Origin of the sequence: Paenibacillus mendelii (genome assembly GCF_024498075.1) — a bacterium.
In the GTDB taxonomy this organism is placed as follows: Bacteria; Bacillota; Bacilli; order Paenibacillales; family Paenibacillaceae; genus Paenibacillus_Z; species Paenibacillus_Z mendelii.
The window spans coordinates 173,014-216,897 of record NZ_JANHOF010000012.1; the positions used below are offsets into that span (position 1 = coordinate 173,014).

Sequence of the window (43,884 nt, forward strand, 5' to 3'; positions counted from 1 at the left end):
GTCGGGGAAGAAATATGCTGTCATGGACCGCCCGTCGGATATACCCGAGCAGTGGACATATGAGGATGCTCTTTCATTTTGGGCACAACACCGTGAACATGAGACGTTTGCCGTATCGTCACTCATCGGAAACGATCCGAAGCAGGGGGTTATGGTGATTCAGCTCCCCGAATCCCATATTCTGTCGGCAGAAATGACGCTATCGAGAAACGCGCTGCTCGTTCTTCTGTTCTTCGTAATCTATCTGTCCTTTTTCGTGCTGTCGTGGCACTTCTTCGTTCGTCTTCGCAGAAGACTCATCAGGCTTCAATCAGCGATGACAGTAAACAGGCTGAAGGATATTCCGGATGAGGTCACCATAAGCAAGGACGACGAAATCGGAGAACTCGAAGGGGCATTTAATCGGATGGTACGAGAGCTTAAGGACAGCCGCAACCGGGAGAGGAAGGAGGAGGAGCTGCGCAAGCAGCTCATTTCGAATATTTCTCACGATCTCAGGACGCCGCTGACCGTGATCCGGCAGCATACCCATACTGTTCGGAAAGCCCCTGCTTCCTCCCAGGGACAGGCTTCGCTTGACGTAATCGATCACAAGCTGGAAGAAGTGAGCAAGCTGATGGATAACCTTCTTTCGTACACACTGTTGTCCGCGGGGAAGTATCCGCTGCATGTGCAAACGATCGATATAGCTGAAGAAATCAGGAACAGAGTAGCCGAATGGTATCCGGTATTCGAAAGCAAAGGCTTTGAGGTCCTTGTTGAGCTTCCTGAGCGGCCGCTGAGATGGGTTGCCGATCCGCTGTGGTTTAACCGGATCCTTGACAATGTGTTTCAGAACGTGGTGCGTCATGCTGGGAAGGGTCGGTACATAGCTATTAAAATCGTTGAATTAAAGGGGCAGTCGATGCTTGTCATTCAAGACAAAGGTCCCGGTACCTCCGGCGAGTCACCTGAAAAAGGCGCGGGGATCGGTTTGTCCATCATTTCGATGATGGCCAGGGAGATGGGCATGCAGTGGGAACTGGAATCCTGCGCAAACGGTAGTTCATTTTATATATGGCCGGAAAAGAAGCTGCAGCGTGGTCATCTTAGATGACTTGCGTGCGGTTTCTTTTTTTAATAAATATTCCATTTGGATCGTGGGCTCTAACAACTTCCGGATAAAACAATTTAACCTAAACTTAAACTTGAGGTCACTTTACTTTTCGATAAATGAAATAGAATGGGGTATAGGTGATCAGAATATGAAAGTAGATCAAGGACGTTTTGCAGGTTATGGTTATGCTGCGTTCGCCTATCCTCTAATGGATGTCACCCGCATGTTTACTTTGCATTGAGCGGTACATTTGGATTAAGGGTGAATCTATTAGAAGGAATTGAGTGGAGAACGATCTGACCGCTTCGGCGGTTTAAGGAGGTAAGATAACATGCAGTACGATATGAAGGTAACGTCGGAGCGGTCTGCCCCGCAATGGATGAAGATGCGTAGATTTTGCGGTTATGGCGCCGCCATAGCGGTGATGCCGTATCTTCTGATTAAAATCGCCTGGACGTTCGGTCTCTTCATTCCCACCGAGCAAATGGGCGATGCTAGTTGGCGCGCGATCAACGCAGCAACTGCTGTTCTCGCTATGGTCGGCATCCTGCTGGCGCTGGCATTTAGCAGGCCGTGGGGTGAACGCCTACCCGCATGGCTGGTTGCCCTCCCAGTGTGGGTAGGCACCGGTCTGCTCGTTCCGATGCTGTTGCTGGCACCGGTGCTCGGACCGGCCGCCATGTCTCGGGACATGGCGGCCGGCGCAGCCGACATCTGGGCCTACGAACAGATCTTCGTCATGGTTTCGCTGATTGGGGTCGGTATTTTCCTGCCGCTCGCCTTGGCGGGATATACCAAAGCGCGGTGGCCGGAGGCGCTTAGCGGTCCGACCGACATGGAATTGCCGGGACACACCCGGAATTTGCAGATCACCTTAGGCAGACTCATCGCAGCCGGCTGCATAATGCTGGGTGTCATCAAGATGTACTGGGCGGCAGGCGGTACCCTCGGTATCCACCCGGACAGGCTGAATGACCGCGATGTGTGGTGGCATCTACTGACATTGAGTACCGGTGCATGGGCTTTGGCAGGGGCGTGGGGTTTGCTGGTGCTGATCTGCCGCCGCGGGTCGCGGAGTTTCCTTCCACCGATGGTGGCAGCATGGATTTCGTCGGGTATGCTGTTCTCATACAATCTCTTCTCCGCCATACGCAACGATTCTGAGTCTTCCCCGGAGTACCCGCTGCCACGGGTCCTGACCACAGAGGCCGGCACCGTGCTGGGCGTAATGATGGTCATGATCATCCTGCTGGTACTGCACGATCGCCGGCAAACTCTTCGCGGCAAGCCCTGAGGATCCGTTTGCACTAACTTCAGGGGTCCTGGGTTGGAACTCGGTTTATATCACCATATTCAAAATTGCCGCAGAAAGAGTGGCAGAGATGTCGATTAACCCTTCTCCCGTTCGTTGTCTTTATAGTGGTGAAGATCAGCTGACCCTGGATGAAGGACGTCTGGGAGATATGCAGCGTTCGGAATCGATCGCACGACACGAAAGGACGGGTAAAAAAATTGGGAAAAATCATCATGCAGCAGTTCATTACACTGGATGGCGTCATGCAGGCACCGGGCGATCTCTATGAATTCGAGTATGGGGGCTGGCAGCGGCCATATGTTGGCGAGGAGCACCTGGCTCTCATTGTCGAGCAGGCCCTCGCGGTTGAAGCGCTCCTCCTGGGGCGTAAAACTTACGAGAGCTTCGCGGCAACATGGCCGTCAGCGACCGGCATGCGAGGGCTGGCCGATCGGATGAACAGCATGTCGAAGTTCGTGGCTTCAAGAACCCTGAGCCATGCGGAGTGGAATGCCACAATCATCCATGGCGAGGCGGCGGAAGAAACGGCGAAGCTTAAACATGAGTTCAGCGGAGACTTACTGGTCGTAGGCAGCGGCGATCTTGCACAAACGCTGATGAAGCATCATCTCATCGACGAATACCGGCTCTGGGTTCACCCCATGATCTTAGGTCGCGGACAACGACTGTTCAGAGAGGGGAGCGAGAAGGCTGCTATGCGCCTTATGGATGTCAAAACGTTAAGCACGGGTGTCGCAATTCACATCTACCAGCCCGAGATAGGCCATTAACAATTAAGCTATCTTAATTCATCCAACCGATGACGTCTCCATCACCATTGTGCAAGCGAAGATGGGGACGTCAGCAAATATGGGATGGGACGGATGAACGGTTTTCTGGGCGGAGTTAACATCATCCCATTTAAGCGCTGATTGAATGCTAATCCTTATATAGATCGACAAAGTGATGGTTCTATGATATGGTGTGGTTTAACCTATAGGCATTCCACTCTTCTCGAGTGGGGTGCCTTCGCGCATATCTACAGGCTTTTTACATTAAATGTCTTGCGCTCAATTTAGTAGAACGTGGAGGTGGTGATGCTATGTTTCCCCCTGTATCCCCATTCGGGGACGATCCAGCGACTATGAATAGCAGACAACGATTATTTAATGAAGAGGAGCTAGTTAACGATGACAACTTATATTCAAGCGGAGAAACGCATGCCTTTAAATACATCGGGACTTCGTAATCTGCGTCAGTCCGGCCGGCTGCCGGGCGTTGTATTCGGGCGAAATATAGAGAATGCCATGATTCATATTTCCAATATCGATTTTCAAAAATGGTTAAAGCAAGGGGACTCCAGCTTGATCGAGCTTCAGTTTGATGGAGGGGATTCCTTATCCGTCCTGTTGGAGGATCTCCAGCGGCACCCGGTCACGCGGGATTTGGTTCACGTTGATTTTCAGCGCGTGCAGAAGGACGAGATCGTACGCACGAAGATTGCGGTTAAGTTTAAAGGTACGCCGGCAGGCACAAAGCAAGGCGGGGTTGTGCAAATTCAGAGCGAGTTTATCGAGGTGGAGGCGCTGCCTAGACATTTGCACGCGGCCATCGAAGTTGACATAAGCGATATGATTATCGGTGAATCCGTGTACGTGAAGGACTTGAAGCTGCCGCAGGAAGTAACGGTTGTTTCCGGCGTCAATGAGTCGCTTGCTTCGGTCGTAAAGCCTTAATAGGCCGAGCATTCGGGCACCCGAACCCCATACAAGACGAGAAACCTTAGCCGCAGTCATGGCTTGGGAATTCTCGTCTTTTCTTATGCTCAGAACAAGTTCATATGAGCTAATAAGTCCTGTTGAATCCGCCCCAGATCCTTGGTCCGCAGCGTGCTCAGCAAAAGTGCGTGGTCTTGAACGAAATTCTCTCTATCGTAGTCTTCGGTGTTCTTGTTGAAATGCAGTTTGATATGATGCGAGATGCTTTGCCACATCGTCTGCACCGTCCGTTCTGCTGCAAGATGGATGATGGATTCATGGAAGGACAGATCCAATTCCACCAAGGGATAGATTTCAGGACTTCGCAGCGGCTTGCCCATTTCATCAACAATGCCCTGCAAGCGGTCGAAGAAAGGTTCGTCCATAAGATGCATATATTTCTTGATAACGGTCGATTCCAGATGATACCGGATCGGAATCAGAAATTCGCGAATTTCATCCGCGTCCAGATCGACGACCACAGTCTCGCGATATGGGGGGGAAATGATCAAGCCCTCCCGCTCCAGCTGGCGGATCGCTTCGCGTACCGGTCCTCTGCTGACCCCCATTTGATCGGCGATGTCACTTTCCTTCAGCCGCTCCCCGGGTTTGATGTGTCCTCTTAGAATAGCGCTTCTTATATCGTGAATGACTTTCTCCCGCAGTGAGATATTGCTTTGTGGATTAAACATAAATGAGCTCATTCCATGGCCTCCTGGTTGAGACCGTAACAGGTCCCGATACAGTTACATAGTAGCACGAGAGAGAGAACGAAAACAATTTAATAACGAATGGTTTTAAAATATTGTTAACAATATTAAAAAACCAGTTGACATGAAGTGAAATGCTGGTAGTATCAGAACTGTAATGATATATCGGTGAGTATTGCGAATCAGCGAATCGACATGGGGAGGATTCGGCATGCGTATTTTGACAGGAGGCATCCTGCAGGAGAGCAATACATTCAGTTCAAAGAAGAGCACGATGGATGATTTCCGCCAGCTTTGCTTTGCCGTCGGGGAGCAATTGGAGCAGTTGAAGGTGGTTAATGAGGTACGGGGCTTCTACGATGTGGCCAAGGAGGAGGGCGCGGAGCTTGTCCCGACCCTGTTCTGCTCGGCGGTATCCTCCGGCTCGTTCCGAGGGGAGGCGTTCACCGAGCTGAAGGAGCTGCTGGCCTTGAAGGTGCGCGAGTCGCTGGCAGCAAGCGGAGGATTGATCGATGCAGCGATCTTCGCCTTTCATGGTGCGATGGTGGCGGAAGGCTGCGACGATGCAGACGGGGAACTGATTGCCGTCATACGCAAGGAGATCGGCGATCAGGTGCCGCTGATCATTACACTGGATGCGCACGCCAATATAACGCGGAAGATCGTGCAGGCGGTAAGCGGGATCGTCGGTTACCGCACGTATCCGCATGTTGATTTTCGCGAAGTCGGGCAGCGGGCGGCCCGTCTGTTAATCTCCACGCTGCGGGGCGAGGTGAAGCCTCATATCTCCATGCGTAAAATTCCGATGGTTGTGCCCGCGGAGAACAGTCAATTCCACAGCGGACCGTGCGGCGAGCTGTGGAACGAAGCGGCGGCGGGAGAGCGTCGGGGGGATTCGCTGGTCACGTCCTTGTTTCCGGTTCAGCCCTGGCTCGATATCGAGGAGTTCGGATCCGCGGTCGTCGTGGTCGGCGATGACTGGGAGAAGGCGGAGCGGGAAGCCGATCGATTGGCTCAGGCGATGTGGGATAAGCGGCATGAATTCGACGTGCGTCTGTATTCGGTCGATGAAGCCGTGGAGCTTGCACTTCAGGGACAAGGATGCGGCGAGCCGTTCGTCATTTCGGATTCGGCAGACAGCCCCGGTGCAGGCTCGACAGGTGACAGTAATGCCGTGTTGAAACGGCTGCTGGAGCTGGGCGTCGAGAGTAAATTAACCTGCCTGCTGTCCATGGTTGACGCACCGGCGGTAGCGAAGGCGATTGAAGCCGGTCTTGGAGCGGAGGTGGAGCTGACCGTTGGGTACACGCTCAATTCCGACCGCTCGCACGGTGAGCCGATGAATATCAGCGGCAAAGTGATGCATATCGGCGAAGGCAAGTTCGAGTTCTCGGGAGGCACTGCACCGGGCTCGGTCGGGAATATGGGGCGCTGCGTTGTGCTTCGGACCGGTACCATTGATGTACTGCTGCAGACGCAGCCCGTATTTACCGGCGATCCGGCGATGTACCGCTCTGTAGGGCTGGAGCCGCAAGAGGCGGACCTTGTGCTGGTCAAGTCCGCTAATCAATTCCGGGCCGATTATGAGTCGATCACCGGCCGCATCTATATTCTGGACACGCCGGGAAGCAGCTCGGCTAATTTGCGAAAGCTGCCGTTCCGTAAAATTGAACGTCCTATGTATCCATTCGATGATCATTTCAACTGGGGGAATAATCGGTCATGAGTTTGCAAAGTCAGAAGGTCCGAAAGATAAGCTTCGAAGGGGACGCGCTTCGCATGTCGATGGACTGGTCGGTTGACGACCTGGATCGTGTGCAGGTGCTCGTCGAAAGTACACAGGGGGCAAGCCATCCGAGCTCCTATCATCTGGGTGAGCTGGTCGGTGAGATGGAGAAGGGCGTGTTCCAAGCAGGCGGCAAGCCTGCCGTCTATACGACGACCGACATCTGTGATGGCGTCGCACAGGCGCATGATGGTATGCATTATTCCCTGCTGTCGCGCGACATGATTGCCTCGATGGTGGAAATCCATGCACTGGCTACGCCATTCGACGCGATGGTGCTTACTTCAGCGGGTGACAAGGCGGTCCCGGCCCATCTGATGGCGATTGCCCGGCTCGATATTCCGGCCATTCACGTGCCGGGCGGGGCGATGGGAGCGGGGCCATGCCTGCGTTCCAACGAAGAGCTATGGCACATGAGCGTGGAAGTCGAGCAGAATAAGATGACCAAAGAGGAGTTCCTGGCGTTTCAACGCTCGTGCTGCCCAACCTGCGGCGCATGCCAGTACATGGGCACGGCGGCGACGATGCAGGTCATGGCCGAGGCGCTTGGCCTGGCCCTGCCATGGACGGCGCTTATTCCTGCAACGAATGCGGAGATCCGGCGCGCCGCCCGCGAGGCAGGCAGACAGGTCATGCGGCTTGTCGAGGAGGATATACGGCCGTCGCGTATATTGACGAGGCAGGCGTTCGAGAATGCGATCATGATTCATTCGGCGATCGGCGGCTCGCTGAACGCCGTCATGCACTTGATCGCAATAGCACGGGAGGCAGGAATTGTCCTGCGCGCGGAAGAGCTCGACGATATCCACCGCCGTATTCCGGTGCTCGTAGATACGAAGACGGCGGGCAAATACCCGACTGAGCTGTTCTGGTATGCGGGCGGTGTACCTGCCGTGATGGAGGAGCTTCGCGATTATTTGCATCTGGATGCGCTCACGGCGACGGGCAAGACGGTGGCGGAAAACCTGGAAACGTACCGGAGAAGCGAAATGCCGCGATTTGCTGAGATGTTCCTTGCCAACTATAAGCTGAACCGCAGAGATGTCATCTATCCGATGAAGAAGCCGCTCAAGCCGGAGGGCTCGCTCGCGGTGCTGAAGGGCAACTTGGCGCCGGCAGGTGCGACAATCAAGAAGTCGGCTGTTGCGGCAGAGATGATGGTGCATCAAGGCCCGGTTAAAGTGTTCGATAGCGAACGGGAGGCCGTCGATGCGCTTACCGCCAGGAAGATCGAGCCGGGCGATGTCGTCATTCTCCGCTACCAAGGGCCAAGAGCGACCGGCATGCCGGAGATGTTCTTCATGTCCGAGTTAATCGCCTCGGACCCGGTATTGTCGCGCACGACGTCGCTCGTGACGGACGGGCGGTTCTCCGGTGCTACCCGCGGCCCTTGCGTCGGCTATCTGGGGCCGGAGGCGCTAGATGGAGGACCGGTCGCGATCGTCCAGGACGGCGATCTGGTTCGCATCGATATCCCGAACCGGACGATCGACATTGTTGGAACCGCTGGCATCCAGCGGACGGCATTGGAGATGGCGGATGTGATTGCGGAGCGGTTGAGCCGCTGGGAGAAACCGGTCATCTCGCACAAGGGCGTGCTGCGGCAGTATACCGCGTTGGCTCGGCCTGCTCTAGAGGGCGGATCCTGCAACTTGTAAGAATGTCAGGCCTATAGGAGCTCGAGCTCAATCCTCATCATATACAAATTTGCGCTGTGCCCAGTAACTGAAAACAAATAAAGAGCCTTCCGTAAACAGCTTAGCGGCGATCAGCGGAATGTCGAGTCTCTCATGAAAGACATGCATGAGTCCGTAATTGAACAGGACAATGATGATAACGAGGGTAAAGTAACGGGGCAGAGATTTTCGAATCGATGCCCCGTTACCGTCGGCAAACACAAATTTCCGGTTCATGGTGTAATTAAAGATGGAACTGCAAATTCTCGCTCCGACGACGGATATAAATAAATTTGCGCTTATGAATTGAAGGAGCATCAGCAAGACGAAGTCAAGTATGGCGGCACAACCGGAGGAAGCGCCGAATTTAACAAAGGGGTAGTAGACTCTGGCGGAATCGGCCAGCGGCCGAAAATGCGATGATTGATTCGCTGGAGATACACCGTTTCAATAGGGACCTCAAGCAAAGCATATCCAGCAGCCTTGGCTTCAAGCAGCATGTTCATTTCGTACTCGAATCGTTCCCCCGGAATACCGCATAGCCAGTCCAGCATATCGGCCGAATAGCCGCGAAGCCCGGTCTGAGTGTCTTGAATCGGGGTTCCCGTTGAGAAGGAATACACCATTCGGGTGACTGCATTGCCGAAGCGGCTGCGCATGGGAACCTTGCCCGTAAACCGCCTGCTGCCCAGAATGATATGATGGCGATGCTCATTCACGGCATGAGCGATGCTCATAATATCCTTAGGCAGATGCTGCCCGTCACTATCGGCGCACACTACGCCGTCTGTTTCCCCGATTTGCCGGATATAGGCGAAGCCTGTTTTCAACGCGCGGCCTTTGCCTTGATTGCGGGAATGCGTTAAGACGGTACACCCGGCTTCTCTCACGGCGTTAAAGATGTCACGATAACCCTCTCCGCTTCCGTCATCGATAACAAGTATGGAACAGCTGCTAATGGCCTGAATATGATGGACTAATCCTATTAACCTTTCATCCGGTTCATAGGAGGGGATGAGTATGGTCACGTTAGTCAACCTCCTTGGTATTCACGGTCTATCAGGACGCCTATTCCGGTATATAGAGGATATCGCTAGTTCCCCGTTCCCGATTCTTGCCAAGAGTATTGTTCACGACTCGTCCCATGAAGTACATCGTGGATGAATCGCCCCTATCCAGGTTATAGGCCTCGGCAGCACCGAGCTCCTTGAACAGCTGAGCAAATTCAGCTAAAGTCATTCCCCGGCTGTAGTTCTCCATGCGGCCGTCAACAACGATGAACAGAAAGTGATTAGGGGCAATCATGCCGATCCCGGTTCTAGGATTGGAGCGTTGAATCGAGCGGTTGCCAAAATTCGTATCGATCTCTACGTGGTCAAAATTATCGATCACCTCGCCGTTCTTCACGAGAACGGGGCCGAACGAGAACGTGTTGGTCGCGCCCTGCTCTAGCAAGGAGGAGGAAGAGGTCTGCCGTTCATCGAAGGACTGCATGGTTCCATCCTCGAACAAAGCCAGCTCATCGCGGGCAGGATCATCTCGGTACACCGTGCCGTTGCGAATAACGACGCCATTGCTGCGGAAACCGTAATAATCGCCGTTAATGGCTAAAAAAAGCAGGTAAGGACCCCCTTGGTAGGAAGGTCTTTACCTGCTTGCTGTATGAAGATCAAGATGTGTAAACCCGGGCTACCCGGCTTCCGATGCGGCTGACGATTTCATTGGTCACCGTTCCGCATCGCTTGGCGAACTGACACGCTGTAATGACTTCCGCACCGTCTTGTCCAATAAGCGTAGCCGTATCTCCGTGCTCCACCCCTTCGATCGAGGTGACATCGACCATGAGTTGATCCATGCAGATATTCCCGACGATTCGCGCCCGTTGGCCGCGGATGAGAACATAACCGCCACGGTCTGCTAATGTCTTCGGAACGCCGTCTGCGTAGCCAATCGTAAGGGCTGCAATCCGAATATCATGCGAAGGAATGAATTTATGTCCATAACCGATTGGACAATGGGCGCGTACGTCCTTCACTTGTGCTACTGTGGCCTTGAGGGAAAGGGCGGGGCGCAGCTTCACCTGCATAAGGTTCAGATCGTCTTCCTTGCTTAGAAGGCCATAGAGCGCAATGCCTGGACGCGCAAGATCGCAATCAATCATGGGATAATTCAATATGCCATAGCTGCTCTGGATATGAATATCGCCAGGGTTATGGCCAGCCGCCTTTATCTGTTGGATGACATTCATGAAACGATCCACCTGCATATTCGTGAATGCCGTCTGCTCGGGTTCTACACGGTCGGATACGGACAAGTGGCTGAATGTTCCCGTTACGTGCAGGTGCTCATATTCATAACAAGACCTAATCGCTTGAATGTTCACATAAGGCTCACCCAATCGGTTCATGCCGGTGTCAATCTTCACATGTACCTTGAGCTTGCGTCCGCATTGATTCAATGCTTGTCCATGTTCGGCACTGACAATCGTTTGCGTCAGTCTATAACGTGACAGATCATGGACGCGTCCTGGCGAGGTATAGCTTAAGATTAGAATCTCACCCTTTACGCCATGCTTGCGCAGCTCAATCCCTTCCTCAATCTCGGCGACGGCAAAGTGATTAACGCCTATGCGGTTCAGAAACTGCGCGACGGGTGCGCTGCCGTGTCCATAAGCATTGGCCTTCACGACCGCCATAATTAAACAGCGGGAGGGAAGCGCCTGCTTTAACGCCAGCAAATTATGCTCCAGGTGATTCAGGTTTATTTCCACCCAGGCCCGGTGTACGGAAGGCGTGGCGGGTTTGGTTCTTACACGGAACAGCAGGGCAGCCTGCAGCAGCCGGATCACTGGAACCCCTTCTCGTGATCATGGCAGATTGTCACGATAAATCCATCCTTATTATTGCCCGACCATTCATAACAGGATCCACGCCGGATGGGGATCAATGTCACGTCGTGCTCCGCTTTGATCATGTACATCTCAATGAGCCGATTCTTGATCTTCATATAAAGATGCGAGCCTTCGAAGGTGAACTGCTCCATGTAGGCGATATATTCTTCCAAACACATATCGTATTGCTCCATAATGATGGAATGCGGAACGCCGACATAGCGATAATGCCAGGGCTCGCATGCGATGTTCGTGACCGGCTGCTTGCCTTCCTTATATCGTTGGATAAAGCCGTATTCCGCAGCCTTCTGCTTGAACAAGGCATACACGCCATGGTCAGGAAAGGAAGGACATAAATAATCGACATCCTCTTCGAGCAGCTGCCCCACATCAACAGCGAGACCGGTTTGATGCTCACTTTCATTCGGCCGCGCTACATAGTTTGCTGTGAATGCTGCCCCATGCGCTGCCAAGGAAGTACTGTAAATATGCTGCTGCTGTGCACGCGTGCGATAGCCGCTCACGATTCCGATGCTGTCGATGGCCTGGCAAGCCTCTAATAAGGCGCTCAACTGTCGGTAACCAGTCTGATCCAAGCGAATATCTTGCTCCTCTGTGCCGGCTTGCTGAATCGTCGCAATCGGCACAAGGGAGGCTTGATGATGCTCCGCTACAGGATAATCCCGATTGACCAATATTAAGTGACCGCTGTGCATCATCTCGCGGTTCAATCTGATCTCGTGGTCTGCATGTCTCATCTGTGCAGCTCCTTTGCGGCAGCAAGCTCGATAAGCCGGTCCATTAACAGGGGATACGTAATATCGCTATATCGCATCATGTTTGGATACCGGCTTGCGGCCGTGAACCCTGGCATGGTATTAATCTCGTTAAATACGATTCGCCCATCTTCCGTAAGGAACATGTCTACCCGGGCAAGACCGCTGCAGCCCAGCGTCTTATAGATCAGGCGGGCGGTCTCCTTCACCTTGGCGGCGGTCTTGGCATCTATTCTCGCAGGCAGGTGGATCTTCGACGAGCGGAGCGAATACTTCTCCTCGTAGTCGAAGAACTCACCCGTCAGTTCAATCTCATCGACCTCGGCTGTGATAGGCTCGGAATGCCCTAATACGGCGCAGCCAACCTCAAATCCAGCAATATTCTGCTCAATAATGACCTTCTGATCATGCAAGAAGGCGGCTTGTACCCCATGCGTTAGCTCCAGCTTATTATAGGCTTTCGTGATGCCGAATGAAGAACCTGATCTGGAAGGTTTAATGTACATGGGAAAACCCAGCTTCTCTGCCTCGTTGACAGCCGAATCAAGATCATCGCCTTCGAATACCGTAACCGAAGGCGCCGTGTCAACGCCCGCTGCCCGAACCAGCTGACTGGCGATCCCCTTGTCCATGCATATCGCCGACGATAAGGTACCGCAGCCGACAAAGGGAATGCCGGACAGCTCAAGCAAGCCTTGCACAGTCCCGTCCTCTCCGTTCTTGCCATGAAGGACGGGGAATACGACATCTACGGGAGTGGTGCGATATTCCGTGCCGGTCAGTTCAATAATGCCGCCCGCATTCTTGCTGGGTGAGATGAAGGCAGGGATACAGCTGGCGTGCGTATGCCAACGGTCATTGCGTATTTCCGCTGTGTTGCCGTTGTACCTCAACCAGGTGCCTTCCCTTGTAATGCCAATCAGGATGATATGATAAATGGATGGGTTTAGATGATCGATGACGGAAGCGGCAGATTGCAATGAAACGTCATATTCCGTGGAGCTGCCGCCGAACAAGACGGCTATATTTTTCATGTCCATATTTAGTTTCTCCTGTTCATGATTCGAAGATAGAATTGATTATAAGGAACAGAGATGAACGATTTGACAAGAAAAAGTTACGAATTATTAAGAGGAGATTACTAAATCCTCACATATGACGTTGGTGTGTTTGGAAGAGTGGGGGATTGTGAGTACAAATTTTCCAGTATCATGGACATTTTGTATCATATGTATTAATATATATAATACTTAGTTGGCGGGTTATTTGAAGGGGGATGAGAGACCGCATGGTTATTTCCATACATTTAGATAGCGATACACCTCTTTATGAACAACTGCGTAATCAAATCGTCATCGGGATTGCAACCGGTGAATTAGCAGCAGAGGAAAAGCTTCCAACCGTTCGCCAATTAGCCGAAGATTTAGGCATAAATACGATGACGGTTAATAAAGCTTATTCCATATTGAAGCAAGAAGGATACATTGTCATCGATCGGCGGCACGGTGCTAAGGTAAGCCCTCGAAGCACTCAAACGCAAGATGGTTCAAATCACACCGCACAATTAGAGGAACAGCTGCAGCTCATTATCGCGCAAGCGACGATTAAAGGGATCGATCAATCCCGATTTCAAGCTTTATGTTCTACGATTTTCGCCCAAATGAAGTACCAGCATTAACAATTCGTATGGAAAAGGATTGATTCGTATGTTGACCGCGATTTTTTTCGTTACCGCGTTAATCTGTTATGCGGCGTTAATCGTAACTTATAAGCCGCATGCGAAATACAAGAAGGGCATGCTGTTTGCCGTCACCTTGCCGGCTCATGTCATGGACCATCCCGGGATCCAGAGCATTCAAGCACGATTCAACAGGCAGTTTAAGCAGGCTAGCTTATGGACAATGGTATTTCTCATTCCTTTTGTGCTGCTCCATACTTGGTTTGCTTATCAAACGATCTATTTCTTTGTATGGCTATCCGTTTTTTTCTTTGTCATGGTCATTCCGTTTCGCCATGCTTTTCGGGATACGCTGGCTTTAAAACGTGAGAATGAATGGTATGTCGGTACGAAGCGCGTCATTCAGAGCGATTTGCGTGTTGCCCGTTTAAAGAATCAGCGTATGGCTTCCTTGTGGCTATTCCTGATTCCGTTCACGATGTCGATTGGTTTATTGCTGTGGGTGTCAAGCGATAATAAGGATCTCCTCGGTGTCGTCTCCGGGGGACTGGCCATAACCGTCATCTTCATGCTCGTTTCGCTCTATATGCGCAGAACCAAGGCTAAGGTATACAGCATGAACAGCGAAGTGAATGTAAGCATCAATCAGGCAAGCCGTAGATCCTTGTCATTTCTTTGGCTGTTTATGGCGATCATTGAGAATGTTCACTTTCTATTCCTATACTTACTCCTTGTTAATGAAAAGGCAGCTATGTCTGGCGTGTGGCTGACGATTGTGTTGGTGTTTACTGTCGTTCCAATTGCTCTTGTTCTGTATGTATATCGTAGAAATAATGCCCTGGAGCAAGAAGTATTAGCGCAGGATGGCAAAACAATCTACACCGATGATGATGAATACTGGGCGAATGGCTTCACTTACCATAATCCCGATGATAAGAGCATCTTCGTCACCAAGCGGGTCGGGATAGGAGAGACCATAAATACAGGGACGTTGGTTGGGAAATTGATCGTATGGGGGTCTGTCGGATTGACAGCCGTGTTCCTCATCGTGGTTTCGTTTATGCTGGTCCGATCGGAATTGACATCCCCCATCCTCACCATCACGCCGGAACATCGAATCGAAATTAATTATCCGATGTACTCCGTTGATTTCGACCTGGCGGATATCGAGCAATTAACGCTTGTTGAGGACGTGCCTTCGGGTATAAAGACGAATGGTGAAGCTACAGATAAGTATGCGCGCGGACATTTCCGTTTGAAGGAGCTAGGGAAAACAAGGCTGTATGTGTTCAAGAACAATCCGCCTTATATCTATATGAAGGTTGAGGATACTAACATTTTTTATAATGACAAGGATCCGCTTCAAACTAAACAGCTATTCGAGCAGCTGCAAAAGCAAGTAGAGAGTATCCCGAATCCATAGAGGGGGAGCAGCATATGTTCGTCCCGGAGAAAATCCACATCCGCGTGAGGATGTGGATTTTTCTGCCTTGTTCCGTTTCTGGGCAATGAAAGCACTGCGTTCGGTACGACACTATCATGATTATCGTCCTACTGGTTCCAGGTATGTGGCTGTCTCCACGCATGGCTAGAAACATAATATTCCGAAGTATCACTTGGTAATACTCACTCTTGTTCCTAAGCGTATCGAAGGGTGCACCGCCGTGACGACGCATGCCAAAGGAACCGGAGATAGCGGCCAAGTTTATTGGGTTTATGCATTCGGATGAAGGCCTGGTGCCGCTGCAGCTGACTCTAATTATTTGCTGCAAACGGAACAACATATCGAGCGGGCGAAGGAATCCGCCATCATTGCGACGAATCAAGCATTACCGAACCTTGTCCGCATCACGACGAATGAAGAAGCGGAACCGGGCCGGCGTGCTCGGAGAGCTGCCCGGTAAGTGGCGGGCACAAGGCGGCAGCAAGGTGCTTGATGCGGTCAATGCGGCGCATCAAGCGCAGAAGAAGTGACAATAAGGCTTACTGAGAGGGTGGATGCTAAGATGACGATCTCGAAGACGGGGCAGCCGAACATCGTATTTATTCTGGCCGACGATCAAGGCCCGTGGGCGCTGGGCTGCGCGGGCAATCCGGAAATTCATACGCCCAATCTGGACCGGCTGGCGGCGGAAGGGACGCGATTCTCAAGCTTCTTCTGCACATCTCCGGTATGCTCGCCTGCGCGGGCTTCGCTTCTGACCGGACGCATTCCGTCGCAGCATGGCGTGCATGATTGGATTCGGGGCGGCAACGTGGGAGAGCGGCCCATCGAGTATCTGCAGGGGCTGACTGCTTACACGGAGCTGCTGGCCGATGCGGGCTACGTCCTGGGTCTAAGCGGCAAATGGCATCTCGGTGATAGCCGGACGCCGCAGAAGGGCTTTACGCATTGGTATGTTCACCAGCAAGGCGGAGGGCCTTATTACGATGCGCCTATGATTCGCGACGGCGAACTGATCCAAGAGCCGGGCTATCTGACCGATGTGATCACCGATGACGCGCTCTCGTTCATTGATGCGCAGCAGGGCGGGGAGCCCTTCTACCTTGGCGTTCACTACACAGCTCCGCATAGCCCGTGGATCGACAGCCATCCGCAGCAATATGTGGATCTGTATGCGGACTGCGCATTCGATAGCTGTCCGCAGGAGCCCCGTCATCCGTGGACGATACCGACGGCGCCGTGGGACGAGGACCAGCGGGGGAATCTACAGGGCTACTTCGCGGCCGTCACGGCGATGGATACGCAGATCGGACGTATTCTCGACAAGCTGGAGCAGAAGGGCATCCGTGAGCAGACGCTCATCTGTTTCTTGAGCGACAACGGCTTCAATTGCGGGCAGCATGGCATCTGGGGCAAGGGAAACGGCACGTTCCCGTTCAACATGTATGACACTTCGGTGAAAGTACCGGCGATTTTTCGCTTACCCGGGCGAATCCCGGCGGGCCGCGTCTGCGATGAGATGGTGAGCGGCTACGATTGGATGCCGACCTTGCTGGAGCTGCTCGGACTTGATCATCCGGAGGCAGGCGAACTGCCCGGGAGCAGCTTCCTGCCGCTGCTGCTCGGTGAGGATGGGACGGGACGCGAGGATATCGTCATCTATGACGAATACGGCCCCGTCCGCATGATCCGCACGAAGGAGTGGAAGTATGTCCATCGTTATGCATACGGACCGCATGAGCTGTATCATCTCGCGGAGGATCCGGATGAGCGGCGGAATCTGATTGATGCCCCCGAAGCGGAAGATCAGCGGGCAGCCTTGAAGGAACGGCTCGATTATTGGTTCACCCGCTATGCCGACCCAAGCCGGGACGGCACAAGGGAAGCTGTGACCGGATTCGGGCAGCTGGAGCTCGCCGGCCATGCCGGAAGGGGACGGAAAGCTTACGAGGCCCCGCCTTCTCCATCACCATCACGGCTTGAATAGATCGTACAGGACGCAATCCAATCCTATCAAGCAGGCTCATCTATAAAAGACGTGTACAGCGACCGTTTTCCGGAGATTCCCGGTGAGCGGTCGCTTTATTTTCTCCGCAAGAATCGAAGCCTGTAATTACCATGAATCATCTATACAAGGATGGAAATGTAAAGTATACTCTGAGCAGACAAACGAGGTTGCTTGGGAGGGAACGAAAGAAATGATGCTTGAGGGCAGCTTGAAGACTGACAGGCCATCATCTGTATTATTTAACGTAGAGGATCCAGCGGATTGGTTGACGTTCACGTTCGAATACGAGGGCGAGGGCGGATGGCGCACGTTTACCCTTCGCGATCCTAGCGGAAGAGTACGGTTTACTCATTTGAACTGCAATAACAGCAGATCGGCTGTCATTCATCGTAATTATGAGGATACGAGTTTCCTGGGGGTTCCCGGAGAGATCGAGGCGGGCGAATGGGAGATTAAGTTTGTCGATCAGGAAGGCTCGCCACCGGCCTGTACGTTTACATTCGAATGGAAGTCTGGCATTGGAGACATCCCTCCCGATAGGCGCATCCCGCCAAGCAAGCGGAATTATTGGACAGAAGTGATGGAAGGCGTAGAGAACTACAAGCTGGATACATACGATTGGCATGAATGCCGGGATGAGACTGCGCGATGGTACAAAGGGGATTTCCATACGCATACCGTTCTATCGGATGGGAAAATGACGCCCGAACGCAATATGGAGCAGGCGGAGATTATGGGGCTCGATTTCTTTGTTGCGACGGATCATAATCTGATCTCCACCTCCTGGCCTCAAGGCCGCGTGCTGGTCATTCCAGGCGTTGAATATACGTCCGGCAGCGGCCACTGGAACGCGCTGGGAGTCCGCCAATGGTACAACTGGACCTATAACGCCCCGGATGGAGGCATTGGTACCGGTGAAGGAATGAACCGGCTGCTGGCTGAAGTAGGGCAAGGAGGCGGACTTCGCTCCATCAACCATCCGATGCTGACTCCATGGGCCTGGGTGTATGAAGATACGCTTCTGGAGAATGTAGATTGTATGGAAATATGGAATGATCCGACGTATTCGACGAACCCGGCCGCGACAGAGCGGGCACTCGTACTGTGGAGTACGCTTTGGAATGAAGGCTGGCGTCTGCCCGGGATCGGCGGCTCCGATTCGCATATGCTGCCCACGGAAACTTATTCCGACGGGAGTCCGCCATCGCTGATCGGCGATCCGGGAACTTATGTCTATGCGGAGCGGTTATCTCCGGCAGCCATCTTAGCCGCGGTGCAAGCAGGCCGTGTATATGTATCGCGCGGACCGGTGTTGGATGTGAAGGTTATAGTTGGAGAAGAGGAATATCCGCTCGGAAGCGATTTGACGGAAGCGGTTGCAGCTTCGGTTGATGGAGAGGTAGACATCCGCCTTGCTGTTACCGGCGCTGCTCAAGGCAGGCTGCATATCATTACGAATGGAACGGAAACATCGGTTCAGGACATACCTGAAGAGGACAGTGCGTTTGCATTCAAGCTGCAGTGGAGAGCGGCAGAGTACGAGTGGGTGAGGGCTGAAATCCGCACAGCGGGCGGTGAGCTCCTGGCATTCACGAATCCCGTATACCACGGTCAGAAGAACACGACAATTAGGACGTGGGGCGAGCTGCTCAAGAAGGCTTCGTTCGATGTGCCCGTTAATTAGTTTAGGGGATGAACGGTGAGCAGGGGTCTGCACAACAAGCAGTGCTTCCGAAGTGTCTGTTAGGCCGGTCTAATATTTCAAGATCAATGTTCACGTGACAAAGGAGGCTAATCCAATGGCAGCCATAAGGACGATGGAGCATGTGGAGATTTATAAAAATGAGGCGTACAACAGCTTTCCGAGCGTTGTTCAGCTCACAGACGGAACATTCGCGCTGGGGTTCCGGACCGCTCCGGACCGCCGTACCGCTTATGGATCCATTACGCATCTCGACGCTTCCTCGAAGGCGGTTGCGATTCACTCTGCCGATGGCTGCTCGTGGGATTCCCGCCCGGCGGTTATCTGGGATGATTATTTTCACGGCGTACAGGATCCATGCCTTAACGTACTACGGGACGGCACGTTGTTCGTTACGTTCTTCACTTGGAAGGTCTACGAGCAGGAGGATGCACCGGCCAATCTGAGACCGGGCACCTGGCACCGTCAATATGATCGTTGGATCGGCCGGCTTGCAGGTTCCTATTCCATCCGATCGACGGATGGAGGCGTCACTTGGGATCGGCCCGAGCCAATTGGTCTTGGCGATGTCGTCATTCGCGGGAATTGTGTCGAGCGGAGCGATGGGTCGATTCTAGCGCCGCTGTATATCCAGGAAGGTGATACGTCTAATGTCGTTATCGGCCGGACGACGGACCGGGGGCAAATCTGGGAGCGGTACGCAACGGTTTCCGGCTTCGCGGGAGAGTATCATTTTCATGAGCCGAACCTGTATGAGACGGAATCCGGCAAGCTTGTCCTATTTATACGAAGTCAGAAGAAGCAGCCTGGAGAGGGGCACTTGGCATCGCCATTGTTTACCGCGGAGTCGACCGATGGCGGGCGGACATGGACAGAGCCGCAGGCTTGGCCGATCTATTCGCCGAGCCCCTTTCATGTGCTGCGTCTGACGAATGGGAATGTATTGTTGAATTATGGCTATCGGTACAAGCCGTATGGCATTCGTGCGATCGTGCTTAACGCAGAATGCACGAATATCGGTACGGCGGCCGAAACCGTCATCCGGGATGACGGCTTGGGATCCGATATTGGATACACCAGTGCCGTGCAGCTGTCAGACGGACGGGTGCTTATTGCTTATTATTTCTACAACGAAAGTGACGGAAATCGGTACATTGCCGGATCGCTCTGTCAAGTGGAGTAGTCAGCGGCCAATGCCGCATCCGTATACGATGAATATAAAACGCACACAACCCGCCTCATTCGGAGGCGGGTTGTGCTGTATCATCCAGATAGATAGAGTTCCTCTATAATGATTAATGAAAGGTACACCGTGTGGAGCAGGAAGAATGATTCTGGAGATGCGTTAGCGGTCGCCTTTGTTCCCGGATATCAACCTATAAATAGAATTCAAAGAAATCCGGGAACAACAGCGATCGTAAGAACATTCTGCCTGCGCAGCGGTTGTGTCATTCATTAGGCCTGCTCAGGGACAGCAAAGCTCATAATCTGATTCGCCCGCTGCGTAATGGTCGCTACGGATACGTCGTATTTGTCAGCCAACTGGGCTTTCGTGATTTCATGGCCATTCATGGAGCAGATGCATTGCTCCAGTGCTGCAGGGAACACGCCTTCTTTTTTAATTACTGGCATCTCAGCCGTGGAGTAATCATTCCATAGCCGAATCGTTTGATCCACTTCAACCACCGGATACAAATCCTGCGTCTGGTTGTAGAAATTAAGTGCCGTTTGTTGGTACACTTCGTTCTCCCAGGATAGCTCTTCTTGAATAAGCTGGGGAATGGAAGGAGCAGCTGATGGCGTCGTAGGAATAACTGCCGCTGGTGCTGGTGCTGCAAGGTTCGTCGCATTCTTATTCAGACAACAGCGCTTGTATTTAATCCCGCTGCCGCAATAACATGGTTCATTTCTTCCTAACTTCTGCATTCAATTACCTCCGTATGCCTGTACAAGCTATCCCAATAAGGTAACAAAAAATTGGAATGTGATCAAGGGAACATATTGGAATATATTGATATTTCAGGTGGATCGTCTGTGAAAAACCTCTATTGCATTCCATCCGCGAAGGTGATGGATCACCCTGCCCAATCACGGCGCAGCGTGAACAGATCCTTCAATTCATCCGTTGAAAGCTCGGTAATCCAGCCCTCTGAATTGGCTATTACATTATCGCTCAGCTGCTGTTTCGACTCCAGCATCTCGTCAATTCGCTCTTCCAGCGTACCCAAGGAAATAAATTTATGCACCTGTACGTCCCGGGACTGGCCCATCCGGTAAGCGCGGTCCGTTGCCTGGTTCTCAACCGCCGGATTCCACCAGCGATCGAAGTGGAAGACATGGTTGGCGGCTGTAAGATTGAGGCCTACGCCTCCCGCCTTGATCGATAGAATGAATACGCTCGGCTGCTCGCCAGGCGGTAATGTACGGGATTGAAATTGGTCAATCATCCGGTCCCGTGACAATTTGGAGGTACTTCCGTTCAGGTAGAGTATGGGCTCTTGAAGCTCCTGCTCCAGCACCTGCTGCAGCATCTGACCCATGCCAATGTACTGGGTGAAGATCAGGCAGCGATCGCCCTCTTCCCGAAGCTCCTTCACCATGGCAAGCAATCGCTCGAGCTTGGATGAACGGTTAATCAGCATCTCGGTATCGAGAGGGCTTCCGCTCGCCGCTGACCCTTCCGGAAGGGCTTCCTTGGTAAGCAGCATCGGATGATCGCAGAGCTGCTTCAGATGGGTAATCGCAGCCAGAATGGCTCCTTTACGTTCGATCCCCTCAAGCTTCTGCATGCGTTCCATCAGATCATTCACGGTCTGATCATAGAGCGCGCCCTGCTCGGCTGTGAGATGAATATAGGTCTTCATCTCGTTCTTGTCCGGCAAATCGAGCTGGATAGCGGGATCCTTCTTCTTGCGGCGGAGCATAAACGGCTTGACCAGCTTCTGCAGATCCTTCGTGCGCTGCTCGTCCTGCTCTTTCTCGATGGCATTGGCGAACCGGTTCTGGAAGCCGCGCATGGTGCCCAGATACCCCGGATTAATAAAGTCATAGAGGGACCAGAGCTCAGACAGCCGATTCTCGATTGGCGTACCGGTAAGCGCAATACGATGCCTGGCGGGAAAGCTCCTCACGGCCGTCGATTGCTTCGTTTGTGCGTTCTTAATATTCTGTGCCTCATCTAAGCAGATGGTTGCCCAAGTGAATGCCTTCAGCAGCTCCTGATCAAGCGTAGCAGTGGCATAGGAGGTTAAGATAATATCTGCCTGCTTCGCGTCCTCCCAGAACGCCTCCTCGCTCTGACGTTTGCTCCCATAGTGAAGCATCACCGTAAGGGTAGGAGCAAACCGGCTTAACTCCTTCTGCCAGTTACCCAGAACCGAAGTGGGACAAATCAGCAGGGAAGGGGAGCCGGCCTCCTGTGCTCCGTACGCTTCCTTCACATGCAATAAATAAGCAATGAACTGTACGGTTTTACCCAGCCCCATGTCATCCGCCAGACAGGCGCCGAGTCCAAAGCGGCGTAAGAATGCAAGCCAGGCGAACCCGTCGCGCTGATAAGACCGAAGGTCTGCACGCAATCCGGCGGGCGCCTCGAGCGCCGGCCATTCCGCCTGCTGGCCAAGCTGACTGATGAGCTTGACCAGATGCTCGTTCAGCTCGACTTCCAGCTGGATACGGGCAGCCTGCTGCGGCTCATCCGCCGCACCGCTCTCCGGTTCATCTGCGCTCCCCAGCAGGTGCAGCTGCAGAATATCCTGGAAGGATAGCCCCTCCATATTATCAACGCCCGACATTGCCTGGCGAATTTGTGCCAGCAGCGCCGGGTCCAGCGGAATCCATTGACCGCGAAAGCGGACCAGCCGTTCATTGCGGGCGACCAGCTCGGCGAACTCGCTCTCGGTAAGATCGGTTTCACCGATGGCAATCCGCCAATCGAAATCAACGAGCGACTGCAGTCCGAATAGGGAAGCGCCGGCACTGCCTGCACTGGAGCTGACCTTGGCGCGAAGCCGGGGCTTCTTCCGGCTGGCTGCTTCCCACCAAGCCGGGAGGAGCACCTGCCAGCCGGCTTCAAGCAGGCGGTGGCTGTCCGCCGTCAGGAATTGCCACGCGGCTTCGTCGGTTAACGGCCTGCTTAGTACATCATCGCGGCCGCCGTTTATGAGCGCATGGGGAAGACTTGCGCGCAAGTGCTCCAGCCATCCTGTGGATCGCTCTTGTATATAGGTGGACCATTCTGCGGGCCATGAGCCGAAGACCTGTCCATCCTCGGCCAGCTGTGCAGCTGCAAGCAGGGCAGGGTCCCGCTTATCCTGAAGCACGAGCTTCAGACGCCACGTGAAATTATCGTCATCCGGCTCCAGCAGCTGCAGGAGAGGACGGAACGGAGCCGTGTCTGCCTTCCAGCCGACGGCAATCAGCCATCCTAGCTCATCTAAGCCTGCCGCTGCACCGCCTTGGGCAAAGAGCAGCGGGTATTCCCTGCGCAGATCTGTATTCGTTTCTTCCGTTCCATAATAGCGGTGGAAGACAGCGGCGGAGAACGCGGCACATAGACCGTCGTAAAAGCCGGCCTGCTTGGCGTACTGTTCCAATGCCGCTTGCGCTTGTGGATCTAGTGCTTCCTGATCCCATATCCACCGCAGCTTGCCGGCCTTGTAGGCGGAGAAGCTGGGTGCAAACTTCTTCTCTTCGAGGCATGCATTGAGAACAGGGGCAAGCTCTAGCAACGGTGCGGCGTCCTCATCCCACACCCACTCAACATGCTCGAGCAGTCTGCGTTCAGCGAAGAAGGGAATAACCTGCTCGGAAGGAAGGAGCACAAGCTCGACATCCTGGATCGTCTGAATCTCCAGCTCCGTTCCGTAGAAGGAAGCCTCATGCCAGGCGAACAAGCGCTGCTTCATGAATAAGCCCGGCGCATGATAGGAAGGGATCGATCCATAGATTAATGCATCGCCATGCGTGGTCAAGCTGACCTGTATCGTAATGGTATCCAAATGTAGGCTCATGATATCAATTTCCCTTTCCGAAGCTCCTCCTGCAGGGCGCGAAGCCGGCTGTAGCGTCCGGTGAACGCGGTGAGGAAGAGCTCCCATCGCGACTCCTGCTTCAATTTTCTATACAGCTTAGACAACCGCTTGAGCAGCTTCACCGCTGCCTTATAACTATCTCTGTTCTTCTGCGCGATGTATCGTTCCACCGCTTGATGATAGAACGGCAAGAGCAGCTCCGGCGCTTCCTTCTCAATCGGCTGCAGGACGCCGACGCGAAATTCCAGGGGCTCATTGCCCGTACTGAGCTGATAATCGATCCACTGCCGCCATTTGCCATATGTGAGCAGGGACTCGACATAGATGCTTCTGGAATAGGGGGACAAGCGGTCATAGGCTTCCCACATGGACGCCTCTGCTTCAGGATGATGCTGGACGGTCGTCTCCCAATAGCGCCCATATTCATTCAGGCTGTCTGCCCGGTGATTGTAGAGCAGAGAACCGGTCTCGCTTAGCCATGCTTGCAAACGCGGCCATTCTTCCGCCTTGGACAGCGCATCTAAGAGGGGATAGATGGGATTGCGCTTCATCGAAGAGAGATTATCTACCGTTCTCAGCAGTTCCCAAGCTTCCGGGTCCTGTCCCAGATTGAAGTGCATCCAGACTTGAGCCAGCTTCCATTGCAGCTGGGAGGGTGTACTGCCATGTGCTGCAGCGGCTGACTTCAATTGCCGCAATTCTTCTTCGTATAGCTCCTTATTGCGTGCGCTAGGCCGGATCCAGTTCTCCCACATCCGATAGTAGAGGTCAGAGAAGTAGAAGAGATTCTGGGCTTCCGTCAGCATCTGACCGCGTACGTAGTCCAGCGTCTCCGTTACGCGCAGCCAATGGCCTGGCTCTGTCGTGACGGCAAGCTCTTCTGCGAAGCATCGCCCGAGTGCTTCCTGCACATCATCCGCTGCCACATGTGTGTGATACCCCATATATACACTGGAGGATTGACTCCACGTTTGCTGAGATTGCCTCAAGAGCTTCTCTAGGATGAAGAGGTGAGCATGAAGGTTGAACAGCTGTTCCATGGCTGGGGAAAGCGGAGGCTTAATGCCATTTATCGCGGTGAGCGCGATCTGGACATAGTGACCGTTAGGCGTATGATTCGCCATCGGGGCGGTGCAGCGTGCAAACAGCTTATGCCACTCTAATATGGGCAAGGCGAGCATTGCACGGGCTTGCTCCTGGAGCTCGGCAAGCTCCTTCGCTTGCCTTGCCCGATCTGCCGGATTGGCTTTGCCACTGGATGCGGTAAGAGGCGGGGACTTCGCCGGTTGTTGAAACGCGGCGTTCGTTTTGGCATTGACGAGTGCGTGAATGGGCCGCCCTTGTTGATTGGCATAGTCGAGGAGAACGGCAAGCATATGTTTACAGCACGTTCCAACCGGACACGTGCAGTGGCTGACTAATAAGGCGTTGAGCTGGAGCGATACGCGATAGTTCTCGGTTCCTTCGACGATCGCGTCAATATGTTCGCTATCGGGCATCGTCAGCCGGTGGACACGCCCCTGTTTATAATATTGGAACCCTCGCATAATCGTAACATCATTGAAATCCTCCCCCACATCACGAAGGAGCTTAAGCCATTGCGTATCATCCATAGCGTAGATTGGTTTCATAATCGCATAGTCTCCTGAGAACATATAGTCGTATTTCAACCTTTTCATTATACCATCGCAGGACGGATTCGGCGCAGTTGAAACTCATATTTGCAGGATAGGCAATAATTGTTCAAAACTTTGCAAGCTCGTGTGAGATAGATCACATAACGATGCCCTAGGGGGGTTCTATAATGATGAATAGTTGAAAGGGGCTGTTACTGTGGAAGCATTGGAATTGGCCAGATGGCAGTTCGGCATTACGACCGTCTATCACTTTTTATTTGTTCCGCTGTCCATCGGGCTGGCGTATTTAATCGCGTTTATGCAAACGATGTATGTCATCAAGAAGGATGACAAGTATAAGCGGATGACGAAATTTTGGGGGAAAATCTTTCTTCTGAATTTCGCGGTGGGCGTCGTAACCGGTATTATTCAGGAGTTTCAATTCGGAATGAACTGGGCGGATTACTCCCGGTTCGTAGGTGCCGTGTTCGGCGGTCCCTTGGCTGTGGAGGCGTTGGTCTCGTTCTTCTTGGAGTCCACGTTCCTCGGGATCTGGATCTTCGGATGGGATCGCTTATCCAAGAAAGTCCATCTTGCCTGTATCTGGCTGGTGGCGATTGCGGCTACGCTGTCGGCGTTATGGATTCTGAGCGCAAACTCATTCATGCAGGAGCCGGTTGGCTATGAGATTGTGAACGGCCGTGCCGAGATGACGAACTTCTTCGCGCTGCTTGGCAATAAGCAGCTGTGGGTGGAGTTCCCGCATGTGATCTATGGCGCATTAGCTACAGGCTCCCTGTTCGTAACGGGAATCAGCGCGTACAAAATGCTGCGCAAGCAGCAGGTCGATCTATTCAAAGCCTCGTTCTCGATCGGCATCGTGGTAGCGCTGGTGTCCAGCTTGCTGACCGCCTTCGCCGGCCATGACCAAGCGCAGCATCTGATGAAGTCGCAGCCGATGAAGATGGCCGCCTCCGAAGCGCTCTGGCATACGAGCGGGGAAAGCGCGCCTTGGACGGTTATCGCCTCCATTGACCCGGCCAAGCAGGAGAACGGCTTTCAGCTGGAGGTTCCTTATGCGCTGAGCATTCTTTCCTACAACAAGCTGACCGGTAAAGTGCCCGGCATGCTGGAGCTGCAGGCGGAGTATGAAGCCAAATACGGGCCGGGAAATTATATCCCGCCGGTACGGACGACGTTCTGGAGCTTCCGCATCATGGTGGCGGCAGGAATGGGCATGATTCTCCTCAGCTTGTTCGGAACGATTGCCGTCGTGCGCCATAAGGCGGAGACGTACCGCAGATATTTAAGATGGATGCTGCCCGCGATGGCGCTGCCGTTCATTGCCAATTCGGCAGGCTGGATCATGACGGAGGTCGGGCGCCAGCCGTGGATCGTGTTCGGTCTGCAGAAGACCGAAGACGGCGTGTCGCCTCTGGTATCGGCAGGCATGGTCGCTACCTCATTAATCGGCTTTACGTTGGTCTACGGTATATTGGCCTCGGTGTTTATCTATCTTGTCGTGCATACGGTGCGCAAGGGTGCGGATGCGGATGTGGACGCCGATGAGTCCCACGGCCAGAACCATACGCCGAATGCCGGTGTAACTCCGACGGCTTCGTTATAGGAAGCGGAAGGATGAAGACTTAACTTGAAAGCGAGGCGGAAAAAAGCGAATGCTGGAAACCACATGGTTTATTCTGATTACCGTGCTGTTCGTCGGATTTTTCTTTCTGGAAGGCTTTGATTTCGGCGTGGGCATGCTGACGCCGATCCTGGGCAAGACCGATACGGAACGCAGGGTGATGATTAATACGATCGGCCCGTTCTGGGACGGCAACGAAGTATGGCTGATTACGGCAGGCGGCGCGATGTTCGCGGCCTTCCCGAATTGGTACGCGACATTGTTCAGCGGCTTCTATATGGCGTTGTTCCTGATGCTGCTCGCCTTGATCGGGCGCGGGGTTGCTTTCGAATTCCGCAGCAAGCTCACGAATCCGAAGTGGCGCTCTACCTGGGACTGGGTCATCTTCTTCGGCAGCCTGCTGCCCGCGTTATTGTGGGGTGTCGCCCTTGCGAACCTCATGAGGGGGGTTCCGGTAGATGCGAATATGAATTACGTCGGCACCTTCTGGGACTTGATCTCCCTCTACTCCGTAACGGCCGGAATCAGCATCGTTCTCTTATTCCTGCTGCACGGAGCGCTGTTCCTCTCGTTGAAGACGGAAGGCGTGCTGCGCGAGCGGGCAAGGGCGGTTGCCCTCAAGATCGGCGCTTGGACGAGCGCGGTGCTGCTGTTGTTCGTCGTATTGAGCTACTTCGAGACGGACATGTTTACATCCAAGGGCTTAAGCCCGGGTACCGTCCCCGTTCTGGCAGGACTGGCATTATTGTCCGTACACTTCTTCATAAAAGCGGGTCGTGACGGCTGGGCATTCATTATGACGGGAGCGACCATCGTATTGTCGACCATTACGGTCTTCATGCTGCTGTTCCCGAACGTAATGATCTCCTCGCTTAATCCGGAATGGTCGCTCACGATTTATAATGCGGCTTCGAATGCCTATACGCTGAAAGTCATGACCGTCGTGGCATGTACGACGATCCCGTTCGTGCTGGCCTATCAAGCGTGGACATACTGGGTGTTCCGGAAGCGGGTTAGCAGCACCGACCACCTGGATTATTAGGGATAACCGTTATGATCAAACAACTGTTCAAACAGGTGCAGGGCACCCGCAAGCTGTTCGCGGCCAGCGTTCTATTCGGAACGGCAGGCGGCTTGCTGCTGATCATTCAAGCCGTATACATCGCCAGGGTTACGAACGGAGCTTTCCTCGGCGGGCAAAGCCTTGCGGCCTTGCTCCCCGCGCTATACATGCTGCTGGGCGTAATTGGACTTAGAGCCGTTCTGCATGCAGCAGGCGATTATGCGTCGACGCAGATGGCGCAGCGGATTAAGAGCGATCTGCGCCTCCGCCTGGTTCGCAAGCTTGCCGAGCTCGGACCGGATTACGCCAAGGGCGAACGGAGCGGGGAACTGATCAACACGGTCTATGAAGGCGTCGAGCAGCTGGAAAATTATTTGGCGAAGTATTTGCCCCAAGTGGCGCTCTCGACGTTCATTCCTGCGGCTGTGTTCGCCGTCGTCGCGGGAACCGACTGGTTGTCGGCAGTTATTTTCGCCGTGACGCTGCCCCTGCTGGTCATCTTGATGATTCTGATCGGCAAGGCGGCCAAGTCGAAGACGGACCGGCAGTTCCAGCTGCTGGGCCGCCTTGGCGGGCACTTTCACGAAATGCTGCGGGGCTTGCCGACGCTCAAGATGTTCAACCGCAGCCGAGCCCAGATCGACATCATCGCGCGAATCAGCGAAGAGCACCGCCGTTCCACGATGGGGACGCTGCGGCTGGCCTTCCTGTCCGCGCTTGTCATGGAATTGTTCGCGGCGTTAAGCACTGCGATCGTTGCCGTGTTCCTTGGGCTTCGTCTAATCGAAGGGCATATCGGCTTCGAGCACGCCTTCCTGGTGCTGCTTCTGGCTCCGGAATTCTACACGCCGGTCAGAACGCTGGGGACGCAGTTCCACGCCGGGATGAACGGCGTGAGCGCAGCGGGGCGGATCTTCGATATCTTGAGCACGGAGCCTCCGGGATGGGTGGAGAAGGAAGGGGCGGTTACGCTATCGCCGCAACCGGAAGGATATCGCATCACGTTCGAAGATGTCACCGTCCATTATCCCGGTGAAGCCCAGCCGGCGCTGTCCCATATTTCGCTCACCCTCGAACCGGGCGAACGTATCGCTTTGGTCGGGCCTACAGGCGCAGGGAAGAGCACGCTGCTGGATCTGCTGCAGGGCTTCATCCAACCTACTGCAGGGCGCATCCTCATTGAAGGTATCGATATATCGCGCATCTCTATGACATGGTGGCGGAAGCAGCTGTCCGTCTTGTCGCAGAGACCCCATCTGTTCCATGGTACAATCGGCGATAACATTCGGATAAGCAAGCCGGATGCAAGCGGGGCTGAGGTGGCCGCAGCGGCGGGGGCCGCTCAAGCGGACGTCTTCATTCAGGCACTGCCGCATCAGTACGACACTCCGCTCGGGGAAGCGGTCAGGCTGTCCGGCGGTCAGGCGCAGCGGATCGCGATTGCGAGGGCGTTATTGAGAGAAGCGCCGCTGCTGATGCTGGATGAGCCGACGGCGGGACTGGATGTGGCTAATGAAGCGGCGATCACGATGTCGCTTAAGCCGCTGCTGAAGGGACGCATGTCCATTACGGTTGCGCACCGGCTGGACACGATTCGGTCGTCGGACCGGATCGTAGTGTTGGCTGGCGGACGGATCGTCGAAGCGGGTTCAGCGAAGGAGCTCCTTGCTGCCGGAGGTCTGTACGCCGATATGGTAACAGCCGCTCATTCCGAAGAGGCAGCATACGCTGGTGCTGAACATAGTGGCGTTGAATCCGCGGCAGCTTCCGGCCGTTTGGGCTCGCAGCAGGAGGAAGATGCACAGATTCTGGCGCCTGCGGCTGCCGTCGAGTCATCCGTCACACCGGCTGGAAGACGGAAGACGTTTCTCCGTCTTCTGCAATTCGTCCGCCCGCACAAATGGTGGGCGCTGCTCGCCGTACTGCTTGGATTTGCGACCGTCGCAACCAACGTCGGCCTGATGGGGACCTCAGGCTATTTGATCGCCAAGGCGGCGCTTCGGCCGGAAACGGTTCTGCTGCTCTATATCCCGATTGTGGGTGTGCGATTTTTTGGAATTTCGCGTGGCGTATTTCGTTATGTGGAACGGCTTGTTTCTCATGATCTGACGTTCCGAATCTTGAAGCGTCTAAGGGTATGGCTGTATGAGCGTCTTGAGCCAAGAGGTGTGGAGCTTCTCGAGAATAAACGCAGCGGGGATCTGCTGGGCTCTGTCATCAGCGATGTGGAGCAGCTGCAAAATTTCTATCTGCGCATTATCGCACCTCCGCTTGTTGCCGCTCTGACGGTGCTGCTCGGCTTCGCCATTATGGCGAATTATGATCTTCAGCTCGGATTGCTGCTTGTGGGCATGCTGCTCATGGCGGGCATGGTTATCCCGTGGCTAAGCCACCGGATGGGGCGCAGCAGCGGGAGGGACTTCGTTGCGGCACGTTCGGAAATATATGAAGAAACCTCCGATCTATTGACCGGGCTGCCGACGCTGATCCTGTACGGACAGGCTCAACAGATGGAAGAACGCATTCTTACGATTCAACGCCGCTTGGATATTCATCAGAAAGAGCAGAACCGGATTGCAGCCTTCACGGGAGGATCCATGGTCGGCCTCGCTCATCTAACGATGTGGCTGATGCTGCTTACGGTTATTCCGCTAACGGTATCGGGTCATATCGACAGCTATATGATTCCCGCGCTGGTGCTGGTCGCGTTCGCCTGCTTCGAAGCGATGATGCCCCTGCCGTTGTCGTTCCAGCTGTTCGGGCAAACCATGTCCGCTGGCGATAGATTGTTCCGGCTGGCTGACGAAGCCGCTGATCAAGCGCAATCTGCGCAATCGGCTGCGGAGGGAACACCGGATACCAGCGAGTGGACGGGGCAATGGCAGGCGAAGGTGAACGAATTGTCGTTCCGCTATGCACCTGAAGAGCCCTATGCGCTGCAGGACCTGTCGCTATCTCTTGTTCAAGGAAAGCAGGTTGCGATCGTTGGAGAAAGCGGAGCCGGGAAGAGCACGCTGCTGCAGCTGCTTCTGAAGCTGCGTACCTATGAGGATGGCTCCATCACAATCAATGGTGCAGAGCTGCGTGATATCGCCGGGGAGTCGGCGCGTGATCAATTTGCAGTCGTGTCGCAGAATGTGCAGTTATTCAATGCGACTGTAGCCGAGAATTTACGGCTCGGCCGTCCTGAGGCTGCGTTAGACGAGCTGCGTGCAGCGGCCCGCGTTGCGAGGATTGATGAGATGATTGAGCGTCTGCCGCAGGGCTATGACACCATCATCGGAGAGTGGGGGGCGAAGCTGTCCGGAGGCGAACGGCAGCGGCTTGCGCTGGCGCGGGCGCTCGTCCGTCAAGCGCCGGCGATCCTGTTTGACGAACCGGGGACGGGTCTCGATCCGTTAACCGAGCAGGCCTTTACTGTGAACATTGAACCGCTGCTGGCCAAGAAAGCCGTCCTATGGATTACACATAAGCTGACGGGTCTGGAGCGGATGGATGAAATCATCGTCCTTCAGAATGGGATGATGGCGGAGAGGGGTGCGCATCAAGAGCTGCTTGCACGTCAAGGTGTCTATTGGAAGCTGTGGAAGCTGCAGAGAGATAGAGAGCGGACACACGGCATAACGGAAGCTCGGGAAGAGCATCGTGATCGCCTGGCAAGCGGACTATAGCACCTCAATATGGAAACGAGAAGAGACCTGCTCAGGTAAACACCTGGCAGGTCTCTTCCGTTCAACCGCTTACTTCACCGGTACTACACGCGCTTGCTCGTTCAGCTTGAGCAAATCCTCGAATTTAATAATCTTGGACCCATTCTTCCTGTCCAGCCCTAATTTTGGTGGAAACATGTCGAATCACTCCCTTCTTAGTAGATCTAACTGCCTATATCTATCAGAATATCATATGGAAAATAGTGGGTCAATACTATTATTTGGATCGATTTAAGTAGAGAAGAAGTTCCGGAAAATCAGCCGAGAAGATGTTCTCTTTCCCATGGTAGCCGTCTCTTTCTCCAATAATGACCGCAAATTTCGAATAGAGCCGCGTCAGATAGGCATGATCGGCAAGCGCATTGAATTGAAATTTCCGCACATGACTATTTTCCTGCGCCATATGGTTCGCCAAATGTCGAAAGCCTCTTAGAAACGTACGGCTGCTGCGATAGGTCTCCAGCATAATCACGGAGTCAATGAAGGCAATCTCGCCGCCTTGCTGTTCCTGTCCGCGCTCGTTTAAATACCGGTAGCTCACCCAGCCGATCGTGGTCTCATTGTCATCGAGGATTAGATGTATATACGCGTTGCCGGCCGTTGCCAGGATATGCATGAGGGTATCGATTAAAGTGAAATCGCGGCTGAAATCGCTTTGGTTCCGGATGAAGAAGAGGGCATATTCGGCCAAGTCCTCATCGGTCGTACACATTCGAACATGGGCTGCTCCCATCGTATAAGTAACCTCCTACTTTCGTCGCTCCGCCAGCGTTTGCCTGACGCGGGAATCGATCTCGGGATATTTGGATAGGACATAGTCCAGCACCTTGCGCTGCAGGGTGAGAAAGACACTTGGCGTCAGCGTCGTGACATCGGCAGTTCGCGGCACGTTTTCGAGCAGCGCGATCTCGCCAAAGTGATCGCCGTCATCCAAGACGGCCAAGCGAATCCGCTCTTGCTCCGCATCCGGAGAACGCCTGGTAACCTCGACCCGGCCGCGGGCGATCAAATAAAACTTCTCGCCTTGATCGCCCTCATAGATCACAGGCTGTCCTGCGGCGAATGTCTCCGTATTGAACAGGCCTTTAATTTCCTTCAGCACACTCGGCTCCATCCCACGGAAGAAGGGCAGCCTCGACAGCCGCTCCTCATCAATCTCCGCTTCCTGACCGCTGGAAGAGACGGATAGGCCGCTCTGCTTGTCCCACAGCTCCTTGTAGTACCCGCCGTTCATCAGCATCTGATGATGATTGCCGCTGTCTACCAATTTCCCTTGGTCGAATACGAAGATTCGATCCGCTCCGGTAATCGAGGCCAAGCGGTGCGTGACCGTTACGACGGTGCGGTCGCGCGACAATTCGCCGAATGTCCGGTTGATGGAAGCCTCGGCTATCGGATCCAGCGCGGATGTCGCTTCATCCAGCAGCAGGATCGGAGGGTTTCGTAAGATGGCACGGGCAATCGCGATGCGCTGGCGTTGACCGCCCGAGAAATTATTCCCTTCATCCAGAACGGGCGTGTGATACCCTTCCGGCAGGGTTTGTATGAAATCATGGATTTCCGCACGCTTAGCCGCTTCGATAACGTTTTCCAAGCTCGAATCGGGCTGGCTGATGCGGATATTGTCCAGAATGGTTCCCCGGAACAAGAAGTTGTCTTGGAAGACGATGCCCATTTGTTCTCTTAAGGAGCGGCGATCCAGGTCCCGCAGGCAGCTTCCGTTGATAAGGATCTGTCCGGCGTCCGGTTCATAGAAGCCGAGAATGAGCTGCACCAGCGTGCTCTTGCCCGAGCCGCTGGATCCGACGAAGGCGGCTGTTGTTCCCGGCGGAATATGCAGCTCAATCTGCTTCAGTACCGCTTGCTCCTCCGAGTAACCGAACGTTACCCCCTCAAAGCGGATGTCAGGGCGCTTGTCCTCCCGCTGGGGAAGCGGAGCCTCGCCGCTAGCCTCCGGTGATTCATCAAGCAGACGCCCAATGCGTTCCATGCTGACCGCTGCATCGGTGAAGGCCGGGATCGCGAAGGTCAGGTTAAACACCGAATTGCCCATGGAGGTATACATCGTGAAGAAGGCGACCAGCGCACCCACGGTAATATATCCCTGAAGCGCCAAATACGAGCCAAGCCCAATGATGGCGAAGTTAATGAGCAGCAGACTAATCATCGGAATGCGCTCCAGACTGGCCGAGAGCACATTCTTCTTATACTGGATGACGAATAAGGACTGCAGCCTTGTTGTGAATTTATCGATCATCGCCTGCTGCAGGTTGAAGCCTTTGACGACCCTTTGCGCTTTAATGTTCTCATGCACCTCTCCGGTCATCAAGGAGAGCTGTTCTTTGTAGGCGGAGTCGGTAGCCTGAGCGCGCCTGCCCAGCAGATACGGTCCGGTAAAGATAGCAATTGCGCCGACGAGAATGCAGACCGCCATGCTCCACTGCAAATAGAATAAGACGACGGTAGTAATGATCACGACGGACAAGGATTGGATGCCGACGGTTAGAATAACGCTCATCGATCTGTCGATCGAAGGCAGGTCGACGGAAAAATACGAGACAAGCTCGGAGGAACGCGACTTCTGGAAGAACCCGATATTCATGCGCTGAAGGCGGGAGAAGAGGAGCGCCCTCATGTCCTTCTGCACGAGGGAGGTCAGCTTGGCTAACATGTAGTCGCTCATAATGCCGGCGCCGAAGCCGATGAAACCGGCGATGCCCAGTACAGACAGAATGAGATAAAACATATTCATGTCCTTAGGTACAATGGCCAGGTCCACCATGAATTTGAAGGTTAACGGAGCCAGAGACACGAAGGCGAGATCCAGGAACAGTCCCACGAAGAAGAGGGAAGCCAGAAGCTTGTACGGTCGCATATACGCGAATATGTTCTTGATTACGATCAACATGGAGGTTCCCTCTTTCTAGGTTTCGAAATACATCAGATGGCGGAAGCGCATGCCATAGTCATGCCAGTGCGCAAGGGATGCCCGGTACTCGTCAATGGATCCGAGGGCGGTATCCATGACGGCCTCCCGCTTGGCCAGCTTGGCGCATAACCGGCGCAGCCCATCCTCGGCAGGCGTCCAGAAGCGGAGCTCCGTCACGTTCTTATCCGTCTGTTCGAGGAATTGTGTCAGGTACTGGATCGCTTCTAGCAGAAGGCGGGTTCTGCGGTGCTGCTCCACGATGAATATCGTTTGAATTTGAACGATATGCGTATCCTGATAGTTGTTGTCGCCCGTTCCATAGATAAAACCGAGCGCCCCGGCAATCTCATCGTCGCTGTCGAAGAACAGGATCGCATCTTCTTTCATTAGAATGGGACTGGCGATGAAGCTAAGCGAAACCGGGAATGGGTAAGGGAGGTTTAATTCCTTGTAATGCTCGAGCATAAAGGAGATATATCTCTCTTGATAGCGTGCGGTAGCGCATAGTTGAAAATAATAGTTCATGTACGGGTACTCCTCCTTGAACTGGCGGTGACGATGCGAGCAATACGGGGATTACGGCGGCAGGAATAGCAGTAGGCCAAAGGCCGTGCCCCATTAATCAGGAGACACGGCCTTGTATACCTCGCTATGCAGCAGCATGTGTCTAAATGGTTGTTTAAGGAATCGCTATGACAAATTCTACTATTTGTAACATTAGTATAGCGGAAATAATTTCGTCATACCTATTTTTTTTTGCGTTGAAATTACTTTCTGGCATGGTCGACCGCGGTTTGCACGTAAGCCTTCAGCGTATCTATGAATGCCCGGGCGGCAAATCCCAGGTATCTGTCCGTACGATAGATCATGCAGATGTCCTGGCTGGGTGTGGGGTCTACTAGAGAGAGGATTGCAATTTCCTTCTTATTGAGACCTTCCAGCAGTAAGCGGGGCAGCACGCACGCGCCTATACCTTGCTCCACCAGTGAAAGGAGGGAAGATAGTGTAGTGGTTTCAATATGCGGCTTCAAGCGAAAGCCTTCCTGCATGCCATAGCGGTCAACCAGCTGTCTGACCTGATGATCGGCAGCGAACATCACCAGCTTCAAGTGCTGCAGCTGGTTGAATGCAAGGGTCTTCTCCTTGGCGAGAGGATGGTCCGTCCGGACAGCCAATGCAAATTCCTCGTGAAATAAGGGGAGCACGGTCATTCGTTCGTCCGGTGCCGGCGTCGTAGTAACCCCGATATCCACAGTTCCGGCTGTGACCTGCTCCGGGACCTTCGTAGATTCGATAACGGATAACGATAGGTTCGGGTAGGTACGGTGAAATTCAACAAGCAAGGCGTCGAACAGCAGATCCGCATCGCCGGTCAGGACCCCGATCGTCAGCGACCCGCCTTGAAGATCCTTCATCTCTGCGATAGCGCCGCGCGCAAATTCAATATGCGCAAAGACATGGCGGCTCTGCTCCAGCATCACTTTTCCCGCATCCGTCAAGGCAATGCGTTTCCCCATGCGATCGAACAGAGGAACACCCAGCTCGGCTTCCAATAGCTTAATTTGTTGGCTGAGGTTGGACTGGGTCGTGCAGAGCTTCTCAGAAGCTCTTGAAAAATGCAATTCATCGCAAACGGCAATAAAGTATTCCAGCTGTCTAAGCTCCATCTGAATCTCTCCGGTCATCATCGTTTTTACTTATCATTATAATCGGAAACTCGTGATTGTTGGTTATTTTTGACGGGGGTATACTGTACTTGTCGGCAGGTACTGGTCCATATAAAGAGAAAATGAATGGAGGAATTCATATGTCAGTTAACATCATTAACACGGCTAAATCGGTTCGTCAAATCACCTTGCATCAGGTTCAATCGATTCCCGAGGAGCTGTTCGACCACCAACCCGAGCCGTTCAACAATACGATCCGCTGGAATGTCGGACACATCGTCTTTTGCTTGGATCACTTTCTCTCCGGATGCTTTCAATCCAGCTCTCACCTTCCTGAGAGCTACGCAGGTTTATTCCATACGGGGACGAAGCCATCGGAATGGAGCGTTACTCCACCATCGAAGGAAGAGCTCCTGCAGCAATTGTCCGCACAGCTGAATCGCATCTCCGAGGTAGAGCCTGCCGCGCTGGAGGGGCTGCTCCCATCGCCGGTCACAATGGGGCCGCTGCGTTTCGAGACGGCCGGAGAGCTGTTTAACTTTGCCTTCATTCATGAAGCGATCCATCACGCGACGATTTCATGCTTATTGAAGGTCATCCGGCACAACCAACACTGAAGGTTTCTGCATATGAAGAAAGCCGATAAGGAGGCGGGAGGCTCTTATCGGCTTTATTTCATCTGATATCACTTTTTAGGAGGACTTAGAGGTGTGAATGCCTTTGGCTACATAATAGATAAAGCCGAATATCACGCCGATTCCAGAAAACGTATAGATCATTGTGAAAACTTTACCGAGGCTCGTCTGCGGTCCCAGATCTGAGCTGCCTACTGTAGTCAGTGTCATGACGCTGTAATAGAGCGCGTCGAGGTAGGTGAATTTCTCGATCTGGTGATAGAACAATGTGCCGGAGAGCAGGATGAACACAGTTAGCCAAAATAGCGTTCGAAAGGTCTTTTCCTTGAAGGCATGCCAGACGCCGGTCAGCATCTTTCGGAGTGTCAACACAAATGAGATCATGGGAATCGCTCCAATCGGATGAAATCAGTATACAGCATAAACGAAGAGCGGGAGCCTGTGCGCTGCCTCGTTCCAAAGCGGCTTCCGGGACTGCGCTAAGTTGAAGAGCTGCGGATCCATGTGAGCAGCTTCTCCAGCCACTGGGCATCCAGCTCCATCCGGTTCAGGGCGTGCTCGTAGATGAACTGAACCGTTTCTTGCGGCTTCTGCAGGAGACTATTCCAGCCGTCGTGATTCTTATTGATCTTCTTACGCAGCTTCTCGATCGATTCCTCAAGCAGGAAAGAGATCTTATCTTTGTCGGCATGCTTCAAGAATGTGAGAGGGGCGTATAACGATTTGATATCGGTGAAGCGTTTGAAGCTGTTATAGATTTCTTGCTGCAGCGCCTCTCGCCCTTTGTCTGTGATGCCATAGGTTGTCTTATCGGGACGATGTTCGTCGCGAATGATCTCGATCTTCTCAATGTACTGCTTCTTGAGCAGCACATCGAAATTATAGTACAACGTTCCATCGCTGATCTTCAGAACTTCTTCTAATTTAATCCGCTTAAACATCTTCTTAATGTCATAGGGATGATGATAATCCTCGCATAACATGCCTAATATGAATATTTGAAGCGACACAGCCGTACCTCCGCTCTTAAGGACGAGGGTGCCGGCTTAAGGCCGCATAATTCCAGCCAGCAGGCAGACGCGCCCATCCTTGTCTATAGCTCGCCGGCGGACCTAGGCCTCAGCACCCGTGGTCCTTCTTGTTTTAAATTGGACAATGATCGCGCCGATAGCCATTGCTATTATAGTCAACAGTGATAATCCAAGCAAGTAGCCGCCAGTTCCGCCTCCGCCGAAGAGTAGGTTGTAGTCCAGATGGACACTATAGAACATAACGGAGATATGGCTCAGAAACTTGAAGATACCCGGCATCATCTCCTGTGACATGACGGCGCCGCTGCTGATGGTTTGTGCAAGCAATAGAGGCAGGTTGAGCAGCATGCCTCCTTGACCCAGCAGCAGGACGAAAATAGACGTAAACTCGATGGCACCAAGCATCTCAAGTGCATGCATGAGCCACATTTGGACAAACGCGACCGCTCCGTATCCCCCTTGAACACTGAAATATATAAGGAGGCCGACCAGCGGCGCTACCAGAGATACGAGAATGCTAACCCCCTGCAGTGCGACGAATGCTTTCCATCGTCCCCGTTCCTTGATCAGAGGGCCCATAGCACCGACAGCGAGCATAGAGAATATCATCGCACCGACATAGGAGCACATGGTCAGGAACATCGGGGCCATCTGATTGTGCATGCCGGCCGGCATCGGATTGGTAAGAACGGTATTAGCAACGATGCGGGAAGGAATGTCTTCCGCAATCTGCTGAGCCTGATCATCCGGCACATGCAGGCCTTTAAGAGCACCGGCCGCATATTGAATGGAGAATTGATCATTAAGCTTGCTTGTCATTTGTGAGATCACTTGCTGCAAGCTGCTCGTTACCATCGCGGGATTGGATTGATTCATCGTAAAGTCCAGCTGCAGGGTGTCCCCCTGCTGCATAAGCTCCGAGAAGTTCTCCGGAATATGAAGAAGCAGTTGAATATCCCGATTCTCAAGCTGCTTCTCTGCCTCCGTTAAAAAGCTCTCTGTGGTGATATGAAACGGGAGCTGCTCCTGCAGCTGCTTGGAGATTTCTTTCCCGTATTGCTGATCTTCATTCACGATCGCGATGGTCGTTTCCGTGATGTTCTTGGGAATTGCGCTATAGCCGTACATGAAAATTCCGATCATTATAAATTGATAAAAGATCGTCATAACGATTCCGCCAATAACAGCTTTGTTCTTCAATAATGCTTTCATACTTCCCATTCCTGCACCTCTTCATTCGTATAATAGAGATTAATACTCTATTTATTGTACTCAAAATAATGTACTCTAATTAGAGTAGTAATGAGAAATTATAATCGCCATCCTGCCTCATGTCAATTCTCAATATATTCATTCGCTTGACGGCTCACATTCCATGACAAAGGGTAATGATGAACAATACGATTAGGAGGTGGAAGGCATGAAAGAAGAAACAAAGCGGGAGAACGGAGAAGCGGTAGAGGAGATCGTAGCCCAGAAGCAAGGGAATAGTTATGTGCTTATTGGAACGGGAGGCATGCCAATCGGAGAAATCACTTACAAGCTTGTGGATGTGGATACCTGGCTGATCGACCATACGCATGTCGATTCGCAGTACAGGGGACGCGATCTGGGAAGGCAGCTGCTTGATATGGTCGTCCATGATGCAAGAGAGCAGGGAAGAACCATTATTCCGTCTTGCTCTTACGTGCTTGCACAGTTCAAGCGGCATTCCGAATATGAGGACGTTTGGGAGAAGAGAGATACGGGCTATGGGGATCCGTACAGCACCAATAGCATTACCTTGCCCAAATCCTGAGTATGGACAAAAGCGCGAATGGCTCCCGGTCTGCAGTGCGGAAGAGACGGTATATGCCGTTTCTTCCAGGTGCCCCGGCTTCTGTCATAACCACAACTGAGGGCACATAGGATTCATTGAAAGCCTATCCGTCCGGATATGTCAGTGAACTTATGATGAGAGAGGTGTCGTTATGCAGAATTCGGTCTCGCCTGATCCGCAGCCCGATCCAAACGATGTGCAGACGAACAAAGTGATGGCCATACTCGCCTATATCTTATTCTTCCTGCCGCTTCTGGCCGCCAAAGACTCCCCGTTCGCCATGTATCATGCCAATCAAGGGCTGGTGCTGCTCTTGGCTTCGGTTGCGGTCAATATTGTGCTAAGCATTATTCCGATCATAGGCTGGATTCTTCTCCCCTTCGCGAATCTAGCCGTCCTCGTCTTCGTCATTATAGGGATGGTTAATGCGGCTAACGGCCGAATGAAGCCGCTTCCGCTCATCGGGACGGTTTCCATATTGAAATAGTCCCAGTCAGGCGACTGGCCTGCTCATCAAAAAAGAGACCTCCCGGGTCTCTTTTTTGATTTTATTTTGCATGATACATGGCATTGAGGTATGATCTTCTCATTCTATTTTGATCTGCGATCAACTACCTCTGAAGGAGGACGACATGATGATTCTTGAGACGGAAAGGCTAGTCCTCAGGGAGTTTGCCTTAGAGGATGCCGCAGCTGTTCATGTGTATGCAGCCGATCCCGTTGTAGCCGCGCATATGAGCTGGGGGCCTAACACGGAGGAGGAGACTTGGGATTACATGCAGTACGTGACTCAGATGCAAGGCGAGCAGCCCCGCACGGGGTTTGAATTGGCCGTGATCCTGAAGGAAACCCAAGCCTTAATCGGGGGTACGGGTATATTCATCAATTCACCCGGTCAGGGGGAGATCGGATACTGCTATAACCCTCTCTACTGGGGGCGTGGATATGCAGCGGAAGCAGCCGCCGCTCTGCTGCGGTTCGGGTTCAATGAGCTTGGTCTCCATCGGATCTTCGCAACCTGCAGGCCCGGCAATACGGGTTCCGCCAAAGTCATGCAGAAGCTCGGTATGAAGTATGAGGGACATCTGCGTGGCCATATGCTGCATAAGCAGGGCAGATGGCTGGACTCCTACCAATATTCGATACTGAAGCCGGAGTATGAGCAGCTTCAAACACTTGCTTAATCAGGTTTATCTTATACCCCATGAAAGGCCGTGCCCGCAGGTTGGGCACGGCCTTTTGTGAGCTTAGCTCGTACAGCCGCTATACTGGAACAACCTTGCTCCCCTTCTCCATGGCTGATTTGCACAGCGGGCACGGTTTAGAGGTTAATTTCGTTTCCTTGTAGCCCTCGATTCTCGTCCAGGCGATACAACCGGGACTTGTGCATACCCAAGCCAGAACCGTTTCCATGTCCCCGACTGGCTTGGAACTGTGACGGTTGACTTTAGGTAGGACGGACTTTACGGCTGTGGAATCAGCTTGTCCGTCCGTCTGCTTGAACGCAGCTAGAACAAATTGAGAGATCGCCGCTTTCTTGCCTCGATATTGAGAAGGGGAGCTGATATACAGCTCCTCGCGTGCGCGGGTAACGGCCACGTAAGCCAGCCGCCGCTCTTCCTCCAACGCTATAGAACTCTTCTGGCTGCTGCTCTCCTTTGTGTAGACATCCTTCATCCGATCGGCATCCAGAGCCGAACTGTGCGGCAGGCTGCCATCTGAAGCTCCGATCAAGAAGACAACCGGAAACTCCAGACCTTTGGAACGATGGATCGTCATCAAGGCAATGCGGTTGCCCTGCTCTTGAAGCTTCTGGCGGGTCTGATCGCTATTCTTCGCCAGGACATCGTCAATGAATGCAATGAAGGCTTCAATCGTATCGAACCGCGTGGCAGAGGTTTCCAGCTCATCAAGTAGCTCCTTCAGCATCTCTTTGTGCTGGGTTAATTTATGCCGCTCGCTTGCTTCCGCGTAAGCGTCATAGAAGGTTTTACGAATATGAATAATGGCCTGCGCCGGCTTCATGGGTAAGAGGGATTTGATCAATGCCAGACGATCCTTGATCTTGTCCTTCTGATAGTCCTTCAGGTCAGGCAAGGACAACAGATGGATGAGCGGCCCTTTCTTGGGCCGTGCCGCATCCTGCCTGCGAATGATCTCCATACCCTTCTCGCGATTCAGGTAGAGAGAGGGCAGCACGCTCTCCATCGCATCGAAGTTTCGTCTGTTTAAGGTGAGCCGCAGATGGTCGACAACAGGCTTGATGAGCCAATGCTCATACAGCAGCTGTCCATCTCCAAAATCGATATGCGGAATTCCCCGCAGCACCAGCTGCTCCAGAATAGCGCGACTATTGCTGGATGAACGATAGAGAATAGCGTAGTCCCCGTACGACCGTATTCCCTGCTGAACCTCATGTAGAATGTGCGTTATAATTTGACCGGCTTCGTCGTCTGTCGTATGCGGCCGCATATATTGAGGCTTGGCCGCGCTTTCCTTCGTTGCTTGCAGGGTCTTGGGCCGCCGCTGCCTATTGTGACGGATAATTTCGTTGCCGAGGCCGACAATCGCGGTCGTAGACCGATAGTTGATATCGAGCGTAATGACCTTCGCGGCCGGATAATTCTTCTCAAAATGAAGAATAAACTCGCTTCTTGCCCCGTTAAACGAATAGATCGTCTGATCATCGTCGCCGACGACCATTAAATTCTGCTTGGGATCGGCAATCATCCGGATTAATTCATATTGAAGATAATTGGTGTCCTGAAACTCATCGATCATGACATATTGAAACCGCTGCTGCAGCGACTGCAGCAAGTCGGGCCGCTGCTTCAGCAGCCGATAAGCGGCGAGCAGGACATCGTCAAAGTCGATCTTGCCATTCTCCTGCTTCCACTGCTCATAACGGGCGAAGATGCTCTTGATTTCCCTCTCCCCATCCGTAGCTGTCGGCAGCCCGTCCAGGTCGACAATGTTCATCTTGTAGGAGGAAAGGAGGGAGAGCAGCGTCTCGGGCTGGTAAGTGTCCTGGATCCCTAATTCGCGCATGATTTGCTTCAATAAAATATGCTGCCGCCGGGTTTCGTGGAAGATATCCAATTGGTTGCCATGTCTACGGATTAACTGCAGGAAGAAGGAGTGGAAGGTTCGGGCCTGAAGCTGCTGGACAGCCGAGGCGGAGAGACCGGGCAAACGCGCAATGCGGTCTCTCATCTCCGCGGCCGCTTTGGTCGAGAACGTCAACAGCAAGATGGCGCTGGGGGCGACTCGATGAACGGTGAGAAGATAGCCTGTCCGGCAGATTAAGACGGATGTCTTTCCCGAGCCTGCGCCTGCAAGCGTCAATAAAGGACCCTTATAATGCCGAACGGCTTCCAGCTGCGGCTTGTTCAACACCAGCCCGTTCTGCTCCAGGACGCGGAAGAAGTCCGCATCCCGATCCTGAGTGTGTTCCTGCGGGGCCGCCGAGTGGGAGGGAGCCATTGCCGCATGTGGGATAGTAGCCCCGGTCGTGCCGAATGGCAAAGTGGAGAAACGCTGTATGGTCATCGAATTCACCTTCTAGTTATATCTTCAGCTAATCAGTTTTGAGTGTAACCGCAGCAGCATGCTGGAGCAGGGAGCGGGCTCGGCAGCTGTAACGGTAGAAATGGGCGTTACAGCGGACGCGTGGCCCTGAAGTGCAAGCTGTAACGCCCATTATGGGCCTAACAGCACAAATATGCTGGATCAGGGAATGGACTTGGCAGCTGTAACGGTAGAAAGCGGCGTTACAGCCGCCGCGGGGCCCTGAAGTGCGAGCTGTAACGCCGCTTTTGGGCCTAACAGCACAAATATGCTGGAGCAGGGAACGGGCTTGGCAGCTGTAACGGTAGAAAGCGGCGTTACAGCCAACGCGCGGCCCTGAAATGCAAGCTGT

Annotated in this window: 38 protein-coding genes (1 of these 38 only partly in view); 19 read left to right on the forward strand and 19 right to left on the reverse strand. The window is 53.2% G+C overall.

The annotated features are described in order from the left end of the window. From NNL21_RS26830 to NNL21_RS26845, 4 genes are all read left to right on the forward strand, one after another. Window positions 1-1,096, forward strand: the 3' portion of a protein-coding gene (locus tag NNL21_RS26830) for a HAMP domain-containing sensor histidine kinase (RefSeq protein ID WP_204821328.1). It extends 239 nt beyond the left edge of the window; only the last 1,096 of its 1,335 coding nucleotides appear in the window; its start codon lies beyond the left edge, outside the window; its stop codon occupies window positions 1,094-1,096. Window positions 1,097-1,427: 331 nt separating this feature from the next. Next, window positions 1,428-2,390, forward strand: coding sequence for a hypothetical protein (locus NNL21_RS26835; protein WP_507176569.1), 963 nt, complete (start codon window positions 1,428-1,430; stop codon window positions 2,388-2,390). Between the two features lie 218 nt (window positions 2,391-2,608). Next, window positions 2,609-3,181, forward strand: a complete 573-nt coding sequence (locus tag NNL21_RS26840) for a dihydrofolate reductase family protein (protein WP_204821327.1) — start codon at window positions 2,609-2,611, stop codon at window positions 3,179-3,181. Window positions 3,182-3,580: 399 nt separating this feature from the next. After that, window positions 3,581-4,126, forward strand: a complete 546-nt coding sequence (locus NNL21_RS26845; protein ID WP_204821326.1) for a 50S ribosomal protein L25 — start codon at window positions 3,581-3,583, stop codon at window positions 4,124-4,126. 89 nt (window positions 4,127-4,215) lie between these two features. On the opposite strand, the gene NNL21_RS26850 is transcribed toward NNL21_RS26845, so the two are convergent. Beyond that, window positions 4,216-4,851 carry a GntR family transcriptional regulator gene (locus NNL21_RS26850; RefSeq protein ID WP_204821325.1) on the reverse strand — a complete coding sequence of 212 codons (636 nt, stop codon included), beginning with the start codon at window positions 4,849-4,851 and terminating at the stop codon, window positions 4,216-4,218. A 217-nt stretch (window positions 4,852-5,068) separates the two neighbouring features. Between NNL21_RS26850 and NNL21_RS26855 the strand changes: the two genes are divergently transcribed. Further along, the gene (locus NNL21_RS26855) at window positions 5,069-6,583 is read left to right on the forward strand and encodes a M81 family metallopeptidase (RefSeq protein WP_204821324.1); all 1,515 of its coding nucleotides are present in this window, start codon (window positions 5,069-5,071) and stop codon (window positions 6,581-6,583) included. Then, entirely contained in the window at window positions 6,580-8,301 is a 1,722-nt protein-coding gene (ilvD, locus tag NNL21_RS26860) for a dihydroxy-acid dehydratase (protein ID WP_204821323.1), read from the forward strand. The genes NNL21_RS26855 and ilvD overlap by 4 nt, the downstream gene beginning before the upstream one ends. Window positions 8,302-8,328: 27 nt before the next feature. Here ilvD and NNL21_RS26865 read toward each other — a convergent pair whose 3' ends face one another. Genes NNL21_RS26865 through vanG form a run of 6 tightly spaced genes read right to left on the reverse strand, consistent with a single transcriptional unit; the run spans window position 8,329 to window position 13,025 of the window. Beyond that, window positions 8,329-8,637 carry a GtrA family protein gene (locus tag NNL21_RS26865; RefSeq protein WP_256555499.1) on the reverse strand — a complete coding sequence of 103 codons (309 nt, stop codon included), beginning with the start codon at window positions 8,635-8,637 and terminating at the stop codon, window positions 8,329-8,331. Further along, window positions 8,637-9,347, reverse strand: a complete 711-nt coding sequence (locus NNL21_RS26870; RefSeq protein WP_256555500.1) for a glycosyltransferase family 2 protein — start codon at window positions 9,345-9,347, stop codon at window positions 8,637-8,639. The genes NNL21_RS26865 and NNL21_RS26870 overlap by 1 nt, the downstream gene beginning before the upstream one ends. A gap of 40 nt (window positions 9,348-9,387) precedes the next feature. Next, on the reverse strand, window positions 9,388-9,939 hold the full coding sequence (locus NNL21_RS26875; RefSeq protein ID WP_204821446.1) for a phosphodiester glycosidase family protein: 552 nt from the start codon (window positions 9,937-9,939) through the stop codon (window positions 9,388-9,390). A gap of 49 nt (window positions 9,940-9,988) precedes the next feature. Further along, window positions 9,989-11,167 carry a serine racemase VanT catalytic subunit gene (gene vanT, locus NNL21_RS26880; RefSeq protein ID WP_256555501.1) on the reverse strand — a complete coding sequence of 393 codons (1,179 nt, stop codon included), beginning with the start codon at window positions 11,165-11,167 and terminating at the stop codon, window positions 9,989-9,991. Then, entirely contained in the window at window positions 11,164-11,967 is an 804-nt protein-coding gene (locus NNL21_RS26885) for a D-alanyl-D-alanine carboxypeptidase family protein (RefSeq protein WP_204821322.1), read from the reverse strand. The genes vanT and NNL21_RS26885 overlap by 4 nt, the downstream gene beginning before the upstream one ends. Continuing rightward, window positions 11,964-13,025 (reverse strand): D-alanine--D-serine ligase VanG, encoded by a 1,062-nt coding sequence (gene vanG / locus NNL21_RS26890; protein ID WP_204821321.1) that lies wholly within the window; start codon window positions 13,023-13,025, stop codon window positions 11,964-11,966. The genes NNL21_RS26885 and vanG overlap by 4 nt, the downstream gene beginning before the upstream one ends. Before the next feature lie 248 nt (window positions 13,026-13,273). Between vanG and NNL21_RS26895 the strand changes: the two genes are divergently transcribed. The 6 genes from NNL21_RS26895 to NNL21_RS26920 all read left to right on the forward strand — a co-directional run bounded on the left by NNL21_RS26895 (window position 13,274) and on the right by NNL21_RS26920 (window position 20,000). Next, window positions 13,274-13,663, forward strand: coding sequence for a GntR family transcriptional regulator (locus NNL21_RS26895; RefSeq protein WP_204821320.1), 390 nt, complete (start codon window positions 13,274-13,276; stop codon window positions 13,661-13,663). A 28-nt stretch (window positions 13,664-13,691) separates the two neighbouring features. Continuing rightward, window positions 13,692-15,086, forward strand: coding sequence for a DUF5808 domain-containing protein (locus NNL21_RS26900; RefSeq protein ID WP_204821319.1), 1,395 nt, complete (start codon window positions 13,692-13,694; stop codon window positions 15,084-15,086). A 251-nt stretch (window positions 15,087-15,337) separates the two neighbouring features. Beyond that, window positions 15,338-15,637, forward strand: a complete 300-nt coding sequence (locus NNL21_RS26905; protein WP_204821318.1) for a hypothetical protein — start codon at window positions 15,338-15,340, stop codon at window positions 15,635-15,637. 32 nt (window positions 15,638-15,669) lie between these two features. Further along, complete coding sequence (locus tag NNL21_RS26910) at window positions 15,670-17,094, forward strand: sulfatase family protein (protein WP_204821317.1); 1,425 nt, start codon at window positions 15,670-15,672, stop codon at window positions 17,092-17,094. Between the two features lie 211 nt (window positions 17,095-17,305). Next, complete coding sequence (locus NNL21_RS26915) at window positions 17,306-18,799, forward strand: CehA/McbA family metallohydrolase (RefSeq protein WP_204821316.1); 1,494 nt, start codon at window positions 17,306-17,308, stop codon at window positions 18,797-18,799. A gap of 115 nt (window positions 18,800-18,914) precedes the next feature. Then, the gene (locus tag NNL21_RS26920) at window positions 18,915-20,000 is read left to right on the forward strand and encodes a sialidase family protein (RefSeq protein ID WP_204821315.1); all 1,086 of its coding nucleotides are present in this window, start codon (window positions 18,915-18,917) and stop codon (window positions 19,998-20,000) included. A 272-nt stretch (window positions 20,001-20,272) separates the two neighbouring features. Here NNL21_RS26920 and NNL21_RS26925 read toward each other — a convergent pair whose 3' ends face one another. The 3 genes from NNL21_RS26925 to NNL21_RS26935 all read right to left on the reverse strand — a co-directional run bounded on the left by NNL21_RS26925 (window position 20,273) and on the right by NNL21_RS26935 (window position 25,481). After that, a complete protein-coding gene (locus tag NNL21_RS26925) occupies window positions 20,273-20,743 on the reverse strand; it encodes a YecA family protein (protein ID WP_204821314.1) in 471 nt (156 codons plus the stop codon). A 149-nt stretch (window positions 20,744-20,892) separates the two neighbouring features. Then, window positions 20,893-23,829: a DEAD/DEAH box helicase gene (locus tag NNL21_RS26930; protein ID WP_204821313.1), complete on the reverse strand. Its 2,937-nt coding sequence runs from the start codon at window positions 23,827-23,829 to the stop codon at window positions 20,893-20,895. After that, the gene (locus tag NNL21_RS26935) at window positions 23,826-25,481 is read right to left on the reverse strand and encodes an SWIM zinc finger family protein (protein WP_204821312.1); all 1,656 of its coding nucleotides are present in this window, start codon (window positions 25,479-25,481) and stop codon (window positions 23,826-23,828) included. The genes NNL21_RS26930 and NNL21_RS26935 overlap by 4 nt, the downstream gene beginning before the upstream one ends. Before the next feature lie 202 nt (window positions 25,482-25,683). Between NNL21_RS26935 and NNL21_RS26940 the strand changes: the two genes are divergently transcribed. Genes NNL21_RS26940 through cydD form a run of 3 tightly spaced genes read left to right on the forward strand, consistent with a single transcriptional unit; the run spans window position 25,684 to window position 31,845 of the window. Then, a complete protein-coding gene (locus NNL21_RS26940; RefSeq protein ID WP_204821311.1) occupies window positions 25,684-27,093 on the forward strand; it encodes a cytochrome ubiquinol oxidase subunit I in 1,410 nt (469 codons plus the stop codon). 49 nt (window positions 27,094-27,142) lie between these two features. After that, window positions 27,143-28,153, forward strand: a complete 1,011-nt coding sequence (gene cydB, locus NNL21_RS26945; protein ID WP_204821310.1) for a cytochrome d ubiquinol oxidase subunit II — start codon at window positions 27,143-27,145, stop codon at window positions 28,151-28,153. Between the two features lie 11 nt (window positions 28,154-28,164). Beyond that, window positions 28,165-31,845 carry a thiol reductant ABC exporter subunit CydD gene (gene cydD, locus NNL21_RS26950; RefSeq protein ID WP_204821309.1) on the forward strand — a complete coding sequence of 1,227 codons (3,681 nt, stop codon included), beginning with the start codon at window positions 28,165-28,167 and terminating at the stop codon, window positions 31,843-31,845. 256 nt (window positions 31,846-32,101) lie between these two features. Here cydD and NNL21_RS26955 read toward each other — a convergent pair whose 3' ends face one another. From NNL21_RS26955 to NNL21_RS26970, 4 genes are all read right to left on the reverse strand, one after another. Continuing rightward, window positions 32,102-32,617, reverse strand: coding sequence for a GNAT family N-acetyltransferase (locus NNL21_RS26955; RefSeq protein WP_204821308.1), 516 nt, complete (start codon window positions 32,615-32,617; stop codon window positions 32,102-32,104). 15 nt (window positions 32,618-32,632) lie between these two features. Continuing rightward, window positions 32,633-34,792 carry an ATP-binding cassette domain-containing protein gene (locus tag NNL21_RS26960; protein ID WP_204821307.1) on the reverse strand — a complete coding sequence of 720 codons (2,160 nt, stop codon included), beginning with the start codon at window positions 34,790-34,792 and terminating at the stop codon, window positions 32,633-32,635. 15 nt (window positions 34,793-34,807) lie between these two features. After that, on the reverse strand, window positions 34,808-35,338 hold the full coding sequence (locus tag NNL21_RS26965) for a hypothetical protein (protein WP_204821306.1): 531 nt from the start codon (window positions 35,336-35,338) through the stop codon (window positions 34,808-34,810). Window positions 35,339-35,580: 242 nt separating this feature from the next. Next, window positions 35,581-36,480, reverse strand: a complete 900-nt coding sequence (locus NNL21_RS26970) for a LysR family transcriptional regulator (RefSeq protein ID WP_204821305.1) — start codon at window positions 36,478-36,480, stop codon at window positions 35,581-35,583. 140 nt (window positions 36,481-36,620) lie between these two features. Here NNL21_RS26970 and NNL21_RS26975 point away from each other — a divergent pair, with 140 nt between their 5' ends. Further along, window positions 36,621-37,097: a DinB family protein gene (locus tag NNL21_RS26975; RefSeq protein ID WP_204821304.1), complete on the forward strand. Its 477-nt coding sequence runs from the start codon at window positions 36,621-36,623 to the stop codon at window positions 37,095-37,097. 75 nt (window positions 37,098-37,172) lie between these two features. On the opposite strand, the gene NNL21_RS26980 is transcribed toward NNL21_RS26975, so the two are convergent. The 3 genes from NNL21_RS26980 to NNL21_RS26990 form a co-directional block, all read right to left on the reverse strand. Beyond that, the gene (locus tag NNL21_RS26980) at window positions 37,173-37,499 is read right to left on the reverse strand and encodes a potassium channel family protein (RefSeq protein ID WP_204821303.1); all 327 of its coding nucleotides are present in this window, start codon (window positions 37,497-37,499) and stop codon (window positions 37,173-37,175) included. Between the two features lie 95 nt (window positions 37,500-37,594). After that, a complete protein-coding gene (locus NNL21_RS26985; RefSeq protein WP_204821302.1) occupies window positions 37,595-38,125 on the reverse strand; it encodes a PadR family transcriptional regulator in 531 nt (176 codons plus the stop codon). Window positions 38,126-38,227: 102 nt separating this feature from the next. After that, window positions 38,228-39,367, reverse strand: a complete 1,140-nt coding sequence (locus NNL21_RS26990; RefSeq protein ID WP_256555502.1) for a YhgE/Pip domain-containing protein — start codon at window positions 39,365-39,367, stop codon at window positions 38,228-38,230. 199 nt (window positions 39,368-39,566) lie between these two features. Here NNL21_RS26990 and NNL21_RS26995 point away from each other — a divergent pair, with 199 nt between their 5' ends. From NNL21_RS26995 to NNL21_RS27005, 3 genes are all read left to right on the forward strand, one after another. After that, entirely contained in the window at window positions 39,567-39,944 is a 378-nt protein-coding gene (locus tag NNL21_RS26995; RefSeq protein WP_204821301.1) for a GNAT family N-acetyltransferase, read from the forward strand. Between the two features lie 172 nt (window positions 39,945-40,116). Further along, the gene (locus tag NNL21_RS27000; RefSeq protein ID WP_204821300.1) at window positions 40,117-40,452 is read left to right on the forward strand and encodes a DUF4870 domain-containing protein; all 336 of its coding nucleotides are present in this window, start codon (window positions 40,117-40,119) and stop codon (window positions 40,450-40,452) included. Between the two features lie 145 nt (window positions 40,453-40,597). Next, window positions 40,598-41,149 carry a GNAT family N-acetyltransferase gene (locus tag NNL21_RS27005; RefSeq protein WP_309145358.1) on the forward strand — a complete coding sequence of 184 codons (552 nt, stop codon included), beginning with the start codon at window positions 40,598-40,600 and terminating at the stop codon, window positions 41,147-41,149. A gap of 79 nt (window positions 41,150-41,228) precedes the next feature. On the opposite strand, the gene NNL21_RS27010 is transcribed toward NNL21_RS27005, so the two are convergent. Together NNL21_RS27010 and NNL21_RS27015 are read right to left on the reverse strand one after the other, a co-directional pair. Beyond that, window positions 41,229-43,514, reverse strand: a complete 2,286-nt coding sequence (locus NNL21_RS27010; protein WP_204821299.1) for a UvrD-helicase domain-containing protein — start codon at window positions 43,512-43,514, stop codon at window positions 41,229-41,231. A 180-nt stretch (window positions 43,515-43,694) separates the two neighbouring features. After that, on the reverse strand, window positions 43,695-43,884 hold a 190-nt coding region (locus NNL21_RS27015), incomplete at its 5' end, for a hypothetical protein (RefSeq protein WP_256555503.1).

What these genes read in the sequence shown, in the direction of transcription:
- NNL21_RS26835 (WP_507176569.1), top strand. Translation starts at nt 1,428, where the DNA reads ATGCAGTACGATATGAAGGTAACGTCGGAGCGGTCTGCCCCGCAATGG.
- NNL21_RS26845 (WP_204821326.1), top strand. Translation starts at nt 3,581, where the DNA reads ATGACAACTTATATTCAAGCGGAGAAACGCATGCCTTTAAATACATCG.
- NNL21_RS26850 (WP_204821325.1), bottom strand. Translation starts at nt 4,851, where the DNA reads ATGAGCTCATTTATGTTTAATCCACAAAGCAATATCTCACTGCGGGAG.
- NNL21_RS26855 (WP_204821324.1), top strand. Translation starts at nt 5,069, where the DNA reads ATGCGTATTTTGACAGGAGGCATCCTGCAGGAGAGCAATACATTCAGT.
- ilvD (WP_204821323.1), top strand. Translation starts at nt 6,580, where the DNA reads ATGAGTTTGCAAAGTCAGAAGGTCCGAAAGATAAGCTTCGAAGGGGAC.
- NNL21_RS26865 (WP_256555499.1), bottom strand. Translation starts at nt 8,637, where the DNA reads ATGCTCCTTCAATTCATAAGCGCAAATTTATTTATATCCGTCGTCGGA.
- NNL21_RS26885 (WP_204821322.1), bottom strand. Translation starts at nt 11,967, where the DNA reads ATGAGACATGCAGACCACGAGATCAGATTGAACCGCGAGATGATGCAC.
- vanG (WP_204821321.1), bottom strand. Translation starts at nt 13,025, where the DNA reads ATGGACATGAAAAATATAGCCGTCTTGTTCGGCGGCAGCTCCACGGAA.
- NNL21_RS26895 (WP_204821320.1), top strand. Translation starts at nt 13,274, where the DNA reads ATGGTTATTTCCATACATTTAGATAGCGATACACCTCTTTATGAACAA.
- NNL21_RS26900 (WP_204821319.1), top strand. Translation starts at nt 13,692, where the DNA reads ATGTTGACCGCGATTTTTTTCGTTACCGCGTTAATCTGTTATGCGGCG.
- NNL21_RS26905 (WP_204821318.1), top strand. Translation starts at nt 15,338, where the DNA reads ATGCCAAAGGAACCGGAGATAGCGGCCAAGTTTATTGGGTTTATGCAT.
- NNL21_RS26910 (WP_204821317.1), top strand. Translation starts at nt 15,670, where the DNA reads ATGACGATCTCGAAGACGGGGCAGCCGAACATCGTATTTATTCTGGCC.
- NNL21_RS26915 (WP_204821316.1), top strand. Translation starts at nt 17,306, where the DNA reads ATGATGCTTGAGGGCAGCTTGAAGACTGACAGGCCATCATCTGTATTA.
- NNL21_RS26920 (WP_204821315.1), top strand. Translation starts at nt 18,915, where the DNA reads ATGGCAGCCATAAGGACGATGGAGCATGTGGAGATTTATAAAAATGAG.
- NNL21_RS26925 (WP_204821314.1), bottom strand. Translation starts at nt 20,743, where the DNA reads ATGCAGAAGTTAGGAAGAAATGAACCATGTTATTGCGGCAGCGGGATT.
- NNL21_RS26930 (WP_204821313.1), bottom strand. Translation starts at nt 23,829, where the DNA reads ATGAGCCTACATTTGGATACCATTACGATACAGGTCAGCTTGACCACG.
- NNL21_RS26935 (WP_204821312.1), bottom strand. Translation starts at nt 25,481, where the DNA reads ATGAAACCAATCTACGCTATGGATGATACGCAATGGCTTAAGCTCCTT.
- cydB (WP_204821310.1), top strand. Translation starts at nt 27,143, where the DNA reads ATGCTGGAAACCACATGGTTTATTCTGATTACCGTGCTGTTCGTCGGA.
- cydD (WP_204821309.1), top strand. Translation starts at nt 28,165, where the DNA reads ATGATCAAACAACTGTTCAAACAGGTGCAGGGCACCCGCAAGCTGTTC.
- NNL21_RS26955 (WP_204821308.1), bottom strand. Translation starts at nt 32,617, where the DNA reads ATGGGAGCAGCCCATGTTCGAATGTGTACGACCGATGAGGACTTGGCC.
- NNL21_RS26960 (WP_204821307.1), bottom strand. Translation starts at nt 34,792, where the DNA reads ATGTTGATCGTAATCAAGAACATATTCGCGTATATGCGACCGTACAAG.
- NNL21_RS26965 (WP_204821306.1), bottom strand. Translation starts at nt 35,338, where the DNA reads ATGAACTATTATTTTCAACTATGCGCTACCGCACGCTATCAAGAGAGA.
- NNL21_RS26970 (WP_204821305.1), bottom strand. Translation starts at nt 36,480, where the DNA reads ATGGAGCTTAGACAGCTGGAATACTTTATTGCCGTTTGCGATGAATTG.
- NNL21_RS26975 (WP_204821304.1), top strand. Translation starts at nt 36,621, where the DNA reads ATGTCAGTTAACATCATTAACACGGCTAAATCGGTTCGTCAAATCACC.
- NNL21_RS26980 (WP_204821303.1), bottom strand. Translation starts at nt 37,499, where the DNA reads ATGATCTCATTTGTGTTGACACTCCGAAAGATGCTGACCGGCGTCTGG.
- NNL21_RS26990 (WP_256555502.1), bottom strand. Translation starts at nt 39,367, where the DNA reads ATGGGAAGTATGAAAGCATTATTGAAGAACAAAGCTGTTATTGGCGGA.
- NNL21_RS26995 (WP_204821301.1), top strand. Translation starts at nt 39,567, where the DNA reads ATGAAAGAAGAAACAAAGCGGGAGAACGGAGAAGCGGTAGAGGAGATC.
- NNL21_RS27000 (WP_204821300.1), top strand. Translation starts at nt 40,117, where the DNA reads ATGCAGAATTCGGTCTCGCCTGATCCGCAGCCCGATCCAAACGATGTG.
- NNL21_RS27005 (WP_309145358.1), top strand. Translation starts at nt 40,598, where the DNA reads ATGATGATTCTTGAGACGGAAAGGCTAGTCCTCAGGGAGTTTGCCTTA.
- NNL21_RS27010 (WP_204821299.1), bottom strand. Translation starts at nt 43,514, where the DNA reads ATGACCATACAGCGTTTCTCCACTTTGCCATTCGGCACGACCGGGGCT.